The sequence below is a fragment of the Xenorhabdus budapestensis genome, assembly GCF_002632465.1.
In the GTDB taxonomy this organism is placed as follows: domain Bacteria; phylum Pseudomonadota; class Gammaproteobacteria; order Enterobacterales; family Enterobacteriaceae; genus Xenorhabdus; species Xenorhabdus budapestensis.
In genome coordinates this window covers 57,672-115,342 of record NZ_NIBS01000012.1, presented here as the reverse complement: position 1 = coordinate 115,342, position 57,671 = coordinate 57,672, and the positions used below count along the sequence as shown (strand labels likewise).

Here is a 57,671-nt window from a genome sequence, read left to right as displayed (position 1 = left end):
AAAATATGGCCCTTCTTTAGCTGAACATGAACCTAAAGGTCAACTGTTTTTAGTCACTCCCCGGCCAGGGACAATATCGCCATGGTCATCAAAAGCGACAGAGATAATTCACAATTGCGGACTGAAACAGATTGTCCGTTTGGAAAGAGGGATTGCCTACTATATCCAATGTGATGTTACCCAGAATAACATCCACGGAAAGGCAATGGATGACAAACAGCGGCAGGCGCTGTCTGCATTATTGCACGATCGCATGATGGAAAGTGTGTTTACCCAGTTTGAACAGGCTGAGGCACTGTTTTCTCACCAGACGCCTGCGCCATTGAAGCAAATTGATATTTTGCAATCAGGGCGGACTGCATTGGAATCTGCCAATGTTGAGTTGGGATTAGCGCTGGCAGCGGATGAAATTGATTATCTGTTACAAGCTTTCCAGAAATTAGGACGTAATCCGACTGATGTTGAACTCTACATGTTCGCACAGGCGAATTCTGAACATTGTCGCCACAAAATTTTCAATGCAGATTGGGTGATTGATGGGCAGGAACAACCAAATTCTCTGTTTAAAATGATTAAAAATACCTTTGAACAGACACCGGATCATGTTTTCTCTGCTTATAAAGACAACGCCGCGGTAATGGAAGGTTCTCAGGTAGGGCGATTTTTCCCTGATCCTGAAAAGGGAATATATGGTTATCACCAGGAACCTGCCCATATTTTGATGAAAGTCGAAACACATAACCATCCGACAGCAATTTCTCCCTGGCCGGGAGCGGCGACAGGATCTGGCGGGGAAATCCGTGATGAAGGAGCAACAGGACGGGGAGCAAAACCTAAGGCCGGGTTGATTGGTTTTTCCGTCTCGAACCTGAAAATCCCCGGATTTGAACAACCGTGGGAAGAAGAGTTTGGTAAGCCTGAACGGATTGTCAGCGCACTGGATATCATGTTAGAAGGCCCTTTGGGCGGAGCGGCATTCAATAATGAATTTGGCCGCCCGGCATTGTTGGGGTATTTCAGAACATATGAAGAGAAAGTGGAATCCCATAACGGCGCAGAATTACGTGGCTACCATAAACCGATCATGCTGGCCGGGGGAATCGGAAATATTCGTGAAGAGCATATCCAGAAAGGGGAGATCCCTGTCGGAGCCAAATTGATTGTACTGGGTGGCCCAAGCATGAATATTGGTCTGGGTGGTGGAGCCGCTTCTTCAATGACATCGGGCCAATCTGATGCGGAGCTGGATTTTGCCTCTGTACAGCGCGATAACGCAGAAATGGAACGTCGTTGTCAGGAAGTTATCGACAGTTGTTGGCAGCTTGGCCGCAAGAACCCTATTTTGTTTATCCATGATGTTGGTGCGGGTGGCTTATCAAATGCGATGCCTGAATTAGTCAGTGATGGAGGACGAGGAGGCCGTTTTGAGCTGCGCAATATCCTCAATGATGAACCGGGTATGACTCCATTGCAGGTGTGGTGCAATGAATCTCAGGAGCGTTACGTATTAGCTGTCGCACCGGAACAGCTTACCCTGTTCGAGGATATTTGTCGGCGTGAGCGTGCTCCGTACGCAGTAATCGGTGAAGCGACGGAAGAACGTCACCTGCTATTGAACGACAATCATTTTGATAACCAGCCAATTGATATACCGTTGGATGTTCTGCTCGGCAACACACCAAAAATGCTGAAAAATGTAAATTCACTAAAAGCACAGGGTAAAGGGCTGGAGCGCGCAAGTATTGATTTGGCCGAAGCGGTAAAACGCGTTCTGCATTTACCCGCAGTGGCAGAGAAAACATTCTTGATTACCATAGGCGATCGTTCAATAACAGGCATGGTAGCGAGAGACCAGATGGTTGGGCCATGGCAGATCCCTGTTGCAGATTGCGCAGTCACAACAGCCAGTCTGGATAGCTATTATGGTGAAGCTATGTCGATGGGAGAACGTGCTCCTGTTGCTCTGTTGGACTTTGCTGCATCAGCACGTATGGCTGTCGGGGAAGCGTTGACTAATATTGCATCGGCTTATGTACAGGATTTGAAGCGGGTAAAACTGTCAGCGAACTGGATGTCAGCATCAGGTCATGCCGGAGAAGATGCCGGATTGTATGCGGCGGTGAAGGCGATAGGTGAGGAATTATGTCCTGCGTTGGGCCTGACTATACCTGTCGGTAAAGATTCCATGTCGATGAAAACTTGCTGGATTCAGGATGGTGAAGAGCGTGCAATGACAGCTCCGCTTTCATTAGTTATCAGTGCGTTTGCACGGGTGGAGGATGTTCGTTGTACTGTCACGCCAGAATTGTCTACCGATGATGATAATGCATTACTGCTGATTGATCTGGGACAGGGACAAAATGCACTGGGAGGGACGGCATTGGCTCAGGTTTATCGCCAGCTTGGTGATAAAACTGCAGATGTTCGCAGTACGGAACAACTTGCTAACTTCTTTAAGGCGATCCAACAGTTGATTGCAGAACAAAAACTGCTGGCTTATCACGACCGTTCTGATGGTGGTCTGCTGGTGACATTGGCAGAGATGGCATTTGCGGGACACTGTAGTCTGCATGCCGATATCAGCGCATTTGATGAAGATATCCTGGGGGCACTGTTTAGTGAAGAATTAGGGGCGGTGATTCAGGTTCGTGAAACAGACAGACAGCAGATTGAAGAGCTGTTAGCTGATTATGGCCTGAGTGAATGCTTACACTATTTAGGTAAGGCTAAGGCGGGAGATGATTTTGTGATCTCCAGCAACAATATGGAAGTTTATCGTCAAAATCGTAGTACATTGCGTTTATGGTGGGCAGAAACAACCTGGCAGATGCAACGTCTGCGTGATAATCCTGAATGCGCTGATCAAGAACATCAGGCAAAACAGAATGTGAGCGATCCCGGCCTGAATGTGAAATTATCCTTTGACCTGGCAGAGGACATTGCGGCTTGTTACATATCGAAACAAGTACGTCCGCGAGTTGCTGTATTGCGTGAACAGGGAGTTAACTCCCATGTTGAAATGGCGGCAGCATTCCATCGTGCAGGTTTTGAAGCCGTGGATGTCCATATGAGTGATTTGTTGAGTGGACGTATCACTCTGGCACAGTTCCAGACATTGGTAGCCTGTGGTGGCTTTTCATATGGGGATGTCCTTGGTGCAGGTGAAGGTTGGGCAAAATCCATTCTGTTTAATTCACGGGTACGTGACGATTTTGCGAACTTCTTTGCAAGACCGGATACGTTATCTCTTGGTGTATGTAATGGCTGCCAGATGATTTCTAACCTGCATGAGCTGATCCCAGGCACCGAACATTGGCCTCGTTTTGTACGTAACCGTTCAGAACGTTATGAAGCTCGTTTCAGTCTGGTTGAAGTTGTGGACAGCCCTTCATTATTCTTGCAGGGCATGGCCGGTTCCCGTTTGCCAATTGCGGTTGCCCATGGTGAAGGTCAGGTAGAGTTCAGAAACAGCCTGAGTTTGACTGAATTGAAAAAACACCAGCAGGTTGCAATGCAATTTGTGGATAACTATGGTCAGGCGACAGAAAATTATCCTGCAAACCCCAATGGTTCCGCTGAAGGGATCACTTCTGTCACCAGCTTTGATGGTCGGGTTACTGTGATGATGCCACATCCTGAAAGGGTATTCCGTACTGTCAGTAACTCCTGGCATCCCAAAGAGTGGGGAGAAGATAGCCCGTGGATGCGTATTTTCCGCAATGCACGTAAACAGTTAGGTTAATATAAAGTACCTATTTCTCTATAAGGCTCGGCATATTTGTCAGAGCCTTTATTTTTTCGTTTCCTTATCACAGATAATATTTTTCTCTACATATGGTTTTTATATCTTATGAATTTACTGTGGTATTTTATTTTTCTGGTAGATTCTCATGATAAAGGAAATGTTTTTAAATGTTTATTTTTGGTTAATAATTATGAACTTGTGAGTTAATGAAATTAATTGTTTTAAAAGAGTGTCTCTAAATTACGACAATGGTATGTTATGATGTCTCAAAAAGGAGACATTTAATTAATTGATTTAATTCAATAAATATATTCATGTGGTTTGGTGTCATCAATTGGCGACAAAAGTATATGACGTGAATAAAAGAACATGCATAAAAAAATGTAAACATTAAAGGGTTTTTTGTTTTTGTTTATTAAAATCAATGTATTATATGATATTTTTGAAAGTTGGCACGCAATGTGCTTAACAACGTGTAGTTGCTCATTCAATTTTTTATGTCGGTCCACAAAGTAGGGTGGAAATATGCCACATAAGCCAGGAATGACGCCAAAGTAAGGTGCCTACCGTCCAATTAATGATATTCGCTTTCTGGCCTTATCAAGCAACGGGCGACACGTGGAGTGAGGCACCACCTATATGTTTATCAATAACTATGTTTGATAACGAAAAAAATAGTATTGACAGCATTATAGGATCCTCACTGGCGGGGTAGTAGAAAAAATACTACCCCGCCGTCATTGTTGTAGACAATGTCTTCCCTCCGCGCCTTATGCACCAGTATCATCTTGACATACCACCCTTTATAGCTATTTATGTCGGTTAGCATCAATGTAATTACAGGTTATAAGATGATTTCTCTGAAAAAATGGCGTTTATTTCCCCGCTCATTGCGTCAATTGGTTGTAATGGCTTTCTGGCTGGTGCTATTGCCGTTGTTGGTACTGGCATATCAGGCATACCAAAGCCTTGATCAGCTCAGTACGCAAGCGGCAGAAATTAACCGCGCAACGATATCTGATGCCCGGCGCAGTGAAGCAATGATAGGTGTCGCTCTTGAGATGGAACGCAGCTACCGTCAGTATTGTGTATTGGGAGATATCAGGTTGGAAAAACTCTATCAACGCCAGTATCAACAATATACCAGTATGTTGAATAATCAGATGGCGATGCTGGCTAATAGAGAATATAAGGATAAATTTAATCAACTACTGTCGGGTCTTACTAATATCACTTGTGATAATGGTGTACCAGAGCCTGTGGTAGCTAAGCTACTTGAGCAGTTCTCAAACGCCAATAATCAGTTAGTACAGGAAACACGTAATATCATTTTCACCCGTGGTGAGCAATTGCAGAAAGACATTGCTGATAAGGGGCAGTTTTTTGGTTGGCAAAGTTTAATTCTGTTCCTGCTGAGTGCTTTTTTAATCGCACTTTTTACTCGGATGATCATTGGGCCGGTAAAAGGCATTGAACGAATGATTAATCGATTAGGTGCAGGACAAACACTGGAAAGCAAGATTGAATCCTTTAAAGGACCCAGAGAGTTACGTTCACTGGCGTTGCGGATTATTTGGTTGAGTGAGCGTCTATCCTGGCTTGAATCTCAACGGCATGAATTCTTGCGTCATATCTCCCATGAATTGAAAACACCACTCGCCAGTATGCGTGAAGGTACGGAATTGTTGGCGGATGAAATTGCCGGGCCATTGACAACAGACCAAAAAGAAGTGGTTAGTATTCTGGATAGTAGTAGTAAACACTTGCAACAGCTTATTGAACAATTGCTCGAATATAATCGTAAAATCGTGGATAACCCCGCCGAAAATCAAGTGGTGTCTTTAAAAGAGCTCGTTGATAGCGTTGTTCTGTCACATCAGTTGCCTGCACGAACAAAAAATATTTATACAACAATCCAATTAGATGCTGATAATTGTTGGGCTGAACCTAAACTATTGATGCGAGTCATTGATAATCTCTATTCCAATGCAGTGCACTATGGCGCTGAATCCGGTAACATTTGGATTTCCAGTCGGCAATTAGATGAAAATATTCAGATTGACATTGCCAATACAGGAACGCCTATCCCTGATTTAGAAAAAAGCATGATTTTTGAACCATTTTACCAAGGAAAGCTTCAACGCAAAGGTGCGGTCAAGGGAAGTGGCCTTGGTTTGAGTATTGCGCAGGACTGTATTAAACGGATGGGGGGGGGACTTCATCTGATAGAATCTGATTTTGCTGATGTATGCTTTCGGATTGAACTGCCATTAACCGCAGAGAATGACTAAATATATGCACAACAGGTTTACTCACCACTTTATGATGAAGACGGAGATGATAGAAACGGAGCAGCAAGTTATTGAGATCCAAACAATGACAAGAATGGCTGTTATAGAGCGTTTGCTTAAATGGGCTTCACTCCTGCGTTTTCGTACCATGATTTTACTGTTTGTTCCCTATTTACTGACAGGGTGTGTCTCAAATTCCGGTTCTGATGATTTAGTAACGATTGCCGAATCTATTATACCAGAGCAACGTGTCACAGATTATCGCATCAAGGGGTGCGATGTGATGTGGGATATTGCAAAACCAGCCGCAATGGAAAATGGCCTTTATTGGTTAAAATTGATGGACTGTACGAATAAACTGCCTCCAGTAAAAGCTCGCGATATGGCAAAACAGTTTACGCCGACAAATTGGTCACAAGTTTTCAAGCAGAGTATCCTTATTGACCAAGCTGCACCGTCATTAACTGAACGGCGTAAGATTATGGAAAGTTTGAATCGATATAGCCTGCAATTTCCGTCCTCGCTACTGTCATTGTTGCAGTTATGGAGTGAACAGCAATATTTAAAAATCAATCTGGCAGAACAAAAGTCAAAATATCAGCGATTGCAATTTGACAGTGATGCCAAAATTGATCGATTGAAAGAGACAGGGGCCCGTTTGGAGTATGAACTGCGTTCAATATCCCGCAAATTAGAAAATCTAACAGATATCGAGCGTCAGCTTTCTTCCCGCAAGCAAGTCCAGAACAGCTCTTCGGTTTCAGGGGAAACCGGGCAAGGTGAAATAGAACATGCAGTTGATACAGGCAACAAGGTGATTGACACTAAGCCGGAGATTAAGCCGGAAACTAAATCGGAAACAGGATCAGAGCTGACCCCGGAAACGAAAACAGAAGCTAATCCCTCAGAAGAAAAAGGAGCTGAATCACAATGACCGTACGCAATCCTGCTCATCTTCTTTTAGTTGATGATGATCCAAGCCTATTAAAATTATTGGGAATGCGTCTGACTAGTGAAGGATTTCGCGTCACAACAGTGGAAAGCGGGCATGAAGCATTACGCATGTTGCTGAAAGAAAAAGTGGATTTGGTCATCAGCGACTTACGCATGGATGAAATGGATGGCATGGCATTGTTTGCGGAAATCCAAAAACAGCATCCCGGCATGCCAGTGATTATTCTCACTGCACATGGTTCTATCCCGGATGCCGTTGCTGCAACACAGCAAGGGGTATTTAGTTTTCTGACTAAACCGGTTGACCGTGATGCACTTTATAAAGCCATTGACGATGCTTTGGAATTATCAACACCAGCTATAGATGGAAAGTGGAGCGAACAAATTGTCACACGCAGCCCGCTGATGTTGCGTCTGCTGGAACAGGCGAAAATGGTGGCTCAATCTGACGTTAGTGTCCTGATTAATGGGCAAAGCGGAACAGGTAAGGAAGTTCTGGCTCAGGCTATCCATCGTGCAAGCCCGCGTGCGAAGAAACCTTTTATTGCAATTAACTGCGGGGCTTTACCTGAACAACTGTTGGAGTCTGAGTTATTTGGTCATGCTAAGGGGGCATTCACTGGAGCAGTCAGTAGCCGGGAAGGACTATTTCTGGCCGCACAAGGGGGAACTTTGTTCCTTGATGAAATCGGTGATATGCCATTAGCACTACAAGTCAAATTATTAAGGGTTTTGCAGGAGCGTAAAGTCCGTCCTCTGGGAAGTAACCGCGATTTAGATATTGATGTCAGGATCATTTCCGCAACTCACCGTGATTTGCCAAAAGCGATGCAACGTAATGAATTCAGGGAAGACCTCTATTATCGATTAAACGTAGTTAACCTGAAAATCCCGGCTTTGAATAAACGGGCGGAAGACATTCCTTTATTGGCAAATCATTTGTTGCGTGAATCGGCCAAACGCCATAAACCTTTTGTACGCAGCTTTTCCACTAATGCTATGAAATGTCTGATGGCCGCAAGTTGGCCGGGTAATGTCCGCCAATTGGTCAATGTTATCGAGCAATGTGTGGCATTGACGACAGCCCCGGTGATTAGTGATGCTTTGGTTATGCAGGCATTAGAAGGCGAAAATACGGCATTGCCGACATTTGTGGAAGCACGTAATCAGTTTGAACTGAATTACTTACGCAAATTATTGCAAATGACAAAAGGGAATGTTACCCATGCCGCTCGTATGGCAGGACGTAACCGGACAGAGTTTTATAAATTGTTGGCTCGTCACGAGTTGGATGCCAACGATTTTAAAGAATAACCTTTCTGTTATTTAAATCCATAAAGTTGAAACGGTATTTAAGACCGTAAGAGATTAACTGTCTTCATCAGACAGAGAAGTGAATAATGGCCCAGGAGAGCCACATTCTATGAGTCGTACTCTTAATATCTCCCTTGCTCAATTAAACTGGTTAGTAGGGGATATCGAAGGCAACAGCGATCGTATGTTGCAGACAGTGCAAGAGCAGCAAGAAAAGGGCGCTGATCTTGTCGTGTTTTCTGAGTTAGCATTGTCGGGATATTTTCCTGAAGATCTACTGTTCCGTTCTGATTTTCATCAGCGCTGTCGTGAACAATTAGTACGTTTGCAGGAGGCAAGCTCTCAGGTTGGTATTTTAGTTGGCCATCCGTGGCAACAGGACGGAAAAATATATAATGCACTTTCTCTGTTCTGGAAAGGTGAAACCGTTGCCCGTTATTTCAAACAACAATTACCTAACTATGGTGTTTTTGATGAAGAACGTTATTTCAAAGCAGGCGAACAAATCTGTGTTGTACCATTTAAAGGCTATAATCTTGGTTTGTTGATTTGTGAAGATCTGTGGTTCGATGCGCCGATTGATGCCTTGAAAGAAGCAGGATCTGATATCATTCTGTCTATTAATGCATCTCCTTTTAATCGTGAAAAACCGAATATCCGTAGCGCATTGATTAAATCACACTGTCAGCGCATTCATTTGCCAATAATTTACCTGAATCAGATTGGCGGACAAGATCAACTGATCTTTGATGGCTGCTCAAAAGTTTTTGATGTAAAAGGTGAAATTACTCATCGCATGGCAGCCTTTGCAGAACAAGTTGAACAGTGTCGTTTCAATGACATGACAATTGAGCCGATGGCAAATCCGGCTCCTCAATTGCCGCCACTTGCACAAATCTACAAGGCATTGGTGCTCTCTGTACGCGATTATGTGCAGAAAAATGGTTTTAAGGGGGCATTACTCGGTTTATCCGGTGGTATTGATTCAGGTCTGACACTGGCGATTGCTGTTGATGCTTTGGGTAAAGAGCATGTACAGGCTGTGATGATGCCATTCCGCTATACCTCTGAAATGAGCATTCATGATGCCAGAGAACAAGCAGAACTACTCGGTGTTGAATTTGACATAGTGTCTATCGAGCCTATATTTGATGCGTTTATGGTTCAATTGGAGCCTATATTTGCGGGTACAGAGAAAGATACGACTGAAGAGAATTTACAGGCACGTAGCCGGGCAGTCATCTTAATGGCAATGTCAAACAAATGCCGTCGTCTGGTGTTGACGACCAGCAACAAAAGTGAATCGGCGGTGGGTTACTCGACTTTGTACGGTGATATGGCCGGTGGCTTTAATGCTTTGAAAGATGTCCCAAAAACTATGGTATTTGCATTAGCGAAATACCGTAATACAGTCTCTCCTGCTATTCCTCAGCGTGTAATTGATCGTCCACCATCCGCGGAACTGGCTCCTGATCAGCTCGATCAGGACAGCTTGCCACCGTATGACATGCTGGATGCCATCCTTGAGGGATATGTTGAAAAAGATAAATCTGTGGCTGACTTAGTGGCTGAAGGTTTTGATGAAGCGATTATTCGTAAGGTGATCCGGCTGGTGGACATCAATGAATATAAACGTCGTCAGGCACCGATTGGCCCACGTATTACACAGCGTGATTTTGGTAAAGACAGGCGCTATCCGATTACGTCTGGTTTCGGACGTAAAAACTGGTAATAACAGGAAAACTTCATGAAAAAGATTGATGCAATTATCAAACCTTTCAAGCTCGATGATGTGCGTGAAGCTCTGGCTGAAGTCGGTATCACTGGTATGACGGTGACAGAAGTAAAAGGATTTGGTCGTCAGAAAGGACACACTGAGCTGTATCGTGGTGCAGAATATATGGTGGACTTTCTGCCTAAAGTCAAAATAGAAATTGTCGTACCGGATGATATTGTTGATACCTGTGTCGATACTATTATGCAGACTGCACAAACTGGCAAAATCGGGGATGGCAAGATTTTTGTCTTTGATGTTGCTCGTGTTGTGCGCATTCGTACTGGTGAACAGGACGAAGAGGCGATTTAACCGTATTCCGTATCCTTTGAAAAGAGAAAAGAAAAGAGAATAGATTGAAAAGTTTAATTGCCTGAAAAAGTGATAACGGCAGTAACATGGGTATTTAGTCCACCTCTTATTGAGAGGTGGAATGTTGGCATACCGAGCTGTCTTAACCGTTATCACTTATCACCGAATTTACACTTTCACTGAATTTACAAAAAACTGTGCATAAATTCGTGTTAGATCACTTTATGTGGACCAAAACATTCATAATGGATATGTTGCTCGTTAATGCCCATTGTTATTAGCTGCTTTGCAGTATATTGCATGAAAGCCAACGGCCCACAGAAATAGAATTGCATCCCTTCAGCACTTATTGCATCTTTTACAAGAGACAGGTCCATCAACCCGGCATGTTGATAATGTATGCTATGCTGATCTTTATCTCTGGGTTCACGATACCAAACCTGAGAATTCAGATTCGGCATGGATTGGGCAATTTCTTTTACCTTATCTGCAAAGGCATGATAGCTACCATGTTCTGTCGCGTGAAACCAATTGACCACACTTTGGTGCTGCTGACCGTGCAGATATTGCAGCATACTCATCATCGGAGTTAATCCGACACCCGCTGAAATGAGCGTAACAGGGGTATCAGGCTGGACGTCAAGGAAAAAATCACCTTTTGGTGCAGATAGCGATATGATATCCCCTTCCTGTACTTTATCGTGCATATGATTGGAAATTTTGCCATAAGGTTCTCGTTTAATGGCAATTTGATAATTGCTGCCATTTGGAGTAGCAGTCAATGAATATTGACGAATTTCGCGGTTTTTAAAGGTTGGATCTTCCAGATAGATACTCAAATATTGTCCCGGTTTGTAATCCGCGACTTTGTCATCATCAACGGGTACAAACTCAAAGCTGGTAATGACATCACTTTGCGGTTGTTTACGACTGACACGAAATTGACGTAAACCACGCCAGCCTCCTGCCGAAGATTCGCTACCCTGATAAATTGCCTCTTCCCGATTGATAAAAACATCGGCCAATACATTGTAGGCTTTTTTCCAGGCGTCGAGAACTTCATCAGCCGGATGAAATAGTTCATCAATTGTTGCCAGCAGATGTGTACCGACAATTTTATAGTGTTCCGGTTGGATATTTAGGCTCGTATGTTTATGAGCGATCTTTTCTACAGCAGGTAGAAGAGCAGATAAGTTATCAATATTAGAGGCATAAGCACAAAGGGCATTAAAAAGAGCTTCACGCTGATCGCCGTTGGTTTGATGGCTCATGTTAAAAATATCTTTTAATTCAGGATTATGTCTGAACATGCGTTCATAAAAGTGAGCAGTCAACTTTGGTCCCGTGGAAACGATCAAGGGAATAGTGGACTTTATAGTTGCGATAATTTGGCTATCTAACATTATGGTCTCCTGAATTTTTCTCAAATAATGCTTAGGAATATAAGATGTATTTTAAATGCAACTTATGACGTTGAGGAATACATTAAAGTAAGAAAGAGATATTATATTGACTTAAATCAAAAAATCAGAATTTATATCACAGCAAGAAGATTTGACTGGAATCACAAAGAACAACAATAAATTTAAAGCGTGTAATCAGGATCGCGGGACATCCTGCTACAGGCGCCTAAGCAATCGTTTGCGTAAAATCTCTTGTCAAGACTATCTCATTTGATAAAAAGAGTTTACACTGTGTCAAATTCTGTCCCTCAGGGGTATTTTTTAGAGATGTAGCTGAGTCAGGAGAACCTAATGTTAAAGCGTGAAATGAATATTGCGAATTACGATCCCGAACTGTGGCAAGCGATGGAACAGGAAGTTTGTCGTCAGGAAGAACATATTGAATTGATTGCTTCTGAAAACTACACCAGTCCAAGAGTTATGCAGGCTCAAGGATCTCAGCTCACTAACAAGTATGCGGAAGGTTATCCGGGTAAACGCTACTATGGTGGTTGTGAATATGTTGATATAGTTGAACAATTGGCAATTGACCGAGCAAAAGAGTTGTTTGGTGCAGATTATGCTAACGTCCAACCACACTCAGGCTCTCAGGCAAATGCTGCGGTGTATATGACGCTGTTGCAACCAGGTGACACTGTTTTAGGGATGAATCTGGCACATGGTGGTCATCTGACTCACGGCTCTCCGGTTAACTTCTCAGGTAAACTGTATCACGTTGTTCCTTATGGTATTGATGAGAATGGCAAAATCGATTACGAGGATATTCGTAACCAAGCGCTGAAACATCAACCTAAAATGATCATTGGTGGTTTCTCTGCCTATTCTGGTGTGGTTGATTGGGCGAAAATGCGTGAAATTGCTGATGAAATCGGTACATATCTTTTTGTTGATATGGCTCATGTTGCTGGATTGGTTGCTGCGGGTGTTTATCCAAACCCTGTTCCTCATGCACATGTTGTTACAACCACCACTCACAAGACTCTGGCAGGCCCCCGCGGTGGTCTGATCCTGGCTAAAGGGGGTGATGAAGAGCTGTATAAGAAATTGAACTCTGCTGTTTTCCCTGGTGGTCAGGGTGGCCCGCTGATGCATGTCATTGCCGGGAAAGCCGTTGCACTGAAAGAAGCAATGGAGCCGGAGTTCAAAATTTATCAACAGCAGGTTGCGAAAAATGCCAAAGAAATGGTAGATGTGTTCCTGCAACGTGGTTACAAAGTTGTTTCCGGCGGTACTGATAACCATCTGTTCCTGCTGGATCTGGTGGATAAAGATATTACAGGTAAAGAAGCGGATGCAGCATTAGGGCGTGCCAATATCACTGTTAACAAAAACAGCGTACCTAACGATCCTCGCAGTCCGTTTGTCACTTCGGGTATTCGCATTGGTACTCCAGCAATTACCCGCCGTGGTTTCAAAGAAGCGGAAACCCGTGAATTAGCTGGCTGGATATGTGATGTGTTGGATAACATCAATGACGAAGTAGTTATTGAAAGTGTTAAACAGAATGTGTTGGATATCTGTGCAAAATATCCGGTTTACGCATAATTGAGAATAAAATACCGTCAATATTGAGCTTATACCCAAATAGATTTCAAGTTGCAGCCAATAAAGCTGTAGCTTGAAAGATGAAAGGTATATCAGGTATTAAGCCCGACTCATAACATTAGTTTTGAGCGGGTTTTTTGCATTAAAAAATGGGGGCATTTGGATGGTTGTTCCATCAACATTTTGGCTAGGGTTAGGTTATTTCACTTATTTTTTTGCTTTTGGAATATTCTTACCTTTCTGGTCAGTTTGGTTACAGGGAGAAGGTATTACTCCTTCTATGATCGGTATACTGTTAGCTATCGGGTTAGTTTCTCGTTTCCTCGGTAGTTTATTTATTTCGCCTACGGTTAAAGATCCTTCTAAATTAATTAACGCATTAAGATTTCTATCCTTATTGGCTTTGGTCTTTGCTGTTAGCTTTTCCTTTAGTAGCCATTGGGTATGGGTTTCCCTTGTTATGATAGGTTTTAACCTGTTTTTTTCACCTTTGGTTCCTTTATCAGATGCTTTAGCGGGAACATGGCAAAAACAGTTTACTTTTGATTATGGCAAGGTACGTGTGTGGGGATCGATTGCCTTTATTATCAGCTCTTCTTTAGCGGGGATATTGATGTCAGCCAATGGCATCGATTTAGGTTCAGATTTCAGCATTTCCTTTGAAAAGATCAATAATTGGATTGGCCTCAATTTATTTGGTCATCACAACATCATCCTTGTTTCCCTGATTTTCAGTGTTGCCGTTATGTTACTGGGAATGATGCTAAAACCTTCTATTATGCCTGAAGGCAAAATTAAGGTAGAAAATATCAATGCAGTATCATTCAAGAAATTATTGTCCGAAAAATCGGTATGGCAGTTTTTATTATGTGTGGCGTTGTTACAAGCTGCTCACGCTGGTTACTACAGCTTTGGTTCTATTTATTGGGAAAAAGCTGGCTATTCTGCATCAACTATCGGTTATCTCTGGTCATTGGGCGTTGTCGCAGAAGTTGTTGTTTTCACTTTTAGTAAACAGCTATTCCGACACTGGAGTGCCCGTAGTCTTCTATTGATTTCTGCGATTTGTGGAGTTATTCGCTGGGGGTTAATGGGAACATTCACTGAATTGCCAGTTCTGATTATTATTCAGATCCTACATTGCGGAACTTTTACAGTCTGTCATTTAGCTGCCATGCGCTTTATCGGTGCCAGAAAAGAAAATGAAGTTATCCGATTACAATCGGTTTATTCTGCATTAGCGATGGGCGGTGGTATTGCAGTTATGAGCGCAATAGGCGGTTTTTTGTATGAGTATATGGGAAGCGGTATCTATTGGGTTATGGCACTGGTTGCATTACCTGCAATTTTCTTACGGCCTAAAGTAGAAGCTAAAATACATTCGTTGTGAAGTGCATTCATTGTGAAATGTATTTATTGAGAAACACATTGATTGTAAATAAAGTCGTAAATAAAACAGGCACCAATAAGTTTGGTGCCCTGAAAATAACATTGCTCAAATGGTTATTTTATAATTAACGTTTCAGTGCTTCAGTTAATTCTTCGCGCATTTCAGACAGCATGTCTTTAACAATACGTGGGCTGCCTGCAACGATGTTACCAGAACTGATATAGTTGTGACCACCAACGAAGTCAGTAACAATACAGCCAGATTCACGTACCAGCAGTTCACCCCCCATAAAATCCCATGGTTTCAGGCCGATTTCGAAGAAACCGTCAACACGTCCGGCGGCGACATAAGCCATATCCAGAGCCGCAGAGCCAGTGCGACGAAAATCTGCACAGCGCTCAAATAATTTACCCAATACATTCATGTAAGGGATAGCGTGTTGTTTAGCTTTGAATGGGAAACCGGTGGCAATGATAGTACCATCCAGATCACGAGCATTGGTGCCACGCAGACGATAACCATTCAATTGAGCACCTTGACCACGGGTTGTGCTAAACAGTTCATTACGCATTGGGTCATAAACAACAGCCGCTTCGGTGCGGCCTTTGATGCGCACAGCAATGGAAACAGCGAAATGAGGGAGACGTTTAATAAAGTTAGTGGTGCCATCCAGTGGATCGATCACCCATTGGAAATCGTCTTCTTCACCTAAATGCTCACCAGTTTCTTCAGTGATGATAGTGTGTTTAGGATAAGATTTACGGATAATGTCAATGATCAGCTTTTCTGCTTCACGATCAATATTAGTGACGAAGTCATTACTGCCTTTTTGGCTTGCTTCGATAGCATCAGGAGTTTCATAACTTTTGGCAATGTAATTGCCGGCTTTACGCGCAGCACGTATAGCGATGTTTAGCATCGGATGCATGGGGTATCTTCCACCAGAATTTTAAAGAACGGGAAACAAATCGGCACACATTATAGCAGTAGTTCGTCAAAATGACTAATGCTGTGTTAAGATATTCGGCTCTTATACTGAAATAAAAAGCTGTCATGTTAGAGAACATCCGCATTATTCTGGTAGAAACTTCCCACACGGGCAATATGGGTTCAACTGCCAGAGCTATGAAAACAATGGGGTTGACCAATCTTTATTTGGTCAACCCGCTCGTCCAGCCTGATTCTCACGCCATTGCACTTTCAGCCGGTGCCAGTGATGTCATCGGTAATGCCACTATTGTGGATTCGCTAGATGAAGCAGTGGCTGGGTGTGAATTGGTTATTGGAACCAGTGCTCGTTCCCGAACACTTTCCTGGCCAATGGTTGAACCGCGTGAGTGTGGTGAGCGCTGTGTCAAAGCAGCTAAAAATTCACCGGTGGCTATCGTGTTCGGTCGTGAGCGTGTGGGGCTGACTAACGAAGAACTTCAGAAGTGTAACTATCATCTTTATATTCCGACTAACCCAGAATATGGTTCATTGAATTTGGCTATGGCTGTTCAATTGGTCAGCTATGAGATTCGTATGGCGCACCTTGTTACTGAAGAAAAATCAGAAAAAGCGGATGCTGCCGATCATGAAGCTGAATACCCACCAGTTGAAGATATGGAACGTTTTTATCAGCATCTTGAACAGGTGTTAAATCACTCCGGTTTTATTCGTAAAGCGCATCCTGGGCAGATAATGAACAAATTAAGACGCCTCTATACCCGTGCACGTCCGGAAATTCAGGAACTGAATATCCTGCGGGGTATTTTAACGTCTATGGAAAAATGGGCTGGGAAATCACCAGAATCTGGCAGAAAATAGTCTCTGTAATAGAGAATATGGGTGATAACAGAATGAAAGAAAACCAAATAATAGTTGAGTAAATTACTAGGTTAAATAGTTGACTAAAATACTCAGGAATGTCACAATTTCTCCCATATTTCACCATGGAGTTTTTGTTATGAGACTGACATCAAAAGGACGTTATGCGGTAACTGCCATGTTAGATGTGGCATTGCATTCACAAGAAGGGCCAGTACCACTAGCTGACATTTCTGAGCGTCAGGGAATTTCCCTTTCCTATCTTGAGCAGTTGTTTTCTCGCCTACGTAAGAATGGTCTGGTTTCTAGCGTCCGTGGTCCAGGCGGCGGTTATTTATTGGGCAGAGATGCCGGTGAGATTTTCGTTGCTGAAGTGATTTCTGCTGTTGATGAATCTGTTGATGCAACTCGCTGTCAGGGCAGGGAAGGCTGCCAGGGCGGTGATCGCTGTCTGACCCATGCGCTTTGGCGTGATCTCAGTGATCGCATCACGAGTTTCCTGAACAGCATCAGCTTAGAAGAATTAGTGAATAATCAAGAAGTATTAGACGTTGCTGATCGTCAAGACAGCGATAAGCGCCGTACAGCTAATGGCAGGGTTCAGGAGATGATTAACGTTAACCTGCGTGCTTAAAAAAGCGGCAAACATAAGTATTAAAAGAGTCTTACGGAGCATGTGAGCAATGAAATTACCCATTTATTTGGACTATTCAGCAACAACCCCAGTTGATCCGCGTATTGCTGAAAAGATGATGAACTACCTGACTATGGACGGGGTTTTCGGTAACCCTGCTTCTCGTTCACACCGTTTTGGCTGGCAAGCTGAAGAAGCGGTTGATATTGCGCGTAATCAAATCGCTGATTTGGTTGGTGCTGATCCGCGTGAAATTGTATTTACTTCAGGTGCAACAGAATCAGATAACCTTGGTATCAAAGGTGCAGCAAAATTCTATCAGAAAAAAGGCAAGCACATTATTACCAGTAAAACTGAACACAAAGCTGTTTTGGACACTTGCCGTCAGTTGGAACGCGAAGGTTTTGAGGTGACTTACCTTTCACCGATGAGCAATGGCATGATCGATCTGAAAGAGCTGGAAGCCACAATGCGTGATGATACGATTTTGGTTTCTATCATGCACGTTAACAACGAAATTGGCATTGTTCAGGACATCGTGACCATCGGTGAAATGTGCCGTAGCCGCGGTATTATTTTCCATGTTGACGCAACGCAAAGTGTCGGGAAATTGCCTATCGACCTCAGCAAACTGAAAGTTGATCTGATGTCTTTCTCTGCTCACAAACTATATGGCCCAATGGGTATTGGTGCTCTGTATGTTCGCCGTAAACCCCGTGTCCGCATTGAAGCACAGCAACATGGTGGCGGTCATGAGCGTGGTATGCGTTCCGGTACATTGCCTGTTCACCAAATCGTGGGAATGGGTGAAGCTTACCGCATTGCAAAAGAAGAATTGGAAGCTGAGTCAGAGCGTCTGCGCGGTTTGCGCCTGCGTTTATGGAACGGCATTAAAGATATTGAAGAAGTTTACCTGAACGGTGACTTGGAACTGGGTGCGCCACACATTCTGAATGTCAGCTTCAACTATGTTGAAGGTGAATCATTGATGATGTCGCTGAAAGATCTGGCAGTTTCTTCTGGCTCGGCATGTACTTCTGCGAGTCTGGAGCCTTCTTATGTTTTGCGTGCACTGGGCATGAATGATGAGCTGGCACACAGTTCTATTCGTTTCTCTTTGGGGCGTTTTACCACAGAAGAAGAAATAGACTATGCAATTAAGTTGATTCATAACTCGATTGGTCGCCTGCGTGAACTTTCTCCATTGTGGGAAATGTTCAAACAGGGGGTGGATATTAACACCATCGAATGGTCTCATCATTAATCAGACGGTTTCAGGAGTAACAATATGGCTTACAGTAACAAAGTAATTGATCACTATGAGAATCCACGTAATGTTGGATCATTTGACAGTGAAGACCCTTCAGTAGGTAGTGGCATGGTTGGTGCGCCCGCTTGTGGTGACGTCATGCGGCTGCAAATCAAGGTCAACGATGACGGTATCATTGAAGACGCGCGTTTTAAAACTTATGGCTGCGGTTCTGCGATAGCTTCCAGTTCTCTCGTAACAGAGTGGATGAAAGGTAAATCACTGGAGCAGGCAGAAGCAATCAAAAATACAGAGATTGCCAATGAGCTGGAGCTGCCACCAGTGAAAATTCACTGTTCTATTCTGGCAGAAGATGCGATTAAAGCTGCAATTGCGGATTACAAGAGCAAACGCCAGGCTAATTAATTCTTTTGGCTAGAAAAAAATAATTTGGTGGATATTGTTTCAATATCCACCTTTACTGGTTTTGAAGGTGATAATTTCCTAGATCATAACTTCAAAGATCATAGTGTTAAAAGTGAGGTGTTGTATGTCAATTTCTTTGACAGAAAGTGCAGCCCAGCGTGTTTTAGCTTTTCTTGACAATCGTGGGAAAGGTGTCGGGTTGCGTCTGGGAGTGAGAACTTCCGGCTGCTCGGGTATGGCATATATAATTGAATTTGCTGATGCAATTAATGATGAAGATCAGGTTTTTGAAGACAAAGGCGTGAAAGTTATCGTTGATGGTAAAAGCATTGTTTATCTTGATGGTACCGAGTTGGATTTTGTCAAAGAGGGCCTGAACGAAGGCTTTAAATTCAACAACCCCAATGTTTCCAGCGAATGCGGCTGTGGAGAAAGTTTTAACGTTTAACCCTCCGCACTTTGCGAAACCAAGAGTAACTTATGGACTACTTTACTTTATTCGGGTTGCCTGCGCGTTATGCGATAGACCGCCAACAATTGGCGACCCGCTATCAGGAGTTGCAGCGTCAATTTCATCCTGATCGTTTTGCCAATCAGCCAGAGCGTGAGAAAACGTTGGCACTTCAACAAGCAGCAACCATCAATGATGGTTATCAGACCCTGAAACACCCCCTGAAACGTGCAGAATATATGCTGTCTCGGCAAGGGTTCGATTTATCCAACGAACAGCATACGATGCAGGATACTGCGTTCCTGATGCAGCAATTAGAGTTGCGTGAAGAGCTTGACACTATTGAACGTAGCGCAGAACCAAACGTTACATTAGCAGATTTTTCATCTCGCCTTAACAAAATGATTAAAACTCGTACTGAGCAGATGGAACAGCAACTGGGTGCTGAACAATGGTCAATTGCCGCCGATACTGTCCGTAAATTACGCTTTTTGGATAAATTGCAACAGCAGGTCGAGCAACTGGAAGAACGATTGCTGGATGATTTTTAGCTGAATCGCTTTTTGGTGAATAGCGCTTGCTGATTTAGCTATACCCTATGGATTTAAGGATGCAACCAACAAAGCTGCAACTTGAAAAACGACGGGTATAAAGAGTTTTTATAGGGGCACACATGGCTTTATTACAAATCAGTGAACCTGGTTTATCTGCCGCACCACACCAGCGTCGTCTGGCTGCGGGGATTGATCTTGGCACAACACACTCCCTGGTTGCGACAGTCCGCAGTGGTCAGGCTGAGACCTTAGCAGATAGTGAAAACCGTCACTTGCTTCCTTCTGTTGTACAATACCGTAAAGATGAAATTCAAGTTGGCTGGCAGGCACGCCAACAGGCGGTTTCCGATCCTGTTAACACCATAAGTTCCGTCAAACGTATGATGGGGCGTTCTCTGGCTGATATTCAACAACGTTATCCGAATCTCCCCTACCAGTTTCAGGCTAGTGAAAATGGGTTACCGTTAATTAATACTGTGGCAGGTCTGGTCGATCCTATTCAGGTTTCTTCTGAAATATTGAAATCGTTGGTTCAACGGGCAGAAGAAACCTTGAATAGTAAACTTGATGGCGTTGTCATCACTGTTCCTGCTTATTTTGATGATGCACAACGTCAGGGAACGAAAGACGCCGCACGTTTAGCGGGTTTACATGTCCTCCGTCTCTTAAATGAACCAACCGCAGCGGCTATTGCCTATGGACTTGATTCGGGTCAGGAAGGGGTTATTGCAGTTTATGACTTGGGTGGTGGAACATTTGATGTTTCTATCCTGCGTTTGAGTCGTGGCGTCTTTGAAGTGCTGGCAACAGGCGGAGATACAGCGCTTGGCGGCGATGATTTTGACCACCTGTTGGCAAACTGGATCCGTAAGCAGGCAGGTATCATCGATAATAGCCACGGCTTGCAACGTCAATTGCTGGATATTGCGACACAAACTAAAATTGCCTTGAGTGATGCAGATTCAATGACAATCAACATTGCTGGCTGGCAAGGCAGTATTACCCGCGATGAATTAAATGAATTGATCATACCATTGGTTAAACGCACCTTAATGGCTTGCCGTCGGGCATTGAGAGATGCGGGTGTTACTGCCGATGAAGTATTACAGGTTGTGATGGTAGGCGGTTCGACGAGAGTACCACTCGTACGCAGCATGGTTGGTGAGTTCTTTGATCGCGAACCATTGACCTCTATCGATCCGGACAAAGTTGTCGCTGTTGGTGCGGCAATTCAGGCCGATATTTTGGTTGGTAATAAACCTGATAGCGAGATGTTGCTATTGGACGTTATTCCACTGTCACTGGGCCTTGAAACCATGGGTGGCCTGGTGGAAAAAGTGATCCCGCGTAATACCACTATTCCTGTCGCCAGAGCACAAGAGTTTACAACTTTTAAAGACGGGCAGAGTGCAATGAGCATCCATGTTGTTCAGGGGGAACGCGAGCTGGTGGCAGATTGCCGTTCACTGGCACGTTTTACATTGCGTGGCATTCCTCCACTGCCGGCAGGTGGTGCTCATATCCGTATTACTTTTCAGGTTGATGCCGATGGCCTGTTAAGTGTCAGTGCTCTGGAGAAATCGACGAGTGTTGAAGCTTCCATTCAGGTGAAACCTTCTTATGGCTTGTCCGATGAAGAAATTGTCCGAATGATCAAAGATTCAATGACCAATGCGCAGGAAGATATTCAGGTGCGTAAGCTGGCTGAACAAAAAGTAGAAGCAGCACGAGTGCTGGAAAGTTTAACCAGTGCACTGGAAAAAGATGCTGATTTACTCAGTCAGGAAGAACATGCGGCAATTGATGCTGCCGTACAAGTATTAATTGAGAGTGCTCAGGGAACATCTCCTGATGCGATTGAAAGTGCAATTAAACAATTGGACAAACAAACGCAGGAATTTGCTGCGCGTCGCATGGACACATCAATCCGCCGGGCTTTGGCGGGCCATTCTGTGGATGAGATTTAATTATGCCTAAAATTGTATTTTTACCTCATAACGAACTTTGCCCTGAAGGCGCAGTATTGGAAGCTAAGGAAGGCGAATCGATTCTGGATGTTGCACTGCGTAATGGCATTGAAATAGAACATGCTTGTGAAAAATCCTGCGCATGTACTACTTGTCATTGTATTGTCAGAGAAGGGTTTGACTCATTGGAAGAAAGCTCTGAAATGGAAGATGACATGCTGGACAAAGCATGGGGGCTGGAGCCTGAGAGTCGGTTAGGATGCCAGGCCAAAGTTGCTGATGAGGATTTGGTTGTTGAAATTCCTAAATACACGATTAACCATGCACGTGAGCACTGATCTGAGAACTAAACAGGAGAACAGAAAATGAAATGGTCTGATAGCCGTGATATTGGCGAAGCACTATACGATAAGTTCCCGGATTTAGATCCTAAGACAGTGCGTTTTACCGATATGCATCAATGGGTTTGCGATCTAGATGGTTTTGATGACGATCCGGAAAAGTCCAACGAAAAAATATTAGAAGCCATTTTGCTGGTTTGGTTGGATGAATTTGAGTAATGCAAATCAGTCACACAAACAATTAGTGCGAAAAAAAGTGCAAATTCACCAATTCTTGTTCAATCACTTGGCATAGTCTGCATTTAATGAAAAACTGGCAACTGCCAGTTTTTTTGCATTCATGGCCCTTGCTGTAAAAACAGTGAAAATAAAATAAGAAGAGAGAAGAAAATGACAAAGCACGTTATACCAGCGCAAATCATGCCGATAACTCTGTCTTATGAGCCAGCTAAAGCATGCTGGGGTGAAAAAGCGCTAATCAGTTCGAATGATCAGGGAATTACAATTCATTTATCAGACAGCCAGTCGGATATAAGTAGTAAATTGGCGACTATCCAACGCGCCGGACGAAAAATTAATGGACAAGGTATCTCCAATGTCGCTTTGGCTGGTGATGGTTGGGATTTGGAAAAAAGCTGGGCATTCTGGCTGGGATTCCGGGCACCAAAGGGGCGGCGTACTATTGAATGGCCGCAACTGAGCACAGTGGAAAAACAAGAGCTGGAGCACCGGATCAAATTCATTGATTGGGTGCGTGATACCATCAATATTCCAGCAGAAGAATTGGGACCGGAGCAGCTTGCTCAGCGTGTCATTGATTTATTTAACGGTGTAGCGAGAACTGCAATTAGTTACCGCATTATAAAAGGCGATGCGTTACGTGAGCAGGGCTATGTTGGTGTACATACTGTTGGTCGTGGTTCCTCCCGTGTTCCTGTTTTTCTGGAATTGGATTTCAATCCATCGACAGATAAAAACGAACCTGTATTCGCTTGCTTAGTCGGTAAAGGTATTACCTTCGATTCAGGGGGATATAGTCTGAAACCTTCTAATTCCATGGATTCCATGAAATCTGATATGGGAGGTTCAGCACTCCTGTCAGGAGCATTGGCGCTGGCGATTGGTCGTGGCCTGAAACAGCGTGTAAAACTATTCTTATGTATTGCTGATAATCTGGTCAGCGGCAATGCGTTCAAATTGGGTGATATCATTCGTTATCGTAATGGTAAAACTGTTGAAGTCATGAACACTGATGCAGAAGGGCGTCTGGTATTGGCTGATGGTTTGATTAATGCCAGTGCGGCAAATGCGTCACTAATCATTGACGCTGCAACATTGACTGGAGCAGCAAAAATTGCAGTAGGTAATGATTACCATTCTGTCCTCAGTTTTGATGATCAACTAGCGGCGGATTTATTGGCAGCAGCGGATGCAGAACATGAACTATTCTGGCGTTTGCCATTGGCTGAATTCCATCGTAGTCAATTGCCCTCCGATTTTGCTGATTTGAATAACATTGCTGCGCCTTCTCATTCAGCAGGCGCAAGTACTGCGGCTGCTTTCCTGTCTCATTTTGTAGAAAATTACAAAAAAGGTTGGGTACATATCGACTGTTCAGCGACCTACCGTAAATCTGCGGCTGAACAGTGGTCAGCAGGTGCGACAGGGTATGGAGTGCGCACCATCGCCAACTTATTGCTGACAAAAGCAAAATAAGGATACAGTGTTTTTGGCGAGGTAGCTTGTAAGCCATCAGATAATGTCAGGATTTTTATGTACAAAATGTTGTGACACCAAACTCATTTTAAAATTGCCTTTCTTATCTGGCCTCCCTTTTATGGGGAGGCTATGATTGAGCCTTTCAATGGTCGTTAACTTCAAGTTGTTAACTTCAGTACAAATATGTGTTCGGAGATTTTCATGAGCTTGTCAAACGGGGCTGTTGCCACTGAAATTGAGGTTCCGAGTGGAAGCCGTATTACTCTTAGCCAACCAGAAGAACAGCCTATTCATCTTATTGAGGCCTTGAGTAATTTATTGAAGCAACATAAGCCAGTACGACGGGCATTTCTGGTTATGGTGCACGATAAAAAACAGGATGAAAAACCCAATCTGCTTATTGGGTTAGAACTGAGTGGAGCATCCACAAATAATGACATTAGTACGCTTATTCAGGCCGCTGGTGAAATAGCTTGTCAGTATTTGAGTGAAGAGGAATCGGTGGATTTTTGTTTGCTTGATGAAAAGGATAGTGGGATTAGCCATTATCTGATCCAGCATACTCAGCCTTTTTATCAGCGAAAGTTAGGCAGTTGGCTGAGGGATACCATTCCTGTACTGAATCAGTAAATAAAAAGTTAAGTTCTGTACCAACTCAGGGATCGTGTGATGATGAGTTTTATCCGGCATCTTTTTGTCATTTTCCTGCAATAAGCTAAAAATATTGCGGAAGGCTTCGAAAATCTGAAATCACAGATTCCTAATTCGGATAAATATCTATAAAAATACTATCCCAAACCAGCCGGTAAACGATAAGGATTACGGTTATGCGTCAATATCAACTGAGGCAATGGGCAGCAAGGAGAAAGCGCTTCATCACATTAATAGTTGCTACATTGTTTGCATTCTTTGCGCTATGTACCCTATCTGGATGTGATCAATCCCAGGACGATGAAAATACGGGAAAATCAGAAAAACCGACAGTTTCAATGACACAAAAAACAACTGATACTGCAAAACGGAAACTTCAATCATCTGCACCTCAATTACCGCAACAACGTTATGCGGGTAAAGATGTCACTATCTTAGATGCCTCAGAGTTACAGTTGGATGGTGCCAGTGCAATGGTCGTGACGTTTTCTGTTCCTTTGCAGACTGACCAGAATTTCTCTCATAAAGTCCACTTGGTTGATGTGAAATCCGGAAAATTGGATGGTGCCTGGGAACTGTCTGATAACCAGATGGAGTTAAGGCTCCGTCATTTACCGCCTGATCGTGAATTACAACTAACTGTTGATGAAGGTTTAAAAGGCATTAATGGGCGTCAACTAGCAAGTCTCTATGAGAAAAAATTCCAGACTGCTCCCATTAAACCTACCGTTGGTTTTGCCAGCAAGGGAGTTCTTCTACCGAGTAAGACAGCAGAAGGTTTACCCGTTTTGGCACTCAATGTTGATCAGGTTGATGTCAACTTTTTCCGCATTAAAGAGACATCATTACCTGAATTCATCGCCGATTGGCAATACCGAAACAGTATGGAGTATTGGGATTCTGAAAATTTCCTGAAGCATGCTGACTTAGTTTATACCGGACGTTTTGACCTGAATCCGGCACCTAACACTCGTGAAAAACTATTATTGCCATTGAATGATATTAAGGTATTGCAAAAAAGTGGTGTTTATCTGGCTGTCATGCAGCAGGCCGGAAAATATACCTATAGTAACCCCAGTATGTTATTTACTCTGAGTGATATCGGTGTCTCAATGCACAGCTATCTAAATCGGATAGATGTTTTTGCACAATCATTGAAACAAGGTTCCAGCCTGAAAGGTGTTGAAATTCGTTTGCTGGATGCCAAGGGACAACGTCTGTCAAAGAATATGACAGACGATAATGGTCATGCCCCGCTGGAAAAAAATGCTAAGGCAAAATTATTGTTGGCAATCCAGGGCGATCAAACCAGTATGATCGATTTGTCATATCCTGCGTTAGATCTGTCTGAATTTGATATCGGCGGCGCACAAGGGTATAGCAAGCAGTTTTTTGTGTTTGGCCCAAGGGATCTTTATCGCCCAGGAGAAACGCTGATTGTGAATGGCTTACTGCGTGATGCTGATGGTCGTTCGCTGAAGCCCCAACCTGTAAAAGTTGATGTATTGAAAGCGGATAATCAGGTTGTGCGCAGTTTTGTCTGGCAACCTGAAAATGGACTCTATCAGTATCGTTACCCAATCCCACAAACCGCAGAAACAGGCATGTGGTCACTGCGTTTTGATTTAGGTGACAATACTCCGCGTTTTTACAAATTTAATGTGGAAGACTTTATGCCTGAACGTATGGCATTGGAAATTGAGGGAAATGATGGTCGTAGACCAGTATTGAAAAATAAAAGTGTTAATTTTGCCGTAGCTGGTCGTTACCTATATGGAGCACCAGCAGTTAAGAATCGGCTGCAAGGCCAATTGTTTATGCGTCCAGCTCGTGATGCAGTGGCGAAATTATCAGGGTATGAGTTTGGTTCCTCGAAAGAAGAGGGATTGAGCAGAACTCTGGATGAGTTCGACTTGACGTTAAATAGTGAAGGAAAAACGGCCATTTCTGTCAGTGATGATAATTGGAAATATATAGCATCTCCGGTAAAAGTTATCGTACAGGCCAGTTTGCTCGAATCTGGTGGGCGTCCGGTGACACGTCGCGCTGAGCAAGCTGTTTGGCCTGCTGACAAGCTGGTTGGTATACGCCCACTCTTCAATAAAAAATCTATTTATAATTACCGTACAGGTCGTGATGAAAATCGCTATAACGTTGATGAAAACTCACTGGCAGAGTTTGATATCGTTTATGCGGATGCTGATGGTAAGAAATATGCCACAAATGATTTGAGAGCTCGCCTGATATATGAACGTCGGGATTATTACTGGCGTTGGTCAGACAGTAACGGTTGGGATTCGGGATATGACCAGAAAGATTTGGTGATGGCAGATGAGTCTGTCCAAATTGCGGAAAATGGTACAGCAAAAGTCAGTTTTCCGGTTGAATGGGGTTCTTACCGCATTGAAATAGTGGATCAGAAAAATCAGCTTGTAACCAGCCTGAATTTCTGGGCAGGTTATTCATGGCAGGATAATACGGATGGAACAGGTGCAATCCGCCCGGACCAAGTCAAACTCTCATTGGATAAACCCGCGTATAAACCAGGTGATAAAGTAAAACTGCATATGCTCGCACCACAGACAGGTAAAGGTTACTTACTGCTGGAATCCAGTGATGGCCCGTTGTGGTGGCAGGAAATTGATGTTCCGGCAAAAGGTCTGGATATTGATGTACCCATTAATCCATCGTGGGCTCGCCATGATTTGTATCTGACCGCGGTTGTTATACGGCCGGGAGATAAAAATCGTCAGGCAACATCGAAACGGGCAGTTGGCGTATTGCATCTGCCGTTGATGGACGAAGGGCGTAAGCTGAATCTGACACTGAGCGCGCCAGATAAAATACGCCCGAATCAGGATTTTAAAATCAAACTCAAGGCAACACTTCAGAAGGGTAAAGATCAGCCAGCAAGTAAGGAATTGCCAAAGCAAGTTTATGTTCTGCTTTCTGCTGCGGATTCAGGTGTACTCAGTATTACTAACTTCAAGACCCCAGATCCTTATGAAGCATTCTTCGGGCGTAAACGTTATAGCGTTGATCAGTATGATGTTTATGGTCATTTAATTGAAACTGAAGGACGTAAAGCGAACTTACGCTTTGGTGGTGATGGTGATGAAAATACTCTCGAAAGGGGGGGCAAAAAACCGCTAACAGAAGTTAATATCATTGCCGAGCAAGCTAAACCAATCACCTTGGATGCTAATGGAGAAGGTGAAATTACCTTACCTATCTCTGATTTTAATGGTGAACTCCAGTTGATGGCACAAGCATGGAGCGATAACGAATTCGGATACAGTGAGCGTAAAGTTATAGTCGCAGCCCCGGTTGTTAGCCAGATGTCATCACCTCGTTTCATGGCCGGCGGCGATCAATCTCAGTTGGCATTAGATCTCACCAATTTAACTGAACAACCGCAAGTACTGACACTCAATTTCACTGCAACTGGATTGATAAAGTTAGAAAACCCAGTAAGTAGAAAAATCATTTTGGAAACAGGAAAACGGACTACCATTCAAATTCCGGTCAAAGCGGATCATGGGTTTGGACAAGGGGAAATTTTCCTCACAATTGATGGATTGAATGTGCCCAACGAAAAACTGCAACAGTATACAAGTAACTGGAAAATTGCTGTTCGTCCGGCACATCCTGCTGCAACCATACAGTTTGATGATGTTATCCAACAAGGCAAAGAGTGGCAGTTACCACAAGAGACTATCGCTGATTTGATACCAGAAACACTGGAGGGACAGCTCTTACTGACCAGCAGACCGCCACTGCAAATCGCACGTTATATTCGCGAATTATATGCTTACCCATATGGCTGTTTGGAGCAGACTATCAGTGGGCTTTACCCATCACTCTACTCCAATGAAGCCGAACTGAAAAAATTGGGTATCAATACACAAAGTGACGAAAAACGGCGAGCAGCCATTGATGCCGGTATTACTCACTTGCTGAGTATGCAGCGTCATGATGGCAGTTTCTCGTTATGGGATCGTAATGGCGAGGAAGAGTTCTGGCTGACGGCTTATGCGGCAGATTTCTTATTCCGTGCCAATCAACAAGGTTACAGTATCCCGGCTGATGCTCTGAAGACTGCTAATAACCGGCTTCTGCGTTACTTGCAGGATAAAAATATTATCAACGATCGTTACAGCAGTTCACACAGTGAAACACAATTTTCTGTACAGGCATATGCGGGTTTGGTCTTGGCAAGCCAGCAAAAAGCGCCATTAAGTGGCTTAAGACAACTCTATGAACAACGAGGGCGGGCTGGTAACGGTTTGTCTCTGGTGCAATTGGGGATCGCACTGAAAATGATGGGGGATGATACCCGTGGTAATGAAGCGATTCGTTCAGGTGTGAATAAATCCCGTCAATCCGGTCATAGGTTGCATGATTATGGTAGCGCAATCCGTGACAATGCCTTGATTGTTGCTCTATTGACTGAAAATAAGATAATGTTGAACGAACGTGATGAAAAACTACTCAGTTTATCTAATGAGTTATCGGCGCATCGTTACTTCTCTACACAGGAAAGCAATGCCATCTATCTGGCTGGGCGCTATTTTATTGATACCGGCGAGCCGTTCTGGAAGGCGGTCATTAGTCAGCAAATACCACCGATTAACCGTGATAGCGCATTAAATGAAGCATTGACTGCGAAACAGATCCTGAAAGGTATTGAAATCAGTAACCGTGGTGAGAGTATGTTGTATTCACGTTTGAGTGTGGTGGGTTATCCATTGCATGCACCAAAACCTTATTCAAACATTCTGAATATCAAGCGTACCTATCTTGATTTGAATGGTGAAAATTATTCTCTGGATCGCCTGAAAAGCGGTGAGATGATGGTCGTGAAATTGGAAATCAGTGCGACAGAACCTGTATCGGATGCGCTGGTTGTCGATTTATTGCCTGCCGGGTTGGAAATTGAGAACCAAAATCTGGCGCATAGCAGTGCCAGCCTGAGTGAAAGCGCTACTGCTCTGCAAAAGGTTATTAACGATATGCAGATGGCGAATATTCGTCATATTGAATACCGCGATGATCGCTTTGTTGCCGCTGTCTCCATTGATCCTTATCGACCAGTTACCTTGCTCTATTTAGCCCGCGCAGTTGCACCGGGGGTTTATCAGGTGCCAGCACCACAAGTTGAATCTATGTATGTGCCGGTTTGGCGAGCAGTAGGTGAAACAGAGGAAAGGTTGGAGGTTGTGCGTTAATCACGAATCAGCCCTTATTTCCGATGAAATCCATAGGGTATATACCCAATAGATTTCGAGTTGCTTTGCAGCCAACAAAGAGGCAACTCGAAAGATGAAGGATATAAGGGCTGAATTTTATGGATACAGCTTTAATGAGAAGATTCTTCCGCCGCATTTATCTGATCCCTCTGCTAATTTTACTGATTCTGCCTCCCTCCCTATGGCTGGCTGATAAAATTTGGTCACTGCCATTAAGAAACGTCAAAATGGCGCGCGTTGTCATCGGAGCAGATGGTTCACCACTATGGCGTTTTGCTGACAATGAAGGAGTCTGGCGTTATCCCGTTACTTTGTCGCAAGTTTCTCCTGAATATATTCAGGCTCTGTTAACCTATGAAGATCGTTGGTTTTACAAGCATCCTGGGATTAATCCCATCTCATTATTGCGGGCAGCCTGGCAGGATATACGTGCCGGAAAAATTGTATCAGGAGGCAGTACTATCTCTATGCAGGTTGCCCGTTTGATTGATCCCCATCCACGTACTGTTACAGGGAAATTAAAACAGATTTGGTACACCCTGCAATTAGAGTGGCATTATTCCAAAGATGAAATTTTGCAGATGTATTTAAACAGAGCACCATTTGGTGGCACATTGCAAGGCGTTGGAGCAGCAAGTTGGGCATATCTGGGGAAGCCGCCATCAAATCTTTCATCTGGTGAAGCGGCATTACTGGCGGTATTGCCACAAGCTCCGAGTCGTTTAAGGCCGGATCGCTATCCGGAACGGGCTCAGGCTGCCCGTGATAAGGTATTGCAGCGATTGAAACGATATGGCGTTTGGTCAGCAGAAAAAGTAGCAGATATAGCAGAGGAAAATCTATGGCTTGCTCCCCGTCAGGTTCCTCAGCTTGCTCCATTGCTGGCAAGGAGAATGGTACAGGGAACTCAAAAGGAAGTGATCCAAACCACTATTGACACAGGATTGCAGCGTCAATTGGAAGATTTGGTGCTTAACTGGAAGTATCAACTGGCAGAAAAAACATCTGTTGGCGTACTGGTGGTTGATCATACGGATATGACAGTCAAGGCTTACATTGGCTCGGTGGATTTTCAGGATAACAGTCGTTTCGGCCATGTTGATATGGTCAGTGCATGGCGTTCTCCGGGGTCTACACTAAAGCCTTTTTTGTATGCAATGGCGTTGGATGACGGATTAGTTCATGCTGAATCTCTCTTGCAGGATGTTCCCCGACGTTTTGATGATTATCGGCCGGGAAACTTTGATAGTGGGTTTAATGGGCCGGTTAGTGCCAGCGAAGCACTGGTGCGTTCATTGAATTTACCCGCAGTACAGCTTTTTGAAGCATATGGTGCTAAAAAATTTACTGCTAATTTGCGCAATGTAGGTATGGTATTGCATTTTCCATTGGGCAGTGAACCGAATCTGGCACTGATACTCGGTGGAACATCAGTTCGTATGGAGCAACTGGTTTCTGTTTATAGTGCTTTTGCCCGTCAGGGGAAAGTCTCTCCGTTGCGTTTTACCCCGCAGCAGAAGATCCGGGACAGACAAATTTTTACGGCAGGGGCCGCCTGGATTGTCAGAAGGATTATGGCGGGAGAAAGTCGCCCATTGCCGGATAGTGTGCTGCCTGCTGAAGTACCATTAGCGTGGAAAACAGGCACTAGTTATGGTTATCGTGATGCGTGGGCTATTGGCCTGAATGCTCATTATACCATAGGTGTTTGGGTGGGAAGGCCGGATGGAACGCCAGTGGTGGGGCAATTTGGCTATGCTACAGCGATCCCTATCATGAACCAGATAAATGGATTACTCATGAGAAATTTGCATTATGGTTCGCAGTATATTCCTGTTGATCCGAGACCGGAAAGTGTTAGTCAGGCAGCTATCTGTTGGCCAGGTGGCACTGTACTTAAGAGAGAAGACAATAATTGCCGTCAGCGTCATTTGAGTTGGATTTTGGATAATACAATCCCCCCAACCTTGTTAGCGGAGGGGCAGGAATCGATTTCAGGTATCAACGAACGAATATGGATAGATAAAAATGGTTTGCGTGTTGCTTCTGATTGTCCTGATGCCAGATCTGAAACAATAGCTCTGTGGCCGATTGCATTGGAAGCATGGTTACCGGAAAAAGAGCGGCGTTTAAACCGGTTGCCAGTAATTAACCCTCAATGCCCTCCGATGAAAATAGATGAAGCACCATTACTGATTGTAGGTGTCCGTAAGGGCGATATTCTAAAACGTATTCCGGGAAAAAAGACGCTGGATTTGCGAATAGCAACACAAGGTGGTAGCGGGCAACAATGGTGGTTTTTGAATGGTGAGCAAGTCGCTGTGACTGAAAATAACCAGCAGTGGGTTAAAACCTTATCACGCCCAGGGAAATATCAACTGAGTGTTTTAGATTTGAGTGGACAAATCAGTGTAATTAATTTTGTGTTGCAGTGATTAGGTAATGACTTGTGAAATCGGATAAATATTCTTTTATAAACATGATATTAACAGTGTTTTTGGTTTTAAAATAATTTTACTACTATTTTTTGCGTTGAAAATATTGGAATTTAAAGATGGTTAATCAATAAGTTGCAATCTATCTATTAGGTGTTATGTCAATTTAACCAGTGAGAAAATAAAAATGAAAATATTTTCATATGCCGTACTTTTGGAGTTATTTTATGCTCCGCTCTCTTTGGCTGATAAGCTAGCCAAAGAGGTTGGTAATAAAATAGCAAATAAAGAATCAGTGAATCCTGGTGCATTGAAAAAATGTACATATTTATTGCCCGAAGGGCATAAATATACCTTTAGCATTATTGTTACATCTGATAAGACAACGAAAGACAGTAATGAACAATTTAAAGGGCAATTTGAAGTTTCTGATGAAACTAAGAAACCATTGGATGAGAAAAGGCAAGATCAGCTCAAACCTTTTATTCAATGCGTGAAAGATACCGTTTTGTAATTGAGTACTGAAAACAGGTTTATCCCACATTGTCTTAAACTGAGTTATACAGTGAAAATGTGATTTGTGCTAAAAAATTATAATTTTCGCTAAGAAGGTTTTAATAAAATGTTGTGTTTCTTGTAGGCAAGCAGAAAGTCTCCTCCTATAATCAACGCCTATTTTTATTCCTGTCAGGAAAACAGGGTAAATTCTGTCCTTCTGCTTTGTCAGAGGGAATTAAAAATTAAAATAAGTCATCGCTGAAAGTGCCAAAGAGGTTATCCAATGACGATTGAACGTACTTTTTCCATTATTAAGCCTAATGCTGTGAAGAAAGATGTTATCGGTTCCATCTATGCCCGTTTTGAAAGTGCTGGTTTTAAAATCATCGCGGCTAAAATGTTGCATTTAACACGTGAACAAGCAGAAGGTTTTTATGCTGAACACAACGGCCGCCCTTTCTTTGACGGCCTGGTAGAATTCATGACATCTGGCCCAATCATGGTGCAGGTTCTGGAAGGTGAAAATGCAGTTCAGCGTCACCGTGACCTGATGGGTGCAACCAACCCGGACAATGCCCTGGCGGGTACTCTGCGTGCAGATTATGCAGATAGCTTTACTGAAAATGCTGTTCACGGTTCAGATTCTATTGAATCTGCAAATCGTGAAATTGCTTATTTCTTCAGTGATGATGAAGTTTTTTTTCGCCACTGATATCACTGAATCTACCCAATAGATATCAAGTTACAGGAAAGGGGCAATGAATGCCGCCAATCCTAATAAAGCTTGAAAAGGGATACTTTCAGTTACTCGTAGCATCTGTACAGTAAAGTTTGTACAATACGGCGCCCCGCTGATTTGATTTAGCGGGGCGTTTACTATTTTTATACCTATACCCTATGGATTTCAAGATGCGACTTGAAAGACGACGGGTATATATATGAAAGGTATATCTTATATATCAATTTACGCTGAATACATTACTGGAATATATTCTTTAAAACAGTGTCTATTGAATTGGCAGTCACCGCATGAAAACTTAGTGCTGAAATAAAATCAGCACAGAGCCGAAAGTGTAACAACGAGGCGATGTAACAATGTCCCAACTTAACGCAACCGTACAATCTTCAACTCCCGCCATATCTTTCACACCCGATAAGAAAATCGGCAAAATTAATCTGCTTGACCTCAATCGTAAACAGATGCGTCAGTTTTTTGTTGAAATGGGGGAAAAACCTTTTCGTGCTGATCAGGTCATGAAATGGATTTACCACTATTGCTATGACGATTTTGAGCAAATGACAGACATCAACAAAGTGCTCAGAGCAAAACTACAACAAGTTGCTGAAATCAGAGCACCTGAAGTTGCGGAAGAACAGCGCTCTTCGGATGGTACTATCAAATGGGCGATTACTGTTGGTGACCAACAGGTTGAAACGGTTTATATCCCAGAAGATGATCGCGCAACACTGTGTGTCTCATCTCAGGTAGGATGTGCTTTAGAATGTAAATTTTGCTCCACTGCGCAGCAGGGATTTAACCGCAACCTGCGGGTTTCTGAAATTATTGGTCAAGTTTGGCGTGCTGCTAAAATTATTGGCTCGTTGAAATCCAGTGGTCGCCGTCCAATCACCAATGTGGTTATGATGGGGATGGGGGAACCGCTGCTCAACTTAAACAATGTTGTGCCAGCTATGGAAATTATGATGGATGATTTTGGCTTCGGTCTGTCAAAACGTCGTGTAACGCTATCAACATCAGGTGTAGTACCTGCATTGGACAAGCTGGGTGATATGATTGACGTTGCATTGGCAATTTCTCTCCATGCACCGACTGATGATGTTCGTGATGAAATTGTCCCGATTAACCGCAAGTACAATATTGAAGAGTTTCTGGCAGGTGTGCGTCGTTATTTGACAAAATCTAATGCTAACCAGGGGCGGGTTACGGTGGAGTACGTGATGCTTGACCATGTCAATGACAGCGTAGAACAAGCACACCAATTGGCAGAATGCCTGAAAGATACGCCAAGTAAGATCAATTTGATCCCATGGAACCCATTTCCTGGCGCGCCTTATGGACGTAGTTCCAACAGCCGAATTGACCGTTTTGCGAAAGTCTTGATGGGATATGGTTTCACCACCATTGTGCGTAAAACAAGGGGAGATGATATTGACGCTGCCTGTGGACAGCTTGCTGGTGATGTCATTGATAGAACAAAGCGAACATTGAAAAAACGTCTGGCAGGTGAACCTATTCAAGTAAAAACAGTCTAATTTTCTGTTTAATATTGGTAAATGGCTAAAAATCTGGCGAAGTTTGACATATTCTGATAAATGAAAATAGTATGATACGGAAATCAATAATTTGGTCTATAGTTTGTTGTAGCTTGATGGTTGGCTGTGCGGAGTATTCTCAACGCCGTGCCCATCAAGTTGTTGCAGTAGATACTCGGTTACAGCTAGGAAAGGCGTATTTGGCAGAACGGAATTTACCGGCTGCCAAATTTCATTTTGAAAAAATTCTGCTGGTGGAACCTCGTCATCCAGAAGCGCATCTGGGGATGGCACTGCATGAACAATATGCAGGCCAGCCTGAATCTGCTGACCAGCATTTTAGAATGGCAATGCAGTATGCGACGGAAAATGATACTGTAGTACGCCATTATTCCGTTTTTCTCTGTGAACAAAAACGGTACGAAGAAGCTAAAAAGTTGGCCACGGAAAATAACACAAACTTATGTTATTGCAGTCAATGTTGATTGCAATAATACTGATTTTAATCAGTAGGTTGTGACAAATGATTTTCTGTGTTCGATGCAGTATGAAATGATTTCGCTACACAAATTAAGTTGGATGTTATATCAAATTAATTTGTGTAAATACTTTAAACCTGAACAGTACCAGTGTCCTTAGATAATGAAGACTGAAACTTACCCAGAAGAAGCCAATCTGACAGCAGGTCAGATCTTGCGTCAGGCTCGTGAAAAACTTGAGCTTTCTCAGCAAACTGTGGCAGATCGCTTGTGTCTTAAAGTATCCACTGTTCGTGATATCGAAGAAGATAATGTCCCCGCTAATATCGTACCGACATTCTTCCGCGGTTATATTCGTGCCTATGCGAAACTTGTCCAAGTACCTGAATCTGAGCTTTTAACCAAGCTGGATGCACAAATGCCGAATAAGGCAGTAAAAACTTCTCCGATGCAGAGCTTTTCTGCCCAAAAAATACGTAAAAAGCGTGATGGCTGGCTGATGAAGCTAACATGGTTTGTGATAATCATATTACTGGGCATGACCGGCCTGTGGTGGTGGCAAAATTATAAAGCACAACAAAAAGAACTGGCTTCCATGACAAAGCAAACTGAGGCACAGCTACAAACTGGTAATGCATTATCCGGTGCAAACTCTACGCCTGCCAATGTGTCGTCTTCTTCCAGCGCTTCTGCGCCTGTAGCAACTGAGTCTAAAATTGTTCCATTATCGGGCAATCAACCTGCTGTGAATAATGTCGCCAGTAATACTGTATTTGATAACATTACTTCCGATAATACTGCTTCCGATAACACTGTTGCCACGAACGTTGCTTCTACAAATCAGGGTATTTCTACAAACCAAGGTATAGAGAATGCCGCATCAGCAGCGGGTACAGTATCAAATTCTGCTGTTAGTTCTCCATCGACAAATGTGAGTCAGGTCAGTGCAATGAACAGCAATGAACTGGTCATTAACTTTACTGGTGAATGTTGGTTAGATATTAGAGATGCCAAAGGTAAGAAACTGTTTAGCGGCACCAAAAATAGGGGAGATAGCCTAAAATTGTCAGGCACTTTACCTTACTCGCTACATATTGGTGCACCAGCTCAGGTTAATATAGAATTTCAAGGGAACCACGTGAATCTGGATGAGTTTATTAAGAAAGGTTCCGCTGCCAGACTGACATTTCCATAAACTGACTCGCGGTTTGGGCAAATATTTTTGGGCGAATGTTTTGGGCGAATGTTGAACTGGGGTTCAGGTTCCCCTGCGTGTATTATTCATCACAGCATGTTGTAATTTTTATAAGCAAAATACAGGGATGTAGGGGAGTAATGTAAAAATGCATAATGAATCACCGATAAAAAGACGTAAATCCACACGCATCTATGTTGGTAGTGTACCCATCGGGGATAATGCACCAATTACGGTGCAGTCAATGACCAACACACGAACAACTGATATTGAGGCGACAGTCAATCAGATCAAATCGCTGGAGCGTGTAGGTGTTGATATTGTCCGTGTTTCGGTTCCCACTATGGATGCGGCGGAAGCCTTCAAATCCATCAAACAGCAAGTCAATGTTCCGCTGGTTGCCGATATCCATTTTGATTACCGTATTGCATTGAAAGTTGCGGAATATGGTGTTGATTGTCTGCGTATCAACCCCGGTAATATTGGTAACGAGGAACGTATTCGTCAGGTTGTGGATTGTGCCCGTCACAATAATATACCTATTCGTATTGGAGTGAATGGTGGCTCTTTAGAAAAAGATTTACAGGAAAAATATGGAGAGCCAACATCAGAAGCTCTGGTTGAATCTGCTATGCGCCATGTCGATATTCTTGACCGCCTGAACTTTGATCAGTTTAAAGTCAGTGTTAAGGCGTCTGATGTGTTTCTGGCAGTAGGAGCTTACCGCTTGCTGGCGCAAAAAATCGATCAACCTCTGCATTTGGGTATTACAGAAGCCGGAGGTGCTCGTGCAGGTGCAGTGAAATCTTCAATTGGGCTGGGTATTCTGTTATCCAAAGGAATTGGTGATACTTTGCGCATCTCTCTGGCTGCTGACCCGGTGGAAGAGGTTAAAGTCGGCTTCGATATGCTAAAAGCATTACGCATTCGTTCAAGAGGCATCAACTTTATTGCCTGTCCGACGTGTTCCCGTCAGGAGTTCGATGTTATCGGTACAGTGAATGCGCTTGAACAACGTCTTGAGGATTTGATCACACCAATGGATGTTTCCATCATTGGTTGTGTTGTAAATGGCCCCGGAGAAGCTGAAGTCTCAACATTGGGTGTGACTGGCGCAAAAACAAAAAGCGGTTTTTATGAAGATGGTGTTCGCCAAAAAGAGCGTCTCGACAATAATAATTTGATTGACCAGCTTGAAGCGAAAATCCGAGCCAAGGCAACTATTCTTGATGCCAATAACCGGATTAGTATTAATCAGCTTGATAAATAAGATACCGATGCCGACTCATGTTATCAGAGTCGGTATTGTTTTGTTTACTGATTGAACTTAGAAATATTAATAAGAGATAAACATGGCAAAAAATATTCCGGCGATTCGTGGCATGAACGATTGCCTTCCTGCTGAAACAGCTATCTGGCAACGTGTTGAGTCTACTATGAAACGTGTGTTGGCTGGTTATGGTTTTAGTGAAATTAGAACACCGATTGTAGAGCAGACCCCGTTATTCAAACGCGCAATTGGGGAAGTTACTGATGTTGTCGAAAAAGAGATGTACACATTCGATGACCGTAATGGAGAAAGTTTGACTTTGCGCCCGGAAAATACCGCAGGCTGCGTTCGTGCCGGTATTCAGCATGGTCTGCTGTACAATCAGGAACAACGTTTATGGTACATTGGCCCGATGTTTCGCTATGAACGTCCACAAAAGGGCCGTTATCGCCAATTCCATCAATTAGGTGCAGAAGTGTTTGGTCTGCAAGGGCCGGATATCGACGCCGAAATGATCCTGATGACTGCACGTTGGTGGCGTGAGTTGGGTATTGCTGAGCATGTGACACTCGAATTGAACTCAATTGGCTCTCTGGAAGCGCGTGCAAACTATCGTGAAGCACTGGTCGCATTCCTTGAGCAGCATAAAGAGAGACTGGACGAAGATTGTCTGCGTCGCATGTACACAAATCCATTGCGTGTACTGGATTCTAAAAATCCTGACATTCAGGCTCTTCTTAATGACGCACCTGCCATGTTTGATTATCTTGATGCAGAGTCAAAAGAGCACTTTGATGGCCTGTGCCAAATTCTGGACGCTGTGGGTATTCAATATCGTATCAACCAGCGTTTGGTCCGTGGTCTTGACTATTACAACCGCACGGTCTTTGAATGGGTGACTTCTGCATTGGGCGCGCAAGGCACGGTTTGTGCGGGAGGGCGCTACGATGGATTGGTTGAACAACTGGGCGGAAAAGCAACACCAGCAGTAGGTTTTGCAATGGGGATGGAGCGTATGATCCTGTTGGTTCAGGAAGTGAACCCTGAATTTGTTGCAGATCTTACTGTTGCAGATGTTTATCTCTCTTCCTTTGGTGAGGGTAGCCAACAGGCAGCATTGATTCTGGCGGAGAAAATCCGTGATGAGTTGCCTGAATTACGCCTGATGACCAATCATGGTGGTGGTAACTTCAAGAAGCAATTGGGACGTGCAGGTAAGCATGGCGCCAAAGTTGCTTTACTCCTCGGAGAAGATGAAATGAGTACGGGTAATGTCACCGTAAAAGATTTACGTAATGGTGAGCAACAAACATTGCCACAACAAGCGATCGCAGCACGTTTGAGCGAACTGTTAGGCTAAGGAGAGACTCTGTGGAAGCCTATACCACTGAAATTGAACAAGTTGATGCAATAAAGCGTTTTTTTGTCGACAACGGTAAGTACATTGCTGTTGGCTTAGTATTGGGAATTGGGGCAATTGTTGGTTGGCGTTACTGGCAATCTCACCAAACAAACCAGCTACAGGATACCGCGGTACAATTCGAACAACTGAACAAATCACTGGCATCGGATTCGAAAGAAAGCATCACTGCCGTAGAGAAATTCGCTAATGAAACGAATAACATCTACGGTGTGATGATGGATATGGAATTAGCAAAACACGCTGCTGATAAAAATGATTTGGCACAGGCAGAAAAATATTTGCTGGTGGCTTCAGGTAAAGCGAAAGATCAGAATATGGTGGATTTGTCCAATATTCGTCTGGCCCGGGTTCAGTTAGCAGAAGATAAAACTGATGCTGCATTGAAAACACTGGAACAAGTCAAAAGTAAGGGATGGCGGTTAATAGCTGAGGATATCCGTGGTGATATTCTGGCGAAGAAAGGGAATATTAAAGGTGCGCGTGAGGCATACTCCAATGGGCTAAGCGCTCAGGGTTCTCAGGCTTTGAAATCAATGATTCAAATTAAACTAGATAACTTATCCAACTAAGGGAGCCAACTCTAATGCAACTGCGAAAAACACTCTTGGTTGGGCTGGTTGCTTCTGTTTTGCTGGCAGGTTGCTCAAGTGAACAGGATACGGTAACAATGTCCCCACTGACAAAGGTTGAAAATCAATTCAACCCGCGTGTGGTTTGGGATAAGTCGGTTGGCAATGGTGTCGGGCACTATTACTCTCACTTGTCGCCGGCTTGGCAAGGTTCAACGGTTTATGTTGCCGATCGTCATGGCATCGTTAAAGCATTTGAGATAGACAGTGGTAAAGAATTATGGTCAACGGATCTGTCTGAGAAAACAGGGTTGTTATCATCTCGTCTGCCGGCACTATTGTCCGGTGGTCTGACTGTATCGGGTGATCGTCTGTATATTGGTACAGAAAAAGCAAAAGTTATCGCATTGGATTCCACAAATGGTAAGGTTGAGTGGGAATCTCAGGTTGCCGGTGAAGCATTATCTCATCCGGTCGTGAGTGATGGCCTTGTTCTGATCCATACCGGCAATGGCATGTTGCAGGCTTTGAATGAAAATGATGGCTCTGTTGCCTGGTCAATCAATATGGACACACCTCCGCTATCTGTCCGTGGTGAATCGGCACCCGCTATAGCATACGGAGCAGCAATTGTCGGCGGTGATAATGGCCGTGTCAGTGCTGTCTTGCTTTCTCAGGGGCAGTTGATTTGGCAGCAGCGTATCTCTCAGGTGACAGGGGCAACTGAAATTGATCGTCTGAATGATGTTGATATGACCCCGGTCATTTCTGATAATGTCATTTATGCTATTGCTTATAATGGCAACTTAGTGGCGATGGATATGCGCTCCGGCCAGATTATTTGGAAGCGTGATCTGGGCTCTGTGAATGATATGGTTGTGACTGACAATAATATTTTCATTGTTGATCAGGACGATCGGATTTTATCCTTGCGCAAGAGTGATGGGGTAACAATCTGGTCTCAAAACGATCTGTTACACCGTAATCTCACTGCACCAGGAATGTATAATGGCTATCTGGTTGTAGGTGATGGAGAAGGTTACCTGCACTGGTTAAATATGGCTGATGGTCAATTTGTTGCTCAGCATAAAGTTGATAGTTCCGGCCTTTTGAGTCGTCCCTTGGTTGCCAGTGATAAGCTGATGGTGCAGGCGAAGGACGGAGCGGTTTACCTGTATACTCGCTGATATACAGAAAATAGAAATAGAATTTGTTTTAATGCTATATACCAATAGGTTTCAAGTTGCATCGAGATGGAAAGTAAAAGATGATTTGAAAAATGAAGGGAATAGCGAGATTTACACGGCTCCTGTGCTGACAGGGGCCGTGTCGTCTTTTTAGTACTTGCCGTTGTGAGAAGAAGATTTGGTAGTGACGAACTTCAAGTGGTTCTTTTTGCAGGATATCGATTTAAATTTAGTCATGAGGCATCAAAAAAATGATACCTGTCGTTGCGCTGGTTGGGCGTCCCAATGTCGGAAAATCTACCTTATTTAATCGTCTAACCCGAACCAGAGATGCGCTGGTAGCGGATTTCCCTGGTTTAACCCGTGACCGTAAATATGGACGGGCGGAAGTTGAAGGGCAAGAATTTATCATCGTTGATACAGGTGGTATAGATGGAACGGAAGAGGGCGTAGAAACACAAATGGCTGCGCAATCTCTGATGGCAATCGAAGAAGCAGATATCGTTCTGTTTATGGTTGATGCCAGATCCGGGCTGATGCCTGCTGATCACGCGATTGCAAAACATTTGCGCAGCCGTGAAAAATCGACTTTCTTAGTCGCAAATAAAACTGATGGTATTGATATTGATATATCTATTGCCGAATTCTACTCTTTGGGATTAGGGGATATATATTCTATCGCGGCAGCTCATGGGCGTGGTGTGACTCAACTGATTGAGCGTGTATTGTTGCCTTTTTCTGATAAAGAAGAAGGTGCAGAAGAAGTTGAGTTAACGGAAGAAGAAGCTAATGCTGCTTACTGGGCTGAAATGGAACAGGCTGAATTAGAGGCAGTGGTTGAAGCTGAACAGGAAGAGGATTTTGATCCGACGACATTGCCGCTGAAACTGGCTATTGTTGGGCGTCCAAATGTGGGCAAATCCACACTGACCAACCGAATTCTGGGTGAAGAGCGAGTCGTTGTCTTTGATATGCCGGGAACAACCCGTGATAGCATCTATATCCCAATGGAGCGTGATGGTCGTGAATATATCCTGATTGACACTGCGGGAGTTCGCAAACGTGGTAAAGTGACAGAAGTAGTGGAAAAGTTCTCTGTCATCAAAACACTTCAGGCTATTGAAGATGCAAACGTTGTGCTGCTAGTAGTTGATGCGCGCGAAGGCATTTCTGATCAGGATCTTTCCCTGCTTGGTTTTATTCTCAATAGCGGTCGCTCCTTAGTTATCGCGGTTAATAAATGGGATGGCATGAGTCAGGATGACAAAGATCACGTGAAAGACATGCTGGATCTGCGTCTAGGGTTTGTTGATTTTGCCCGTGTTCACTTTATTTCTGCATTACATGGCAGTGGCGTGGGTAATCTGTTTGATTCGATTCTGGAAGCTTATGAAAGTGCGACTCGTCGCGTTAATACTTCCATGCTTACACGCATTATGCGTATGGCAGAAGAAGATCATCAGCCACCTATGATACGTGGGCGCAGGGTAAAAATGAAATACGCCCATGCCGGTGGATACAACCCGCCTATTGTTGTGATTCATGGTAATCAGGTGAAAGATTTACCTGATTCATATAAGCGTTATTTAATGAATTATTTCCGTCGTTCTTTAAAAGTCATGGGAACCCCTATTCGTATTCAATTTAAAGAAGGGACTAACCCTTATGCTGATAAGAAAAATACTTTGACTGCGTCACAGCTTCGTAAGCGTAAGCGTTTGATGGAACATTTGAAAAAGCGGTAAATAATTAAATAAACATTAATAAAATAAAGAGCTAGAAAATAGCTCTTTATTTTAGAAAGTGACTAATAATAAATATCTGAGCTTATTATCTCTTGGTTTATGCCCTTTTAATGTTAGGTGATTAATTACTTTTCTCTTTATCAACTTGAAGTCTATCTTTCGTTCGTGATGAAAGATTTGTAGCTGATTGTTTCATTAAGCTCTTAACGTGATCTAAGGTTCTTAGCACGTGTTCTTTGTCACTCTCATCACAATTTTTCGCAATATGTTCCAGTAAGTGGGGAGGAATTATACTGGGTTGATTTGTTACATTACACATAATATACCCAACTTGTTAGTTTGTTAGCCTGGTGCCTGTGGTGTATTTTTACTAGCTTAAATAGTAGTCAAAATAACCGAGTCAGTCACTAACAAAAATGTAAATTTTTATCCTCTCATTTTATAAGTTGTATGCGCGACAAGTGGGTGAAATATATGGTGATAAAAACAGGGTTTTCCCTAACCCTCAGGTTAAAAATATTATTTTTGTTGTCAACGAATAACACCTACTTGATTCCATGCTTCAGTGACAAGATTTGAAATGCTTTTGCCAAAGAGTTTGTATGCATTATCAACGGTTAATTTGGCGAAATCATTAAAATTTGCTTTATTAGATAATCGCCTGTCTGTTAATGTCTCATACCAGATTTTACCTGCCCGCTCCCATGAATACCCTCCTAGCTCAACTGCCAGTAAGTAGAATGCTTTGTTTGGAATACCTGAATATTTATGAACACCACCATTATCATTTGACAGAGGAAGTTCCTGATATTGATTCATGTGCCCAATCTGATCATCGTGTGAATATGCACTTCCCGGATGCTTAAATGAACGTAAAGCAATATTGGGGTCATTATGAGGGTTCATTTTAGGTCCGAATATTCCCTGGCCTATCAGCCAATCAGATTTATCGGCTTTCTGATTATTGGCAAACTGTTTTACCATCACACCAAATACATCTGAAATAGACTCATTAAGTGCACCAGATTGATAGGCATAATCGAGATCTGCTTCATATTGAGTGATACCATGTGTTAATTCATGTGCTGTGATATCAATACAAGATGTAAAACGATTAAAATATAGTTTCATTCCATCACCAAAAAACATTTGGTTATTTGCCCAAAATGCATTTGCATAGCCTTCTAGATAATGTACTGTAGCAACTAATTTGAGTCCCTTATTATCAATTGAATTACGACCAAAAATTTCTTTATAAAAATTATAAGTGTTACCGAGATGTTCATAAGCTTCATTGACGGATACATCTTTGCTTTCGGAAGCACCTTCAACCCGAACTATTTTGGTGCTTAGGTATACATCTGTGTTTTCAGCATCGTATATTATTCTGTTTAACTTTTTATCAGAGCCTGGATTATATGTTAAAGATAAATGCCCCATTGCGGCGTAATTATTTATCAGATTGTAAGTATGATCTAATGTTTTTAAGAGAGATGGTTTATTCTGTTCATTACAAATTTTAAAAATATATTCAAATAAGTTTGGAGGAATAATGCTGTATGTTTTATTTTTGCACATAATAATACCCCGGTTTATTTTTTGAGTGTTGTATATTTTTTGGGATCCCATTTAAATTATTAGCCTAATTCATGGGATTTTCTACTAACTAAATGCTTTTTTATCTCTCCAAAATGCATTAAGTTATAAATATAAAAAAGGGCCAAAATAGGCCCTTTTTTTTAATTCTATGATTAATTTGATATTACTTCAGTGATACTTGTCTGATATTATATTAATATCTTTATTGATCATTTTCTGGCAAAAGTACACCTACTTTGTTCCAGCACTCATTGGTAATGAGAGAGACTCTTTTGCCAAATAACTTTTCTGCATTGTCAATCGTTAATGTGGCAAAATCATCGAACGTGGCATCTGAAGATAAACGGTTATCCAATAAAGTTTCATACCAGATTTTACCAGCCCGTTCCCATGAATAACCTCCCAGAGCAATTGCAAGCAGGTAAAATGCCCTGTTAGGGATACCCGAATATATGTGAATGCCTCCATTATCAACTGAAATCGGTAGTTCTTCATATTCATCCATATGACCAACCTGCTTATCTTTAGGAAATGCTGAGCCTGGTTTTATAAATGAACGTAAAGCGATATCGGGCTTATTATCTGGATTGAACTTGGGACCCAATAGCCCTTTTCCCAATAGCCAGTCGGATTCATCGGCTTTTTGGTTATTGGCATACTGTTTTACCATAATGCCAAACACATCTGAAATGGACTCATTCAGGGCACCAGATTGGTAAACATAATGGAGATTAACTTCATTCTGAATAATACCATGAGTTAATTCATGTGCTACAACATCAATCGCTGAGGTAAAGCGATTGAAATATTGACCATCACCATCCCCAAAAACGATTTGTTTTCTGGTCCAGAAGGCATTTAAGTAACGTTTACCATAATGCACCGTGGCGACTAACTTAAGCCCTTTGTTATCAAGTGAGTTTCGGCCAAAAATTTTGCTATAGAATTCATGAGTTTTTCCAAGGTAGTCATAAGCCTCATTGACAGCAATATCCTCACTTTCAGGCATTCCTTCACTGCGGGCTAATTTTCCTCCGGGGAATTCTTGTTCCTGTTCTGCATCATAGATAATTCTATGCAGTTTTGTTGTTTCATCAAATTTAATATCAGAGTCCTGCTGTGAAATATCTTCTACAGCGGTGATATTCATTAAATCGTAGATATGATCTAACGTTTTTAATACGTATTGATTAGTACACTCATCGCAATTATCAGAGATTTGCTCTAAGACAAATGGAGGGATTAAACTGTATCTATTAATTTCATAAGTATTCATAATCATTCCCCTGTTTTGTCAGTGCCATATTTGTTCTTTTGGGCGCCCATTTGCATACTATCTATAATTGAAGTGATAGTCATCAGGGGAAATATTGACGTTTTATAGTAGGATATTGCTAATGAAAAATGATAAATAAATTTATTAGTCTACTGATATGAAAATTAGATTTGAATATTTAACTAAAAATTTTGTTTGAATGGTGATGAATGCCCCAGTAACATAGTTATTTATGTTTCTGGGGATAATTCTGTATTGTATTATTATATCCAATCTTTTTTTATCAGAAATGACGAGTAGAGTTCTGCTTCTGGAGAATGTGGTTCAGGAGAATAATTATATTCCCAGCGAACCAGAGGAGGCATGGACATAAGTATAGACTCAGTTCGCCCACCACTTTGCAAACCGAATAATGTTCCTCTATCCCAAACTAAATTGAATTCAACGTAACGACCACGGCGATATAACTGAAACTGTCTTTCACGTTCTTCCCAACTGATATCCTTTCTTCTTTCGACAATAGGTAAATATGCAGTCAAGAAGCCATGACCTACAGCTTGTGTGAAATTAAAACAAGTATCAAAATCGGGAGTATTCAGGTCATCATAAAACAATCCACCCACACCACGTGGTTCATTACGATGTTTAATAAAGAAGTAGTCATCACACCATTTTTTATACGTAGGATAAATATCATCACCAAAAGGCTGACATAATGTTTTGGCGACAGTATGCCAGTGAATAACATCTTCTTTAAAACCATAATAAGGAGTGAGATCAAACCCGCCACCGAACCACCAGACAGGCGTTTCACCTTCCTTTTCTGCAATGAAAAAGCGTACATTAGCGTGGCTGGTCGGAACATAAGGGTTCAAAGGATGAATGACAAGAGAAACCCCCAGGGCCTGATAGCTACGGCCAGCCAATTCAGGGCGGTGAGCAGTCGCTGAAGGAGGCAGAGAATCTCCAGTCACATAGGAAAAATTCACACCTGCTTGTTCAAAAATTTTGCCTGATTTCAAGACGCGACTGCGACCTCCACCGCCTTCTTCCCGTTGCCAGCACTCTTCCATGAAATGGGAATGACCATCAAGGTGTTCAAGTTGCTTACAGATTTCATCCTGTAATGAGAGGAAAAAATTCTTAACTTGAGATATATTAGGTATATTCATTTCTGCTTTCATTCTGGTTAGTTTATGGCGATAGGCAGTATACCTGTTAGTATCAATGAACGCATTTTCATATTGATTCCAAAATGAAAGTAGTGATTATTATCATTGAACCAATTGCTTATTAAACGGGCTGATTAACTATGGAAATTAGGCTATTTCGGCAAGAAGATTTTGAAGCCGTTATCATACTTTGGGAGCGTTGTGATTTGATTAATTCTGGCGATGATCCAGAACTCGATATTGAGCGTAAATTAACTCATAATGCTGATTTATTTCTGGTTGCTGAAGTGGCAGGAGAAGTCGTTGGTACAGTGATGGGAGGGTATGACGGGCACCGTGGTCATGCCTATTATTTAGGCGTTCATCCTGAATTTAGAGGCAGAGGTATTGCCAACGCTTTGGTTTCCCGCCTTGAAAAAAAATTATTAGCGAGAGGGTGTCCCAGTATTTTAATCATGGTTCCAGAGGAAAATGATGCAACAATTTGTATGTGTGAAAAAATGGAATATGATTATTGGGGACAAGAGCACACCATTTTTAATAAACGTTTAATTATTGATTAAATGTTAAAGGTAAGTGGCTGAGGAATTTTATTTTATTCGGCCATGAGCCAAATTTTATTTAAACGAATCTCTTTTAAAAAATTTATTAGTTTTCTGGCCGCTTTTTTAATTAAGTAATGAAATTTCCTCTGGTATTTATTTTTTGTAATAAAGAGATCTTTTGACATTAAGAAAGAACGATATCCGGTTACAGGAATAATCTTAACATTAATGACGCTATTTTTGTCTTTTGAAAAATAATAGTGAGCATGAATCGGTGATTCAGTTTTACTTTCGAGTACCCTACAATTCTGTGTGGAATAAGAGTGGGGAGAGTTTATTTGTTTATTTTCTCGTACTGTATGGGGGGAGGGGGGCACGTATTTCTGTACATTGTTAAAATTAGCCTGGGAAGCTAACTGATAGCACGGTATTTTTGTAATAGTATCTATTACCATAACATCCGTTATAGTTGTAAAACTTAAAAAAATTAAAAATACCGTCATCATTGTGGCTACCATATATATTTGCCATTGATTTCAACGTTTTTTATAATCCAGTTGAATTTTGGTATGGGTATGATATCGACCTGTTTGTAAACAATTGCACAATGGTTTTTATAAAGTTGTGCTAAATAATCAGGCTGGAAAAATAAGGTAAAAAAAGTAATGAAAAGATGTTTTATATTTAGTTTATTGTTTAAAAAGAGAGTTATGACAATCAGTGGCTTAATGAGTGGTACATTGTTATTAACAGCTTGTGCAGGAACATCTGAATTTTCATGGTCTTCCATATCACCTTTAAACTGGTTTTCGAGTCACTTAGAGGTATCAGATCAAGGTGTAGGAGGGATCAACCAGCAGACAGATATGAATTTATCTGTGATTCAGCAGGGACTGAAAGGTAAGTATCGTCTGCGTAATGGTATGGAAATGCAGAATGGAAAACTAGTCAATATCGTACAGGGAATGGAAAGTGATCAGGTCAGAATTGAATTATCTGGTTTGAATAATGGCAAGGTGGATCATATTGATATCCTGGATGAAAATATTAAAACAGTCTGGGGAACAAAAATCGGAATGCCTTTTTCTGAACTGTATGACAAAGCCTATGGTGCTTGTCAGCGTACCGGCAGTTTAGCCATGCAACCGACAGTTGTTTGTGCTGCACCACAAAGCCAGCATATCAGCTATATATTTACAGGAGCATGGAATGGCCCAGAGGAGTTAATGCCTTCAGATGATGTGCTAAAAACGTGGAAAATCTCTCGTATTATCTGGAAAGCTGAATGATAAATACAAAATAGAAAGTTTGAGGAAGAATTTTGCTGCCGGTCATTTTTTAACACCATGTAACCGGGGAGAGCTGTAAAGAGTTGCGTTTTTTATAGCTTATCTCGTTTCATCATTTCTCATAAAAATTCGGTATATAAAACAGAGGGCAGTAACCTATCCTGTTATAAATATTCTGGATACAGTATGAAGCAATCGTTGTTAAATGGTGTGACAGATAAGGTGTTGAATGAAGATAGTAGTAAATAAAAAAATATGGAGCGGATTGTTTTCCGAATCACTATTTACTGTATCCCTTATAGGGAATTTCAACGCCTATATTTCCAGTACAGAAGCAGTCGCATTGCAGGAGTATTCCGGTGAAAACCCATGTCAACAAGGATGGTATGCCGGCTCAATCATTGATGGAAGGGCATGATCCATGTTTGTTGCATCCAGTAAACGTGTATTACCCGGATTTGGGTTGAGTTTGGGCTGTAGTCTCTTTTATACCTGTTTGATCCTGCTATTGCCATTAAGTGCTCTGACCATACAACTTTCCAGTATGAGCTGGGCAGAATATTGGCAGGTGATTGTAAATCCTCAGGTTGTAGCAGCCTATCAGGTCACTTTGTTGGCTGCTGCAATTGCCAGTTTGTTCAATATGGTTTTTGGCATGTTAATGGCCTGGATACTAACCCGCTATCGTTTTCCCGGACGTAATCTGCTTGATGGATTGATAGATTTACCCTTTGCTTTACCGACCGCGGTTGCGGGGTTAACGTTGGCAACCCTATTTTCCGCAACCGGATGGTATGGCTCCTGGCTTGGTAATTTTGATATGAAGGTTGCGAATACCTGGTTGGGTATTGCGGTTGCAATGGCATTTACTAGTTTGCCTTTCGTTGTCCGTACCGTTCAACCGGTACTCGAAGAGTTAGGCCCGGAATATGAGGAAGCAGCCCAGACATTAGGGGCAAGTCGCTGGCAGACGTTTAGGCAGGTGATCTTGCCGGAACTCTCACCTGCATTGATAGCGGGCACGGTGCTTTCTTTCACGCGAAGTCTGGGGGAATTTGGTGCGGTCATTTTTATTGCAGGCAATATCGCGTGGCAAACTGAGGTGGTTTCCCTGATGATCTTTGTACGATTGCAAGAATTTGATTATCCGGCAGCCAGTGCGATTGCTTCAGTGATCCTGGTAGTATCACTGCTGTTGCTATTTAGCGTCAATTTATTGCAAAGCCGCTTTGGTAAGCGGATCGGAGGGCATTAATGGCTGAATTTTTCGGATATACACTGATGCAGCGCTCCTCAATAAATTGGGGCAAATGGGTATTGATTTGTGCGGGGATAATCGTTTCTGTCTTGTTATTGGTAATTCCGATAGTGTGGATTTTTCTGACTGCTTTTTCACAAGGGCTTGATATCCTCACACAGAATCTTATTGATCCCGATATGCTCCATGCTATCTGGTTAACTGTGCTGATTGCACTGATCACAGTACCCATCAATCTGGTTTTTGGTGTGGTAACAGCGTGGCTGGTAACCCGGTTCCAGTTTCCCGGCAGGCAATTATTACTGACATTAATAGATATTCCATTTGCAGTTTCCCCCGTTGTCGCGGGATTACTATATCTGCTGTTTTACGGTTCTAACGGCTGGATGGGTGAGTGGCTTGGGGCTTACGACATCCAGCTAATGTTTTCATGGACGGGCATGGTATTGGTTACGGTATTTGTGACGTGCCCGTTTGTTGTCCGTGAATTGGTGCCGGTGATGTTAAGTCAGGGTAATCAGGAAGATGAAGCCGCAATATTATTGGGGGCTTCTGGCTGGAAGATGTTCTGGCGTGTGACATTGCCGAATATTCGCTGGGCATTGCTGTATGGCATTGTTTTGACTAATGCGCGAGCAATTGGTGAGTTCGGGGCTGTGTCTGTGGTATCAGGCGCGATCAGAGGAGAAACTTACACATTGCCTTTGCAGGTTGAACTGCTGTATCAGGATTACAACACTGTTGGCGCATTTGTGGCGGCGGCTTTATTGGCAGTAATGGCGATTATTACGCTGATTGTCAAAAGTGCTTTGCAGTGGCGTTTAAGCCGTCAGTGAGTAGGAGTCATCTGTGGAGGTCAATGGCAGGATATGAGTATTGAAATCAGCAAAATCAGTAAATCTTTTGGTCGGGCTCAAATACTGAATAATATTTCTCTGGATATTGAATCCGGTGAAATGGTTGCTCTGCTTGGTCCGTCTGGCTCCGGCAAGACGACATTGTTGAGGATCATTGCAGGGCTTGAGCAGCAAAGTGCAGGGCAGTTGAAGTTTCATGGTCAGGATGTCAGCCAGATCCACGCAAAAGATCGGCGGGTGGGTTTTGTTTTTCAGCATTATGCCCTGTTTCGTCATATGAGAGTATTTGATAATGTTGCTTTTGGTCTGACGGTTCTGCCCCGTCGTCAGCGTCCCAGTGGAGAGACACTTCGCAGTAAAGTAATGTCTTTACTCGATATGGTTCAGTTATCTCATCTTGCAGATCGTTATCCATCACAACTTTCTGGTGGTCAAAAACAGCGAGTGGCTTTAGCAAGAGCGTTGGCTGTTGAGCCACAAATCCTCTTATTAGATGAGCCTTTTGGTGCTTTGGATGCTCAGGTTCGGATGGAATTGCGTCGTTGGTTACGTGAGCTGCATGAAGAATTAAAATTTACCAGCGTATTTGTCACTCATGATCAGGAAGAAGCAATGGAAGTGGCGGATCGGGTTGTGGTGATGAATCAAGGTGCTATAGAGCAGGTTGGCACTCCACAGCAAGTATGGAAAGAGCCGGAAAGCCGTTTTGTCCTGGAATTTATGGGCGAAGTGAATCAGTTACACGGTGAGATCAAAGGCTCTCAATTATGGGTTGGCGGAAAAGTTTTCCCATTGGAGGTGATGCCATTACATCAAGGGAATGTTGATGTTTTCTTGCGTCCGTGGGAAATGAATCTCAGTACACAACAGACGTCATCTTGCCCTTTGCCGGTTAAGATTGTGGAAGTGAGTCCACGAGGGCATTTTTCCCTGTTGTCTGTTCAGCCGATGGGGTGGGGAGAAGAGAGTTTGTCGGTTATCTGGCCGGATAATTCTTTGATTCCGGCGAGAGGAAGTCAATATTTTATTGGTGGAAATAATGCCCGTTTGTATGAAGGTAATTCTGCATTAAAGGTACTGAAACTTGCTGAGTCCGCTTGATATTTTCATTACTCGTAGAACCCTGGGTTTCCCCTGTTGTCCTGAAGGATACAGGGGTTTTTTTGCTTAAGATCTTGCGGCAGTTTTCTGAATACGATTATTCTATTGTTTATTCTCATATGATTCAGGTAGTGCTGTGGCAAGCTTAGAAAAATTTATCGGTAATACCCCGTTGGTTAAATTACAACGAATTATTGAAGAAGTAGATGCGGAGATTTGGGTAAAACTGGAAGGCAACAATCCTGCTGGTTCTGTGAAAGACAGAGCAGCACTCTCAATGATCCAGCAAGCGGAACTACGGCGAGAAATCTCACCGGGAGATGTGCTTATTGAAGCAACGAGCGGCAACACAGGTATTGCGTTGGCGATGATTGCCGCGGTAAAGGGGTATCGGCTTAAGTTACTGATGCCTGAAAATATGAGCCTTGAACGTCAGGCGTCTATGCAAGCTTACGGTGCTGAACTGATTCTGGTCAGCGAAGAGTTGGGCATGGAAGGTGCACGGGATTTGGCGCAACAAATGGAACAGAACGGTGAAGGAAAAGTTCTTGACCAGTTTAATAATCCTGATAACTCGCTGGCGCATTTCAAGACAACAGGGCCGGAAATTTGGCAGCAAACACAGGGGCGTATTACCCACTTTGTCTCCAGTATGGGAACAACCGGCACTATTACAGGTGTGAGCCGCTATCTGAAATCTCAATCAAATAAGGTACAGACGACGGGGTTACAGCCAGCAGAAAACAGTCATATTCCCGGTATCCGCCGTTGGTCGCCTGCTTATATGCCGGGTATTTATCAGAAAGATCTGGTGGATCAAATCTTAGATATTACGCAACAAGAAGCAGAAACAATGATGCGATTGCTGGCACAGAAAGAAGGCATTTTTTGTGGTGTTAGCTCTGGAGGTGCTGTTTCTGGAGCACTGCGCATTGCGGCTGAAAATCCAGGTGCAATTATTGTTGCGATCATTTGTGATCGTGGAGACAGGTATTTGTCTACCGGGGTATTTAGTTAGCTCTCTTTTCATCCTTTATCTTCCTCTCCATACTCAAGCTGTAGTTTTGTTGGTTATGTTACAGCTTGAAGTCGGTTGAACATCTTCCACGCTCCATCAATAACCTCTTATCAGAATAATGTGAGTTAAGTAAGTTTTTATTAATAGAATAACGCCGATCATTTGTGCTCTTAAACGATTGGATGGGTAACTATATTAATTGCGCTTATTAATCTTTGTGTTATCCAAAAACACATTTAACTGGATTTTTTATTTTTTCATATATTAAAAAATTATTTCATATATTAGATGATTTTTATTTATATCTCACTAAAATATAAGGAAAAAACTTGTAATCACAGAATGTTTTTCACCAAAAATTTTTTATTGTTCAACTATTACCTTCTTATTAAGAATAATTTAGTTAATATTTTATATTATGGAAAAAGAGGTTCATTGTTATTAACCTGCTTTTAACTGTCTGCTTTATTAAATGTATATTCTGAATTTTTATTATTTTGGGCGATTACACTCCCGTGCGGTAGCTATGAGGTCTTAAGTTTTATATTTAACCTGAAAATTAACCCATTACGTAAATCGTCCAGATAAATATTACGAACCAAAGACCAATGAAATGAAGCTTACAAAGGGAAGTCGTGATGAATGTATCTGAACGTAAGAAGTTAGTATTTGAATATCTCTGTAAACTTTCGGGTAAGCAAGATCTGGGAGATAACGTTAATATTTTCGAAACAGGCTTGGTTAACTCTCTGGCTGCCATCCAATTAATTTCCTTTTTGGAAAAAAACTTCAAAATTAAAGTCGAAATTGATGATCTCGATAATGCCAATTTTTCCAGTATTGAAGCTGTCTGCAATTTCTTAGACAGAAAGGTGGTAACAAATGTTTGATCGTTTTTTAGCACCTGAACAGCAAGAATGGTTACAGACATTTGAACAGTTTTCAGTAACAAACGTTGCCCCTTATGCCGACGAATGGGATTTATCTGAAGCCATACCTGTTGGTGTGGTGAAACAACTGGCTAACAATGGTTGGTTAGGCGGATTAGCAAAAACAAAAAATGGAGGATTGGGATTTGATGCCACCACGTTCGGCTTACTGAATATGGCGATAGGCGCCGGAAGCGGATCACTGACTGGTTTGTTGAATGTACATTCAATGATGTTAAAAACCATTGAGGATTGGGGCTCGCAAGAGCAGAAACAACGTTTTCTGGCACCCTTGGTAACAGGGGAACTGATTGGGGCTTTCGCCCAAACAGAAGTTTCAGCAGGTGGTGATTCTAAAAACCTGTCAACCAGATTTGAAGATCACGGGAATGAACTGAGTATTAATGGGCAGAAAAGCTGGATTACTTTTGCTCAGATTGCGGATCTGTTTCTGGTATTCGGCAAATATCAGGGTTTGGATACTGCGGTGTTGGTTCCTAAAAATGCACCAGGATTAACAATAACAGCCAAGAAAAACATGTTGGGATTCAAGAGTGCTTATCTGGCTGGATTGGATTTCAACGATTGTCGGGTCCCGAAGACAAATATTGTCGGAAAACCCGGTTTTGGGCAAAACCTCATATCTAACAGTGCGCTGGACTATGGTCGTATTAGTGTGGCCTGGGCTGCGGTAGGAATACAGCAAGCGGCATTATCAGCATCAGTATACAGAGCCAACTCTCGCTCTACCTTCGGAACACTGCTTGCAGACCAAGGCATTATCCGTGGTTATTTGGCGGAGATGTCCAGTAGTCTGCTTGCCTCTCAACTTATTTGCTTATCAGCGACAAAAGCTAAAGAAGCCAGGGATGAAGATGCTCTTGAACAAATACTTCAAGCCAAACTTTTTGCATCACAGGAAGCGGGAGTGAGTGCTGCAAAAGCGGTTCAGATCCATGGTGGTTACGGTTGTGATGAGATCAACGGTATCAGCCGACTTTATCGCGATGCAAAAATTTTGCAGGTTGTTGAAGGAAGTAATGAATTACAAAAAATGCTGATTGGTAAGCAAATCTGTACTCGGTACAGTTATAACGCTGGACTGACTCATCCATAAAAGATCCCCAATAACTTCTGACTTACAGCACGAGACATTTTGTCTGGCTGGTAGGTTTCTATTGTCTGACATCCGCCTGTGATGTCGGTTTGCTATCACTACGGGAGAAGGGGAATGAAATTGGGGGACAATAAAGCCAGCAATCAGAGGACTTCGGCGTCATGAAAACAGGTCGATTTATTACTGATTATTTTGAAAATACGGCGAGAGATAACCAAAACCCTGCGATACGTTGGGGCAAAGGAAATATCTTATCCTGGGAAGGATTATATGTAAGCGTGAAGCGATTGGCTGATCACTTAATGAATGAGCGAAATTTACGTCAGGGAGAATGTGTTGCTATTGGGCTTGAACGTAGCCCAGAGTTTTTAGTCGCAGCATATGCCGTTTTATTAGCCGGGGGCGTTTATTTTCCCGTTGATTCGAAAATACCTGTTGCCCGTTTGTCATCCATGTTTGCAACAGCCCGATGCCGTATTGCCTTCTGTAGCAGAAATCAGATCAACTTATTCACTCAGGTACATGCTGAATTGGCATTAATTAGCTGTGATCAATTAGAAGAGATAACCACACAGCCACGACCAGAGAACGAATGTTATAACTCTTTTCAGTTAAATACACCTGAATTGCAATCTACTGATCCTGCATACTTAATTTTCACTTCCGGTACAACAGGCACGCCTAAAGGCGTATTGGTCAATCATGGCGCGTTTATTAATCGACTGGAGTGGCATCAGCGACACAGTGAAATGATTGATTCAGATGTCATCTTACAGAGAACTGCACTGACTTTTGATGTGTCCTTATGGGAGCTTTTTCTACCGGCTTTAAGCGGTGCAAGTCATTATTTGTTACAGCCGGGATTAGAATCCTATCCCAGAGCTATTGTGGCAGCATTAGCAAATGAAAATATTACGGTTGTTCACTTTGTTCCCAGTTTGCTTAAGCCGGTATTGCAAGAGCTTCAAGACAGTGACATGCAAAGTCATCATATTAAAAACCGTCAAATAGATCTTGAACCACCATTACCTGCTCTGCGCAGAGTATATGTGAGTGGGGAGTCACTACTTGCCAGTTTGGTTGTTCAATTTCATGAAATGTTTCATTTCCGTTGCTTGCTGACCAATTTATATGGTCCGACAGAAGCCGCTATTGATGTTAGTTTTTATGATTGCATGGAAAATCCATCGGGACTTGTTCCTGTTGGGCAGGCTCTTACCGGATGCAAATTGTACATCGTAGATCCGGATAATTTGACCTTAAAAGCAGAGTCGGAAAAAGGCGAAATTGCGATTGGTGGGTTATGTCTGGCAGAGGGGTATTACAACCGTCAGGATTTGACCGATGAGGCGTTTGTATTTCATCCAGAACTTCAGGAGCGAATTTACCTGACGGGAGATCTTGGTTGGTATGAAAAAGAAACAGGATTTTTCTGCCAGGGCCGAAAAGATACGCAAATCAAGCTGCGTGGATTGCGGATCGAATTGGGAGAGATTGAGCATCACTTACTCAATTATCCATCCATTACTGAAGCTGTTGCTTGCGTAGTTGAAGACGATAAACAAGAGCAATGGCTTGTTGCAGCTATCGTAGCGGGACAAGAAGAACTGGAGCCACAAGACATCAGGCAATTCCTTTCGGCACAGATGCCAGCTTATATGCTACCTGCCCGTTACTGGCAGGCTGAGCAGTTACCCCGCTCCAGTTCAGGAAAACTTGAACGGAAAGTGATCGCCCAAAATATTCGGACTCTGTTTTTTAATCAAAACGAGGGGTCACATCATGAATAATCGATCAATTTTTAGATTGGCCCGGTCACAACAGACTATTTTCAAAATGGAACAGTTTAACCTCTCTGGGTATCAATTTTATTTTGGCGGGATCACGCGGTTACGGGGAGATATTTCTCTGGAGCGGATTGCGCGTGCTGCTGAACACGTCCGCAATACGCAAGATGTTTTCCGCATCGGATTTATTAATAAAGCGTTGCATGGGCAGCAAACAGAAAGCGAAGCATTGGCAACCGAAACTACAGAAATGGAATGGTTCGGTATTCGACACGATAGTCCCCAGGCAGAAGTAGAGAAAGCCGATTTCAGCAAATATCCCAATCCTAAGGAAGCGTTTGAATATTGGGTAGAGCGTCAGTTATTGATGGAAGAGGACTTATCACTCACACCAGTGAGGATCTTTGCTGTACGTTTTCAGCCTGATCAATCAGGTTGGTTTTTGAAAGCCCATCACGCTGCGCTGGATGGGATAGGTGTGGCTATGTTGCAGAGTCACCTAATCAAAGAATTGGAACAAGAAAACCCGGATTCAGCAATCGGACAAACCGAATCCTTTTTATTTTCCACCAATGCTGAGGAAGAACAAAATTATGAGCATTCCCGGCGATTGGAAAGAGATGCCGCGTATTGGCAGGGGCTTTTTGGAGAAACTTCACCAATAGATGCCCGAAAAATATCCCGCCGTTATCCGATAGGTGATTATCGTGGATTAGAGCCACGCTCCATGCGTATAGAAGCAACTGTGGCCCAATCGCAAAATGAAATATTACTCCGATTTAAAAACAGTGGTGGTTCTATTTTCAGATT

General features: G+C 42.7%; 49 protein-coding genes (2 of these 49 cut by a window edge). 42 read left to right on the top strand and 7 right to left on the bottom strand.

Going from position 1 to position 57,671, the window contains the following annotated elements; genetic code table 11:
- The 6 genes from purL to glnB all read left to right on the top strand — a co-directional run.
- A protein-coding gene (purL, locus tag Xbud_RS12150; protein WP_099136304.1) for a phosphoribosylformylglycinamidine synthase crosses the window boundary here: on the top strand, positions 1 to 3,742 show its 3' portion. Its footprint begins 173 nt before the window's first position; the window shows 3,742 of its 3,915 coding nt (coding positions 174-3,915); the start codon falls outside the window, past its left edge; its stop codon occupies positions 3,740 to 3,742.
- Positions 3,743 to 4,596: 854 nt separating this feature from the next.
- Positions 4,597 to 6,036 carry a sensor histidine kinase gene (locus tag Xbud_RS12145; protein WP_169923065.1) on the top strand — a complete coding sequence of 480 codons (1,440 nt, stop codon included), beginning with the start codon at positions 4,597 to 4,599 and terminating at the stop codon, positions 6,034 to 6,036.
- Positions 6,037 to 6,067: 31 nt separating this feature from the next.
- A complete protein-coding gene (qseG, locus tag Xbud_RS12140; RefSeq protein ID WP_244589937.1) occupies positions 6,068 to 6,970 on the top strand; it encodes a two-component system QseEF-associated lipoprotein QseG in 903 nt (300 codons plus the stop codon).
- Positions 6,967 to 8,304, top strand: coding sequence for a two-component system response regulator GlrR (gene glrR / locus Xbud_RS12135; protein WP_099136301.1), 1,338 nt, complete (start codon positions 6,967 to 6,969; stop codon positions 8,302 to 8,304). The genes qseG and glrR overlap by 4 nt, the downstream gene beginning before the upstream one ends.
- A 109-nt stretch (positions 8,305 to 8,413) precedes the next feature.
- A complete protein-coding gene (locus tag Xbud_RS12130; protein ID WP_099136300.1) occupies positions 8,414 to 10,036 on the top strand; it encodes an NAD+ synthase in 1,623 nt (540 codons plus the stop codon).
- Positions 10,037 to 10,051: 15 nt separating this feature from the next.
- A complete protein-coding gene (gene glnB / locus Xbud_RS12125) occupies positions 10,052 to 10,390 on the top strand; it encodes a nitrogen regulatory protein P-II (protein ID WP_038267821.1) in 339 nt (112 codons plus the stop codon).
- A 212-nt stretch (positions 10,391 to 10,602) separates the two neighbouring features.
- Here glnB and hmpA read toward each other — a convergent pair whose 3' ends face one another.
- Positions 10,603 to 11,808 carry an NO-inducible flavohemoprotein gene (hmpA, locus tag Xbud_RS12120; RefSeq protein ID WP_280176110.1) on the bottom strand — a complete coding sequence of 402 codons (1,206 nt, stop codon included), beginning with the start codon at positions 11,806 to 11,808 and terminating at the stop codon, positions 10,603 to 10,605.
- A gap of 336 nt (positions 11,809 to 12,144) precedes the next feature.
- Here hmpA and glyA point away from each other — a divergent pair, with 336 nt between their 5' ends.
- Positions 12,145 to 13,398 (top strand): serine hydroxymethyltransferase, encoded by a 1,254-nt coding sequence (glyA, locus tag Xbud_RS12115; protein ID WP_099136298.1) that lies wholly within the window; start codon positions 12,145 to 12,147, stop codon positions 13,396 to 13,398.
- Between the two features lie 163 nt (positions 13,399 to 13,561).
- Positions 13,562 to 14,788 (top strand): 3-phenylpropionate MFS transporter, encoded by a 1,227-nt coding sequence (locus tag Xbud_RS12110; RefSeq protein WP_099136297.1) that lies wholly within the window; start codon positions 13,562 to 13,564, stop codon positions 14,786 to 14,788.
- Between the two features lie 124 nt (positions 14,789 to 14,912).
- Here the strand turns inward: Xbud_RS12110 and suhB are convergent, their stop codons facing one another.
- Positions 14,913 to 15,716: an inositol-1-monophosphatase gene (suhB, locus tag Xbud_RS12105; RefSeq protein ID WP_099136296.1), complete on the bottom strand. Its 804-nt coding sequence runs from the start codon at positions 15,714 to 15,716 to the stop codon at positions 14,913 to 14,915.
- 125 nt (positions 15,717 to 15,841) lie between these two features.
- Between suhB and trmJ the strand changes: the two genes are divergently transcribed.
- The 23 genes from trmJ (at position 15,842) to der (ending at position 42,913) form a co-directional block, all read left to right on the top strand.
- On the top strand, positions 15,842 to 16,597 hold the full coding sequence (gene trmJ / locus Xbud_RS12100) for a tRNA (cytosine(32)/uridine(32)-2'-O)-methyltransferase TrmJ (protein WP_099136295.1): 756 nt from the start codon (positions 15,842 to 15,844) through the stop codon (positions 16,595 to 16,597).
- A gap of 139 nt (positions 16,598 to 16,736) precedes the next feature.
- A complete protein-coding gene (gene iscR, locus Xbud_RS12095; protein WP_099136294.1) occupies positions 16,737 to 17,231 on the top strand; it encodes a Fe-S cluster assembly transcriptional regulator IscR in 495 nt (164 codons plus the stop codon).
- A 49-nt stretch (positions 17,232 to 17,280) separates the two neighbouring features.
- On the top strand, positions 17,281 to 18,495 hold the full coding sequence (locus Xbud_RS12090) for an IscS subfamily cysteine desulfurase (RefSeq protein WP_099136293.1): 1,215 nt from the start codon (positions 17,281 to 17,283) through the stop codon (positions 18,493 to 18,495).
- A gap of 24 nt (positions 18,496 to 18,519) precedes the next feature.
- Positions 18,520 to 18,906 carry a Fe-S cluster assembly scaffold IscU gene (iscU, locus tag Xbud_RS12085; RefSeq protein WP_099136292.1) on the top strand — a complete coding sequence of 129 codons (387 nt, stop codon included), beginning with the start codon at positions 18,520 to 18,522 and terminating at the stop codon, positions 18,904 to 18,906.
- Positions 18,907 to 19,030: 124 nt separating this feature from the next.
- Positions 19,031 to 19,354, top strand: a complete 324-nt coding sequence (gene iscA, locus Xbud_RS12080; RefSeq protein WP_099136291.1) for an iron-sulfur cluster assembly protein IscA — start codon at positions 19,031 to 19,033, stop codon at positions 19,352 to 19,354.
- Between the two features lie 32 nt (positions 19,355 to 19,386).
- Positions 19,387 to 19,908, top strand: coding sequence for a co-chaperone HscB (gene hscB / locus Xbud_RS12075; RefSeq protein ID WP_099136290.1), 522 nt, complete (start codon positions 19,387 to 19,389; stop codon positions 19,906 to 19,908).
- A 122-nt stretch (positions 19,909 to 20,030) separates the two neighbouring features.
- Complete coding sequence (gene hscA, locus Xbud_RS12070) at positions 20,031 to 21,878, top strand: Fe-S protein assembly chaperone HscA (protein WP_099136289.1); 1,848 nt, start codon at positions 20,031 to 20,033, stop codon at positions 21,876 to 21,878.
- A 2-nt stretch (positions 21,879 to 21,880) separates the two neighbouring features.
- Positions 21,881 to 22,216, top strand: coding sequence for an ISC system 2Fe-2S type ferredoxin (fdx, locus tag Xbud_RS12065; RefSeq protein ID WP_038267871.1), 336 nt, complete (start codon positions 21,881 to 21,883; stop codon positions 22,214 to 22,216).
- A 27-nt stretch (positions 22,217 to 22,243) separates the two neighbouring features.
- Positions 22,244 to 22,438 carry a Fe-S cluster assembly protein IscX gene (gene iscX, locus Xbud_RS12060; protein ID WP_099136288.1) on the top strand — a complete coding sequence of 65 codons (195 nt, stop codon included), beginning with the start codon at positions 22,244 to 22,246 and terminating at the stop codon, positions 22,436 to 22,438.
- Positions 22,439 to 22,609: 171 nt separating this feature from the next.
- Entirely contained in the window at positions 22,610 to 23,935 is a 1,326-nt protein-coding gene (gene pepB, locus Xbud_RS12055; RefSeq protein WP_099136287.1) for an aminopeptidase PepB, read from the top strand.
- A 204-nt stretch (positions 23,936 to 24,139) separates the two neighbouring features.
- Positions 24,140 to 24,568 (top strand): enhanced serine sensitivity protein SseB C-terminal domain-containing protein, encoded by a 429-nt coding sequence (locus tag Xbud_RS12050; protein ID WP_099136286.1) that lies wholly within the window; start codon positions 24,140 to 24,142, stop codon positions 24,566 to 24,568.
- 197 nt (positions 24,569 to 24,765) lie between these two features.
- Positions 24,766 to 29,817: an alpha-2-macroglobulin family protein gene (locus tag Xbud_RS12045; RefSeq protein WP_099136285.1), complete on the top strand. Its 5,052-nt coding sequence runs from the start codon at positions 24,766 to 24,768 to the stop codon at positions 29,815 to 29,817.
- A gap of 134 nt (positions 29,818 to 29,951) precedes the next feature.
- Positions 29,952 to 32,273, top strand: coding sequence for a peptidoglycan glycosyltransferase PbpC (pbpC, locus tag Xbud_RS12040; RefSeq protein ID WP_099136314.1), 2,322 nt, complete (start codon positions 29,952 to 29,954; stop codon positions 32,271 to 32,273).
- A 187-nt stretch (positions 32,274 to 32,460) separates the two neighbouring features.
- A complete protein-coding gene (locus Xbud_RS20540; protein ID WP_244589936.1) occupies positions 32,461 to 32,787 on the top strand; it encodes a hypothetical protein in 327 nt (108 codons plus the stop codon).
- A gap of 267 nt (positions 32,788 to 33,054) precedes the next feature.
- Entirely contained in the window at positions 33,055 to 33,483 is a 429-nt protein-coding gene (ndk, locus tag Xbud_RS12030; RefSeq protein ID WP_099136284.1) for a nucleoside-diphosphate kinase, read from the top strand.
- Between the two features lie 383 nt (positions 33,484 to 33,866).
- On the top strand, positions 33,867 to 35,045 hold the full coding sequence (gene rlmN, locus Xbud_RS12025; RefSeq protein WP_099136283.1) for a dual-specificity RNA methyltransferase RlmN: 1,179 nt from the start codon (positions 33,867 to 33,869) through the stop codon (positions 35,043 to 35,045).
- Between the two features lie 71 nt (positions 35,046 to 35,116).
- A complete protein-coding gene (locus Xbud_RS12020; RefSeq protein WP_099136282.1) occupies positions 35,117 to 35,530 on the top strand; it encodes a fimbrial assembly protein in 414 nt (137 codons plus the stop codon).
- 157 nt (positions 35,531 to 35,687) lie between these two features.
- A complete protein-coding gene (gene rodZ, locus Xbud_RS12015) occupies positions 35,688 to 36,719 on the top strand; it encodes a cytoskeleton protein RodZ (RefSeq protein WP_099136281.1) in 1,032 nt (343 codons plus the stop codon).
- Between the two features lie 148 nt (positions 36,720 to 36,867).
- Entirely contained in the window at positions 36,868 to 37,989 is a 1,122-nt protein-coding gene (ispG, locus tag Xbud_RS12010; RefSeq protein ID WP_099136280.1) for a flavodoxin-dependent (E)-4-hydroxy-3-methylbut-2-enyl-diphosphate synthase, read from the top strand.
- An 82-nt stretch (positions 37,990 to 38,071) separates the two neighbouring features.
- Positions 38,072 to 39,349: a histidine--tRNA ligase gene (gene hisS / locus Xbud_RS12005; protein WP_099136279.1), complete on the top strand. Its 1,278-nt coding sequence runs from the start codon at positions 38,072 to 38,074 to the stop codon at positions 39,347 to 39,349.
- Positions 39,350 to 39,360: 11 nt separating this feature from the next.
- A complete protein-coding gene (locus Xbud_RS12000; RefSeq protein WP_099136278.1) occupies positions 39,361 to 39,981 on the top strand; it encodes a YfgM family protein in 621 nt (206 codons plus the stop codon).
- Positions 39,982 to 39,995: 14 nt separating this feature from the next.
- Positions 39,996 to 41,168: an outer membrane protein assembly factor BamB gene (gene bamB / locus Xbud_RS11995; protein WP_099136277.1), complete on the top strand. Its 1,173-nt coding sequence runs from the start codon at positions 39,996 to 39,998 to the stop codon at positions 41,166 to 41,168.
- Positions 41,169 to 41,419: 251 nt separating this feature from the next.
- Complete coding sequence (gene der, locus Xbud_RS11990; protein ID WP_099136276.1) at positions 41,420 to 42,913, top strand: ribosome biogenesis GTPase Der; 1,494 nt, start codon at positions 41,420 to 41,422, stop codon at positions 42,911 to 42,913.
- Positions 42,914 to 43,034: 121 nt separating this feature from the next.
- On the opposite strand, the gene Xbud_RS11985 is transcribed toward der, so the two are convergent.
- From Xbud_RS11985 to hemF, 4 genes are all read right to left on the bottom strand, one after another.
- Positions 43,035 to 43,232: a protealysin propeptide domain-containing protein gene (locus tag Xbud_RS11985; RefSeq protein ID WP_099136275.1), complete on the bottom strand. Its 198-nt coding sequence runs from the start codon at positions 43,230 to 43,232 to the stop codon at positions 43,035 to 43,037.
- A gap of 212 nt (positions 43,233 to 43,444) precedes the next feature.
- Positions 43,445 to 44,491, bottom strand: a complete 1,047-nt coding sequence (locus tag Xbud_RS11980) for a M4 family metallopeptidase (RefSeq protein ID WP_099136274.1) — start codon at positions 44,489 to 44,491, stop codon at positions 43,445 to 43,447.
- A gap of 223 nt (positions 44,492 to 44,714) precedes the next feature.
- Positions 44,715 to 45,788 carry a M4 family metallopeptidase gene (locus tag Xbud_RS11975; protein WP_099136273.1) on the bottom strand — a complete coding sequence of 358 codons (1,074 nt, stop codon included), beginning with the start codon at positions 45,786 to 45,788 and terminating at the stop codon, positions 44,715 to 44,717.
- 263 nt (positions 45,789 to 46,051) lie between these two features.
- The gene (gene hemF / locus Xbud_RS11970; RefSeq protein WP_099136312.1) at positions 46,052 to 46,960 is read right to left on the bottom strand and encodes an oxygen-dependent coproporphyrinogen oxidase; all 909 of its coding nucleotides are present in this window, start codon (positions 46,958 to 46,960) and stop codon (positions 46,052 to 46,054) included.
- A 140-nt stretch (positions 46,961 to 47,100) separates the two neighbouring features.
- Here hemF and Xbud_RS11965 point away from each other — a divergent pair, with 140 nt between their 5' ends.
- On the top strand, positions 47,101 to 47,523 hold the full coding sequence (locus tag Xbud_RS11965; RefSeq protein ID WP_099136272.1) for a GNAT family acetyltransferase: 423 nt from the start codon (positions 47,101 to 47,103) through the stop codon (positions 47,521 to 47,523).
- Between the two features lie 32 nt (positions 47,524 to 47,555).
- Here Xbud_RS11965 and Xbud_RS11960 read toward each other — a convergent pair whose 3' ends face one another.
- Positions 47,556 to 48,011, bottom strand: coding sequence for an LOG family protein (locus tag Xbud_RS11960; protein WP_145956628.1), 456 nt, complete (start codon positions 48,009 to 48,011; stop codon positions 47,556 to 47,558).
- A 204-nt stretch (positions 48,012 to 48,215) separates the two neighbouring features.
- On the opposite strand from Xbud_RS11960, the gene Xbud_RS11955 reads away from it, so the two are divergent.
- The 10 genes from Xbud_RS11955 to Xbud_RS11910 all read left to right on the top strand — a co-directional run.
- Entirely contained in the window at positions 48,216 to 48,794 is a 579-nt protein-coding gene (locus tag Xbud_RS11955) for an RpoE-regulated lipoprotein (RefSeq protein WP_244589935.1), read from the top strand.
- 229 nt (positions 48,795 to 49,023) lie between these two features.
- Complete coding sequence (locus tag Xbud_RS11950) at positions 49,024 to 49,212, top strand: hypothetical protein (protein WP_099136269.1); 189 nt, start codon at positions 49,024 to 49,026, stop codon at positions 49,210 to 49,212.
- A 3-nt stretch (positions 49,213 to 49,215) separates the two neighbouring features.
- Positions 49,216 to 50,049, top strand: coding sequence for a sulfate/thiosulfate ABC transporter permease CysT (cysT, locus tag Xbud_RS11945; protein WP_099136268.1), 834 nt, complete (start codon positions 49,216 to 49,218; stop codon positions 50,047 to 50,049).
- Positions 50,049 to 50,888, top strand: coding sequence for a sulfate/thiosulfate ABC transporter permease CysW (gene cysW / locus Xbud_RS11940; protein WP_099136267.1), 840 nt, complete (start codon positions 50,049 to 50,051; stop codon positions 50,886 to 50,888). Before cysT ends, cysW begins: the two co-directional genes overlap by 1 nt.
- 33 nt (positions 50,889 to 50,921) lie before the next feature.
- Positions 50,922 to 52,010, top strand: coding sequence for a sulfate/thiosulfate ABC transporter ATP-binding protein CysA (gene cysA, locus Xbud_RS11935; protein ID WP_099136266.1), 1,089 nt, complete (start codon positions 50,922 to 50,924; stop codon positions 52,008 to 52,010).
- A gap of 136 nt (positions 52,011 to 52,146) precedes the next feature.
- The gene (cysM, locus tag Xbud_RS11930; protein ID WP_099136265.1) at positions 52,147 to 53,028 is read left to right on the top strand and encodes a cysteine synthase CysM; all 882 of its coding nucleotides are present in this window, start codon (positions 52,147 to 52,149) and stop codon (positions 53,026 to 53,028) included.
- A gap of 638 nt (positions 53,029 to 53,666) precedes the next feature.
- The gene (locus Xbud_RS11925; protein ID WP_099136264.1) at positions 53,667 to 53,918 is read left to right on the top strand and encodes an acyl carrier protein; all 252 of its coding nucleotides are present in this window, start codon (positions 53,667 to 53,669) and stop codon (positions 53,916 to 53,918) included.
- Positions 53,911 to 55,074: an acyl-CoA dehydrogenase family protein gene (locus Xbud_RS11920; protein ID WP_099136263.1), complete on the top strand. Its 1,164-nt coding sequence runs from the start codon at positions 53,911 to 53,913 to the stop codon at positions 55,072 to 55,074. The genes Xbud_RS11925 and Xbud_RS11920 overlap by 8 nt, the downstream gene beginning before the upstream one ends.
- A 161-nt stretch (positions 55,075 to 55,235) precedes the next feature.
- Positions 55,236 to 56,864: an amino acid adenylation domain-containing protein gene (locus Xbud_RS11915; protein ID WP_099136262.1), complete on the top strand. Its 1,629-nt coding sequence runs from the start codon at positions 55,236 to 55,238 to the stop codon at positions 56,862 to 56,864.
- Positions 56,857 to 57,671: the 5' portion of an AMP-binding protein gene (locus Xbud_RS11910; RefSeq protein WP_099136261.1), read on the top strand. It continues 3,994 nt past the right edge of the window; 815 of the gene's 4,809 nt are visible here — the first part of the coding sequence; its start codon is at positions 56,857 to 56,859; its stop codon lies off the right edge, out of view. Before Xbud_RS11915 ends, Xbud_RS11910 begins: the two co-directional genes overlap by 8 nt.

Bases quoted from the DNA above. Each gene is read 5' to 3' on its own strand.
- Xbud_RS12145 (WP_169923065.1), top strand. From the start codon at position 4,597: ATGATTTCTCTGAAAAAATGGCGTTTATTTCCCCGCTCATTGCGTCAA.
- qseG (WP_244589937.1), top strand. From the start codon at position 6,068: ATGATGAAGACGGAGATGATAGAAACGGAGCAGCAAGTTATTGAGATC.
- glrR (WP_099136301.1), top strand. From the start codon at position 6,967: ATGACCGTACGCAATCCTGCTCATCTTCTTTTAGTTGATGATGATCCA.
- Xbud_RS12130 (WP_099136300.1), top strand. From the start codon at position 8,414: ATGAGTCGTACTCTTAATATCTCCCTTGCTCAATTAAACTGGTTAGTA.
- glnB (WP_038267821.1), top strand. From the start codon at position 10,052: ATGAAAAAGATTGATGCAATTATCAAACCTTTCAAGCTCGATGATGTG.
- glyA (WP_099136298.1), top strand. From the start codon at position 12,145: ATGTTAAAGCGTGAAATGAATATTGCGAATTACGATCCCGAACTGTGG.
- Xbud_RS12110 (WP_099136297.1), top strand. From the start codon at position 13,562: ATGGTTGTTCCATCAACATTTTGGCTAGGGTTAGGTTATTTCACTTAT.
- suhB (WP_099136296.1), bottom strand. From the start codon at position 15,716: ATGCATCCGATGCTAAACATCGCTATACGTGCTGCGCGTAAAGCCGGC.
- trmJ (WP_099136295.1), top strand. From the start codon at position 15,842: ATGTTAGAGAACATCCGCATTATTCTGGTAGAAACTTCCCACACGGGC.
- iscR (WP_099136294.1), top strand. From the start codon at position 16,737: ATGAGACTGACATCAAAAGGACGTTATGCGGTAACTGCCATGTTAGAT.
- Xbud_RS12090 (WP_099136293.1), top strand. From the start codon at position 17,281: ATGAAATTACCCATTTATTTGGACTATTCAGCAACAACCCCAGTTGAT.
- iscU (WP_099136292.1), top strand. From the start codon at position 18,520: ATGGCTTACAGTAACAAAGTAATTGATCACTATGAGAATCCACGTAAT.
- iscA (WP_099136291.1), top strand. From the start codon at position 19,031: ATGTCAATTTCTTTGACAGAAAGTGCAGCCCAGCGTGTTTTAGCTTTT.
- hscB (WP_099136290.1), top strand. From the start codon at position 19,387: ATGGACTACTTTACTTTATTCGGGTTGCCTGCGCGTTATGCGATAGAC.
- hscA (WP_099136289.1), top strand. From the start codon at position 20,031: ATGGCTTTATTACAAATCAGTGAACCTGGTTTATCTGCCGCACCACAC.
- fdx (WP_038267871.1), top strand. From the start codon at position 21,881: ATGCCTAAAATTGTATTTTTACCTCATAACGAACTTTGCCCTGAAGGC.
- iscX (WP_099136288.1), top strand. From the start codon at position 22,244: ATGAAATGGTCTGATAGCCGTGATATTGGCGAAGCACTATACGATAAG.
- pepB (WP_099136287.1), top strand. From the start codon at position 22,610: ATGACAAAGCACGTTATACCAGCGCAAATCATGCCGATAACTCTGTCT.
- Xbud_RS12050 (WP_099136286.1), top strand. From the start codon at position 24,140: ATGAGCTTGTCAAACGGGGCTGTTGCCACTGAAATTGAGGTTCCGAGT.
- Xbud_RS12045 (WP_099136285.1), top strand. From the start codon at position 24,766: ATGCGTCAATATCAACTGAGGCAATGGGCAGCAAGGAGAAAGCGCTTC.
- pbpC (WP_099136314.1), top strand. From the start codon at position 29,952: ATGAGAAGATTCTTCCGCCGCATTTATCTGATCCCTCTGCTAATTTTA.
- Xbud_RS20540 (WP_244589936.1), top strand. From the start codon at position 32,461: ATGAAAATATTTTCATATGCCGTACTTTTGGAGTTATTTTATGCTCCG.
- ndk (WP_099136284.1), top strand. From the start codon at position 33,055: ATGACGATTGAACGTACTTTTTCCATTATTAAGCCTAATGCTGTGAAG.
- rlmN (WP_099136283.1), top strand. From the start codon at position 33,867: ATGTCCCAACTTAACGCAACCGTACAATCTTCAACTCCCGCCATATCT.
- Xbud_RS12020 (WP_099136282.1), top strand. From the start codon at position 35,117: ATGATACGGAAATCAATAATTTGGTCTATAGTTTGTTGTAGCTTGATG.
- rodZ (WP_099136281.1), top strand. From the start codon at position 35,688: ATGAAGACTGAAACTTACCCAGAAGAAGCCAATCTGACAGCAGGTCAG.
- ispG (WP_099136280.1), top strand. From the start codon at position 36,868: ATGCATAATGAATCACCGATAAAAAGACGTAAATCCACACGCATCTAT.
- hisS (WP_099136279.1), top strand. From the start codon at position 38,072: ATGGCAAAAAATATTCCGGCGATTCGTGGCATGAACGATTGCCTTCCT.
- bamB (WP_099136277.1), top strand. From the start codon at position 39,996: ATGCAACTGCGAAAAACACTCTTGGTTGGGCTGGTTGCTTCTGTTTTG.
- der (WP_099136276.1), top strand. From the start codon at position 41,420: ATGATACCTGTCGTTGCGCTGGTTGGGCGTCCCAATGTCGGAAAATCT.
- Xbud_RS11985 (WP_099136275.1), bottom strand. From the start codon at position 43,232: ATGTGTAATGTAACAAATCAACCCAGTATAATTCCTCCCCACTTACTG.
- Xbud_RS11980 (WP_099136274.1), bottom strand. From the start codon at position 44,491: ATGTGCAAAAATAAAACATACAGCATTATTCCTCCAAACTTATTTGAA.
- Xbud_RS11975 (WP_099136273.1), bottom strand. From the start codon at position 45,788: ATGAATACTTATGAAATTAATAGATACAGTTTAATCCCTCCATTTGTC.
- hemF (WP_099136312.1), bottom strand. From the start codon at position 46,960: ATGAATATACCTAATATATCTCAAGTTAAGAATTTTTTCCTCTCATTA.
- Xbud_RS11965 (WP_099136272.1), top strand. From the start codon at position 47,101: ATGGAAATTAGGCTATTTCGGCAAGAAGATTTTGAAGCCGTTATCATA.
- Xbud_RS11960 (WP_145956628.1), bottom strand. From the start codon at position 48,011: ATGATGACGGTATTTTTAATTTTTTTAAGTTTTACAACTATAACGGAT.
- Xbud_RS11955 (WP_244589935.1), top strand. From the start codon at position 48,216: ATGACAATCAGTGGCTTAATGAGTGGTACATTGTTATTAACAGCTTGT.
- Xbud_RS11950 (WP_099136269.1), top strand. From the start codon at position 49,024: ATGAAGATAGTAGTAAATAAAAAAATATGGAGCGGATTGTTTTCCGAA.
- cysT (WP_099136268.1), top strand. From the start codon at position 49,216: ATGTTTGTTGCATCCAGTAAACGTGTATTACCCGGATTTGGGTTGAGT.
- cysW (WP_099136267.1), top strand. From the start codon at position 50,049: ATGGCTGAATTTTTCGGATATACACTGATGCAGCGCTCCTCAATAAAT.
- cysA (WP_099136266.1), top strand. From the start codon at position 50,922: ATGAGTATTGAAATCAGCAAAATCAGTAAATCTTTTGGTCGGGCTCAA.
- Xbud_RS11925 (WP_099136264.1), top strand. From the start codon at position 53,667: ATGAATGTATCTGAACGTAAGAAGTTAGTATTTGAATATCTCTGTAAA.
- Xbud_RS11920 (WP_099136263.1), top strand. From the start codon at position 53,911: ATGTTTGATCGTTTTTTAGCACCTGAACAGCAAGAATGGTTACAGACA.
- Xbud_RS11915 (WP_099136262.1), top strand. From the start codon at position 55,236: ATGAAAACAGGTCGATTTATTACTGATTATTTTGAAAATACGGCGAGA.